Origin of the sequence: Pseudomonas sp. 20P_3.2_Bac5 (genome assembly GCF_025466035.1) — a bacterium.
GTDB lineage: Bacteria > Pseudomonadota > Gammaproteobacteria > Pseudomonadales > Pseudomonadaceae > Aquipseudomonas.
The window spans coordinates 56,633-108,314 of record NZ_JANLOA010000101.1; the positions used below are offsets into that span (position 1 = coordinate 56,633).

Annotated in this window: 50 protein-coding genes (1 of these 50 only partly in view); 30 read left to right on the top strand and 20 right to left on the bottom strand. The window is 62.4% G+C overall.

The features are described 5' to 3' along the window. Both NTD88_RS18310 and NTD88_RS18315 read right to left on the bottom strand, forming a co-directional pair. Positions 1-329, bottom strand: partial view of a nucleobase:cation symporter-2 family protein gene (locus tag NTD88_RS18310; protein WP_095159904.1) — the beginning only. The gene continues 1,192 nt to the left of window position 1, outside the view; 329 of the gene's 1,521 nt are visible here — the first part of the coding sequence; the start codon lies at positions 327-329; the stop codon falls past the left edge of the window. Between the two features lie 262 nt (positions 330-591). Continuing rightward, the gene (locus tag NTD88_RS18315) at positions 592-957 is read right to left on the bottom strand and encodes a PilZ domain-containing protein (protein WP_095159903.1); all 366 of its coding nucleotides are present in this window, start codon (positions 955-957) and stop codon (positions 592-594) included. Between the two features lie 182 nt (positions 958-1,139). Here NTD88_RS18315 and NTD88_RS18320 point away from each other — a divergent pair, with 182 nt between their 5' ends. The 5 genes from NTD88_RS18320 to NTD88_RS18340 all read left to right on the top strand — a co-directional run bounded on the left by NTD88_RS18320 (position 1,140) and on the right by NTD88_RS18340 (position 5,027). After that, positions 1,140-3,206, top strand: a complete 2,067-nt coding sequence (locus tag NTD88_RS18320; RefSeq protein WP_095159902.1) for a carbon starvation CstA family protein — start codon at positions 1,140-1,142, stop codon at positions 3,204-3,206. Between the two features lie 15 nt (positions 3,207-3,221). After that, positions 3,222-3,419: a YbdD/YjiX family protein gene (locus tag NTD88_RS18325; RefSeq protein WP_056841925.1), complete on the top strand. Its 198-nt coding sequence runs from the start codon at positions 3,222-3,224 to the stop codon at positions 3,417-3,419. An 87-nt stretch (positions 3,420-3,506) separates the two neighbouring features. Next, positions 3,507-4,478, top strand: a complete 972-nt coding sequence (yjiA, locus tag NTD88_RS18330) for a GTPase (RefSeq protein WP_262154096.1) — start codon at positions 3,507-3,509, stop codon at positions 4,476-4,478. A 15-nt stretch (positions 4,479-4,493) separates the two neighbouring features. Next, entirely contained in the window at positions 4,494-4,724 is a 231-nt protein-coding gene (locus NTD88_RS18335) for a type II toxin-antitoxin system RelE/ParE family toxin (RefSeq protein WP_410017291.1), read from the top strand. Then, positions 4,725-5,027, top strand: a complete 303-nt coding sequence (locus NTD88_RS18340; protein ID WP_095159899.1) for a helix-turn-helix domain-containing protein — start codon at positions 4,725-4,727, stop codon at positions 5,025-5,027. A gap of 88 nt (positions 5,028-5,115) precedes the next feature. Here NTD88_RS18340 and glyA read toward each other — a convergent pair whose 3' ends face one another. Beyond that, a complete protein-coding gene (gene glyA / locus NTD88_RS18345) occupies positions 5,116-6,369 on the bottom strand; it encodes a serine hydroxymethyltransferase (RefSeq protein WP_262129669.1) in 1,254 nt (417 codons plus the stop codon). Positions 6,370-6,476: 107 nt separating this feature from the next. After that, positions 6,477-10,325, bottom strand: a complete 3,849-nt coding sequence (locus tag NTD88_RS18350; RefSeq protein ID WP_262154094.1) for an EAL domain-containing protein — start codon at positions 10,323-10,325, stop codon at positions 6,477-6,479. Between the two features lie 426 nt (positions 10,326-10,751). Between NTD88_RS18350 and ettA the strand changes: the two genes are divergently transcribed. Together ettA and gdhA are read left to right on the top strand one after the other, a co-directional pair. Beyond that, positions 10,752-12,419, top strand: coding sequence for an energy-dependent translational throttle protein EttA (gene ettA, locus NTD88_RS18355; protein WP_175653276.1), 1,668 nt, complete (start codon positions 10,752-10,754; stop codon positions 12,417-12,419). A 289-nt stretch (positions 12,420-12,708) separates the two neighbouring features. Beyond that, the gene (gene gdhA / locus NTD88_RS18360; RefSeq protein ID WP_262154093.1) at positions 12,709-14,046 is read left to right on the top strand and encodes an NADP-specific glutamate dehydrogenase; all 1,338 of its coding nucleotides are present in this window, start codon (positions 12,709-12,711) and stop codon (positions 14,044-14,046) included. Here gdhA and NTD88_RS18365 read toward each other — a convergent pair. The 4 genes from NTD88_RS18365 to NTD88_RS18380 all read right to left on the bottom strand — a co-directional run bounded on the left by NTD88_RS18365 (position 14,043) and on the right by NTD88_RS18380 (position 17,480). Then, positions 14,043-14,546, bottom strand: a complete 504-nt coding sequence (locus NTD88_RS18365) for a GreA/GreB family elongation factor (RefSeq protein WP_262154092.1) — start codon at positions 14,544-14,546, stop codon at positions 14,043-14,045. The genes gdhA and NTD88_RS18365 overlap by 4 nt on opposite strands. A 70-nt stretch (positions 14,547-14,616) precedes the next feature. Next, a complete protein-coding gene (locus NTD88_RS18370; RefSeq protein ID WP_095158719.1) occupies positions 14,617-14,964 on the bottom strand; it encodes a hypothetical protein in 348 nt (115 codons plus the stop codon). Between the two features lie 100 nt (positions 14,965-15,064). Next, positions 15,065-16,918, bottom strand: coding sequence for a DUF4105 domain-containing protein (locus NTD88_RS18375; RefSeq protein ID WP_262129665.1), 1,854 nt, complete (start codon positions 16,916-16,918; stop codon positions 15,065-15,067). 73 nt (positions 16,919-16,991) lie between these two features. After that, positions 16,992-17,480, bottom strand: coding sequence for a DUF3015 domain-containing protein (locus NTD88_RS18380; protein WP_095158717.1), 489 nt, complete (start codon positions 17,478-17,480; stop codon positions 16,992-16,994). Positions 17,481-17,753: 273 nt separating this feature from the next. Here NTD88_RS18380 and NTD88_RS18385 point away from each other — a divergent pair, with 273 nt between their 5' ends. The 5 genes from NTD88_RS18385 to NTD88_RS18405 all read left to right on the top strand — a co-directional run bounded on the left by NTD88_RS18385 (position 17,754) and on the right by NTD88_RS18405 (position 22,446). Further along, a complete protein-coding gene (locus NTD88_RS18385; protein ID WP_095158716.1) occupies positions 17,754-20,192 on the top strand; it encodes a Lon protease family protein in 2,439 nt (812 codons plus the stop codon). 169 nt (positions 20,193-20,361) lie between these two features. Beyond that, complete coding sequence (locus tag NTD88_RS18390; RefSeq protein ID WP_095158715.1) at positions 20,362-20,679, top strand: hypothetical protein; 318 nt, start codon at positions 20,362-20,364, stop codon at positions 20,677-20,679. A gap of 133 nt (positions 20,680-20,812) precedes the next feature. Beyond that, entirely contained in the window at positions 20,813-21,301 is a 489-nt protein-coding gene (locus tag NTD88_RS18395) for a TIGR00645 family protein (protein WP_095158714.1), read from the top strand. 136 nt (positions 21,302-21,437) lie between these two features. Beyond that, the gene (locus NTD88_RS18400; protein WP_095158728.1) at positions 21,438-21,746 is read left to right on the top strand and encodes a DUF6482 family protein; all 309 of its coding nucleotides are present in this window, start codon (positions 21,438-21,440) and stop codon (positions 21,744-21,746) included. An 82-nt stretch (positions 21,747-21,828) separates the two neighbouring features. Next, complete coding sequence (locus NTD88_RS18405) at positions 21,829-22,446, top strand: FKBP-type peptidyl-prolyl cis-trans isomerase (RefSeq protein WP_095158713.1); 618 nt, start codon at positions 21,829-21,831, stop codon at positions 22,444-22,446. Positions 22,447-22,530: 84 nt separating this feature from the next. On the opposite strand, the gene NTD88_RS18410 is transcribed toward NTD88_RS18405, so the two are convergent. The 3 genes from NTD88_RS18410 to NTD88_RS18420 all read right to left on the bottom strand — a co-directional run bounded on the left by NTD88_RS18410 (position 22,531) and on the right by NTD88_RS18420 (position 24,321). Further along, positions 22,531-22,779 carry a hypothetical protein gene (locus tag NTD88_RS18410; protein ID WP_042124780.1) on the bottom strand — a complete coding sequence of 83 codons (249 nt, stop codon included), beginning with the start codon at positions 22,777-22,779 and terminating at the stop codon, positions 22,531-22,533. A 132-nt stretch (positions 22,780-22,911) separates the two neighbouring features. Continuing rightward, positions 22,912-23,253: a zinc ribbon domain-containing protein YjdM gene (locus tag NTD88_RS18415; protein ID WP_110970966.1), complete on the bottom strand. Its 342-nt coding sequence runs from the start codon at positions 23,251-23,253 to the stop codon at positions 22,912-22,914. Positions 23,254-23,352: 99 nt separating this feature from the next. Continuing rightward, the gene (locus tag NTD88_RS18420; RefSeq protein WP_095158711.1) at positions 23,353-24,321 is read right to left on the bottom strand and encodes a polyprenyl synthetase family protein; all 969 of its coding nucleotides are present in this window, start codon (positions 24,319-24,321) and stop codon (positions 23,353-23,355) included. A gap of 251 nt (positions 24,322-24,572) precedes the next feature. On the opposite strand from NTD88_RS18420, the gene rplU reads away from it, so the two are divergent. The 5 genes from rplU (at position 24,573) to NTD88_RS18445 (ending at position 28,277) form a co-directional block, all read left to right on the top strand. Further along, the gene (rplU, locus tag NTD88_RS18425) at positions 24,573-24,887 is read left to right on the top strand and encodes a 50S ribosomal protein L21 (RefSeq protein WP_009398990.1); all 315 of its coding nucleotides are present in this window, start codon (positions 24,573-24,575) and stop codon (positions 24,885-24,887) included. Between the two features lie 35 nt (positions 24,888-24,922). Further along, a complete protein-coding gene (gene rpmA / locus NTD88_RS18430) occupies positions 24,923-25,180 on the top strand; it encodes a 50S ribosomal protein L27 (protein WP_010225698.1) in 258 nt (85 codons plus the stop codon). A 194-nt stretch (positions 25,181-25,374) separates the two neighbouring features. After that, positions 25,375-26,598 carry an Obg family GTPase CgtA gene (cgtA, locus tag NTD88_RS18435; protein WP_262154090.1) on the top strand — a complete coding sequence of 408 codons (1,224 nt, stop codon included), beginning with the start codon at positions 25,375-25,377 and terminating at the stop codon, positions 26,596-26,598. Positions 26,599-26,691: 93 nt separating this feature from the next. Further along, entirely contained in the window at positions 26,692-27,810 is a 1,119-nt protein-coding gene (gene proB / locus NTD88_RS18440) for a glutamate 5-kinase (RefSeq protein ID WP_095158709.1), read from the top strand. A 5-nt stretch (positions 27,811-27,815) separates the two neighbouring features. Next, complete coding sequence (locus NTD88_RS18445; protein ID WP_095158708.1) at positions 27,816-28,277, top strand: CreA family protein; 462 nt, start codon at positions 27,816-27,818, stop codon at positions 28,275-28,277. 45 nt (positions 28,278-28,322) lie between these two features. On the opposite strand, the gene mksF is transcribed toward NTD88_RS18445, so the two are convergent. From mksF to mksB, 3 genes are read right to left on the bottom strand one after another with little or no spacing between them, the layout of a single operon-like run. Further along, positions 28,323-31,154, bottom strand: a complete 2,832-nt coding sequence (gene mksF, locus NTD88_RS18450) for an Mks condensin complex protein MksF (RefSeq protein WP_262154088.1) — start codon at positions 31,152-31,154, stop codon at positions 28,323-28,325. After that, complete coding sequence (mksE, locus tag NTD88_RS18455; RefSeq protein WP_095158706.1) at positions 31,151-31,852, bottom strand: Mks condensin complex protein MksE; 702 nt, start codon at positions 31,850-31,852, stop codon at positions 31,151-31,153. Before mksE ends, mksF begins: the two co-directional genes overlap by 4 nt. Beyond that, entirely contained in the window at positions 31,842-33,119 is a 1,278-nt protein-coding gene (gene mksB, locus NTD88_RS18460; RefSeq protein ID WP_095158705.1) for an Mks condensin complex protein MksB, read from the bottom strand. Before mksB ends, mksE begins: the two co-directional genes overlap by 11 nt. A gap of 176 nt (positions 33,120-33,295) precedes the next feature. On the opposite strand from mksB, the gene NTD88_RS18465 reads away from it, so the two are divergent. The 3 genes from NTD88_RS18465 to can all read left to right on the top strand — a co-directional run bounded on the left by NTD88_RS18465 (position 33,296) and on the right by can (position 35,245). Then, positions 33,296-34,096 (top strand): energy transducer TonB, encoded by an 801-nt coding sequence (locus tag NTD88_RS18465; protein ID WP_262154121.1) that lies wholly within the window; start codon positions 33,296-33,298, stop codon positions 34,094-34,096. After that, the gene (rimI, locus tag NTD88_RS18470) at positions 34,089-34,541 is read left to right on the top strand and encodes a ribosomal protein S18-alanine N-acetyltransferase (protein ID WP_095158704.1); all 453 of its coding nucleotides are present in this window, start codon (positions 34,089-34,091) and stop codon (positions 34,539-34,541) included. Before NTD88_RS18465 ends, rimI begins: the two co-directional genes overlap by 8 nt. A gap of 65 nt (positions 34,542-34,606) precedes the next feature. Next, complete coding sequence (gene can, locus NTD88_RS18475; protein WP_095158703.1) at positions 34,607-35,245, top strand: carbonate dehydratase; 639 nt, start codon at positions 34,607-34,609, stop codon at positions 35,243-35,245. Between the two features lie 35 nt (positions 35,246-35,280). Here can and NTD88_RS18480 read toward each other — a convergent pair whose 3' ends face one another. Further along, the gene (locus NTD88_RS18480; RefSeq protein WP_262154087.1) at positions 35,281-36,432 is read right to left on the bottom strand and encodes a hypothetical protein; all 1,152 of its coding nucleotides are present in this window, start codon (positions 36,430-36,432) and stop codon (positions 35,281-35,283) included. Positions 36,433-36,515: 83 nt separating this feature from the next. Between NTD88_RS18480 and NTD88_RS18485 the strand changes: the two genes are divergently transcribed. Next, positions 36,516-37,109, top strand: coding sequence for a YcbK family protein (locus tag NTD88_RS18485; protein ID WP_262129656.1), 594 nt, complete (start codon positions 36,516-36,518; stop codon positions 37,107-37,109). Here the strand turns inward: NTD88_RS18485 and NTD88_RS18490 are convergent. Both NTD88_RS18490 and NTD88_RS18495 read right to left on the bottom strand, forming a co-directional pair. Further along, on the bottom strand, positions 37,057-37,392 hold the full coding sequence (locus NTD88_RS18490; RefSeq protein ID WP_262129655.1) for a DUF2834 domain-containing protein: 336 nt from the start codon (positions 37,390-37,392) through the stop codon (positions 37,057-37,059). The genes NTD88_RS18485 and NTD88_RS18490 overlap by 53 nt on opposite strands. Positions 37,393-37,436: 44 nt before the next feature. Further along, positions 37,437-38,306 carry a LysR substrate-binding domain-containing protein gene (locus NTD88_RS18495; RefSeq protein WP_262154086.1) on the bottom strand — a complete coding sequence of 290 codons (870 nt, stop codon included), beginning with the start codon at positions 38,304-38,306 and terminating at the stop codon, positions 37,437-37,439. Positions 38,307-38,436: 130 nt separating this feature from the next. Here NTD88_RS18495 and NTD88_RS18500 point away from each other — a divergent pair, with 130 nt between their 5' ends. From NTD88_RS18500 to NTD88_RS18515, 4 genes are all read left to right on the top strand, one after another. Then, positions 38,437-39,042 (top strand): LysE family translocator, encoded by a 606-nt coding sequence (locus tag NTD88_RS18500; RefSeq protein WP_262154085.1) that lies wholly within the window; start codon positions 38,437-38,439, stop codon positions 39,040-39,042. Positions 39,043-39,106: 64 nt separating this feature from the next. Continuing rightward, positions 39,107-39,619 (top strand): sigma-70 family RNA polymerase sigma factor, encoded by a 513-nt coding sequence (locus NTD88_RS18505; RefSeq protein ID WP_262154084.1) that lies wholly within the window; start codon positions 39,107-39,109, stop codon positions 39,617-39,619. Further along, positions 39,616-40,563, top strand: coding sequence for a FecR family protein (locus NTD88_RS18510; RefSeq protein ID WP_262154083.1), 948 nt, complete (start codon positions 39,616-39,618; stop codon positions 40,561-40,563). The genes NTD88_RS18505 and NTD88_RS18510 overlap by 4 nt, the downstream gene beginning before the upstream one ends. 74 nt (positions 40,564-40,637) lie before the next feature. Then, complete coding sequence (locus tag NTD88_RS18515) at positions 40,638-43,121, top strand: TonB-dependent siderophore receptor (RefSeq protein WP_262154082.1); 2,484 nt, start codon at positions 40,638-40,640, stop codon at positions 43,119-43,121. A 78-nt stretch (positions 43,122-43,199) separates the two neighbouring features. On the opposite strand, the gene NTD88_RS18520 is transcribed toward NTD88_RS18515, so the two are convergent. The 3 genes from NTD88_RS18520 to NTD88_RS18530 all read right to left on the bottom strand — a co-directional run bounded on the left by NTD88_RS18520 (position 43,200) and on the right by NTD88_RS18530 (position 45,979). Next, positions 43,200-43,598 (bottom strand): hypothetical protein, encoded by a 399-nt coding sequence (locus tag NTD88_RS18520; protein WP_262154081.1) that lies wholly within the window; start codon positions 43,596-43,598, stop codon positions 43,200-43,202. 437 nt (positions 43,599-44,035) lie between these two features. Then, entirely contained in the window at positions 44,036-45,496 is a 1,461-nt protein-coding gene (locus tag NTD88_RS18525; protein WP_262154080.1) for a PAAR domain-containing protein, read from the bottom strand. A gap of 3 nt (positions 45,497-45,499) precedes the next feature. Further along, positions 45,500-45,979, bottom strand: coding sequence for a hypothetical protein (locus NTD88_RS18530; protein ID WP_262154079.1), 480 nt, complete (start codon positions 45,977-45,979; stop codon positions 45,500-45,502). 249 nt (positions 45,980-46,228) lie between these two features. Here NTD88_RS18530 and NTD88_RS18535 point away from each other — a divergent pair, with 249 nt between their 5' ends. From NTD88_RS18535 to NTD88_RS18555, 5 genes are all read left to right on the top strand, one after another. Next, on the top strand, positions 46,229-46,954 hold the full coding sequence (locus NTD88_RS18535) for a response regulator transcription factor (RefSeq protein ID WP_262154078.1): 726 nt from the start codon (positions 46,229-46,231) through the stop codon (positions 46,952-46,954). Beyond that, positions 46,951-48,288 (top strand): sensor histidine kinase, encoded by a 1,338-nt coding sequence (locus NTD88_RS18540; protein ID WP_262154077.1) that lies wholly within the window; start codon positions 46,951-46,953, stop codon positions 48,286-48,288. The genes NTD88_RS18535 and NTD88_RS18540 overlap by 4 nt, the downstream gene beginning before the upstream one ends. Positions 48,289-48,431: 143 nt before the next feature. Further along, positions 48,432-50,651, top strand: a complete 2,220-nt coding sequence (locus NTD88_RS18545; protein WP_262154076.1) for a TonB-dependent siderophore receptor — start codon at positions 48,432-48,434, stop codon at positions 50,649-50,651. Positions 50,652-50,691: 40 nt separating this feature from the next. After that, entirely contained in the window at positions 50,692-50,979 is a 288-nt protein-coding gene (locus NTD88_RS18550; RefSeq protein WP_175653259.1) for a DUF3649 domain-containing protein, read from the top strand. Next, positions 50,976-51,682, top strand: a 707-nt coding sequence (locus tag NTD88_RS18555) for a PepSY-associated TM helix domain-containing protein (RefSeq protein ID WP_262191743.1), incomplete at its 3' end; no start/stop codon positions are given. The genes NTD88_RS18550 and NTD88_RS18555, both read left to right, overlap by 4 nt.

Consider the following 51,682-nt stretch of genomic DNA (forward strand, 5'->3'; position numbering starts at 1 on the left):
CCGCCGCCTTCAGTGGAAAGGATGGCGCCCATGGTGGCAACGCCAGCGAACGACACACCCTGTACCAGCGGCAACTGGCAGCCGAAGAACGGCAGGCCAAGGGTTTGCAGCAGGGTGGCCAGGCCACCGGCGAACAGGGACGCGGCGATCAAAAGACCAATCTCCGCAGGCCCGAGACCCGCGGCCTGGCCGAGAATCAGGGGGACAGCAACGATACCGCCATACATCGTCAAAACGTGTTGCAGACCATAGGCCAGGTTGGGACCCAGGCCGAGATTTTCGTCTTCAGGACGCGGAACTGAAGACGTGCTTGGTGAGGACGTGTTCATGGGAGCGTGATCTCTGTTTTATTGTTGTGCCGCCACTGTAGACAACTGCTACATAAGATTGCCAGCACAATTGTATACAATTTTTTGATTGTCTCAGGGACACTCTGCCCTTGACTTGAGCACGATCACCTTTGCAGCTTTCGTTCCAACAGGCGTGCTTCAGCGCTGAAAGGCCACGAAAGGGCCTTTCAGGTGTAGGGGATTAGCGGGATTTAAAGCTGATCAGGTCGTCAGGTTCTAGTGGGTAGCAGGCTAAACGATCTTAAACTTCGATAAGTTCGTGGAATTCCCGCTCCAATTCGGTGCGGTCAGCCAGGTTGAGCTCGATAAGGCGGCACAGGTGCTCCATCGAGTCCAGATCGATGTGTAGACAAATGAAGCCCAGATGTGGGGGCTCTATATGGCGCAATTGCACCTGCATCCTGACTACGGCGTCTTCGCTCAGGTGCACGGCGGCCTCGAATAATTGCTCGCCGTCACCGTCCCAGTACTCCGGAGACTCGATCAACAGGCCCTTGAGCGAGATATCGATCAATTTGACCGGCCAGCACCGCTCACCCTGAACCAGTTCGGTTGGCGCATCGAAGGCAATGCGTTTGAAGCGTCGACGTTCATTCTGGTCGCTCATGCTCGGCCCTCCAAGGTTCCCCTGAACTATAGCGCAGTGCTTGCCAGCGCTCGGCAAGGGGCGCAATCTGCGATGGTGGCCATGGGCTCTGGAGGCTCTAGACCAACGTTGGGGCTGGCCTTTCCGGCCAGTATCGCTAGACTCGAAAAGCTACCTTTTTATCCACTAGCTGGAAGCGAACCATGAACAACAATAATAGCCTGGCCCGCCATATTCCCTGGCTGGCGCTGGCAGTGATAGGGGCCTGTGCGCTCGGGGTGGTTGCCCTGCGGCGTGGCGAAGCCATCAATGCCTTGTGGATTGTCGTCGCCTCGGTGGCGATTTATCTGGTTGCATACCGTTACTACAGCTTGTTCATCGCCACCAAGGTGATGCAGCTGGACCCACGTCGGGCCACTCCGGCGGTCCTCAACAACGATGGCCTGGACTACGTCCCGACCAACAAGCACATCCTCTTCGGTCACCACTTCGCCGCCATTGCCGGCGCCGGCCCGCTGGTCGGTCCGGTTCTCGCCGCGCAAATGGGTTATCTGCCCGGCACGCTCTGGCTGATCGCCGGTGTGGTCCTGGCCGGCGCGGTGCAGGACTTCATGATCCTGTTCCTCTCTACTCGCCGCAACGGCCGCTCCCTGGGCGACATGGTGCGCGAGGAGATGGGCCGGATTCCGGGGACCATCGCCCTGTTCGGCTGCTTCCTGATCATGATCATCATCCTCGCGGTGCTGGCGCTGATCGTGGTCAAGGCCCTGGCCGAGAGCCCATGGGGCATGTTCACGGTGATGGCGACCATCCCGATCGCGATGTTCATGGGCATCTATATGCGCTACATCCGCCCGGGCCACATCGGCGAAATCTCGCTGATCGGCGTGGTGCTGCTGCTCCTGTCGATCTGGCTGGGGGGCCAGGTTGCCGCTGATCCGGTCTGGGGCCCGGCGTTCACCTTCACGGGCGTGCAGATCACCTGGATGCTGGTGGGCTACGGCTTCGTCGCCGCGGTGCTGCCGGTCTGGCTGGTGCTGGCACCGCGTGACTACCTGTCCACCTTCCTCAAGATCGGTACCATCATTGCGCTGGCCATCGGCATCCTGGTCATCGCGCCCGAGCTGAAAATGCCGGCGCTGACCCAGTTCACCGACGGCACCGGTCCGGTCTGGAAAGGCACCCTGTTCCCGTTCCTGTTCATCACCATCGCCTGTGGCGCCGTGTCCGGCTTCCATGCGCTGATCTCCTCGGGCACCACGCCCAAGCTGCTGGACAACGAAACCAACGCCCGTTACATCGGCTACGGCGGCATGTTGATGGAGTCCTTCGTCGCCATCATGGCCATGGTTGCCGCCTCGGTGATCGAGCCGGGTGTCTACTTCGCCATGAACAGCCCGGCCGCAGTAGTCGGCGCCGACGTCGTGTCGGTGGCGCAGACCGTCAGCAGTTGGGGCTTCGCGATCACGCCGGAGCAGCTCGAAGCAACCGCCCGTGACATCGGCGAGCACACCATCCTGGCCCGTGCCGGTGGTGCGCCGACCCTGGCGGTGGGTATCGCGCAGATCCTCCACCAGGTGTTGCCGGGTGAGAACACCATGGCGTTCTGGTATCACTTCGCGATCCTGTTCGAGGCGCTGTTCATCCTCACCGCGGTAGATGCTGGTACCCGAGCCGGTCGCTTCATGCTGCAGGACCTGCTGGGCAGCTTCGTTCCGGCGCTGAAACGCACCGAATCCTGGGGCGCCAACCTGCTGGCCACCGCCGGCTGCGTAGCGCTGTGGGGGTATCTGCTGTATCAGGGCGTGATCGATCCGCTGGGTGGCATCAACACCTTGTGGCCGCTGTTTGGTATCTCCAACCAGATGCTGGCCGGTATCGCGCTGATGCTCGGCACCGTGGTCCTGATCAAAATGAAGCGCCAGCGCTACATGTGGGTCACACTGGTTCCAGCGGTATGGCTGCTGATCTGCACCACCACCGCTGGCCTGATCAAGCTGTTCGACCCGAACCCGGCGGTCGGCTTCCTGGCCCTGGCCAACAAGTACAGCACCGCGCTGGACGCCGGCCAGGTTCTGGCTCCTGCCAAGGACATCGGGCAAATGCAGCATGTGATCTTCAACGCCTACACCAACGCTACCCTGACCGTGCTGTTCCTGATCGTCGTGTTCAGCGTCCTGTTCTTCGCCATCAAGGTCGGCATCGCCGCCTTCGGCAAGAAAGAGCGCACCGACAAGGAAACGCCTTTCCAGGCGCAACCAGACGCTTAACCGAGGAATGCCATCATGTTCAACGACCTGGGTCGACTGGGTAAGTACCTGGGGCAGGCAGCCCGCCTGATGGTCGGGATGCCCGACTACGACAACTATGTCGAACACATGCAGGGCAAGCACCCGGACAAGCCGATGATGAGCTACGAGGAGTTCTTCCGGGAACGCCAGGAAGCTCGCTACGGCGGCAAGGGTGGGCCCAAGTGCTGTTGAAACACAGCGCTTGGCGTCAGTGACAGACCTGTGGGAGCTCGGTGCGCCGGGCTCCCACAGTCATTTTCAGCGTCAGGAGAATTCCCCGTGCAGTCCCCCATTCCCGTTACCGTGCTCAGCGGCTTCCTCGGTGCCGGCAAGACCACCTTGCTGCGGCACATCCTCAAGGCCGAGCACGGCCTGAAAATCGCCGTCATCGAGAACGAGTTCAGTGATGCCGGTATCGATAGCCAGTTGCTCGGCGACGAACCGGTGCAGGTCATGACTCTGGCCAACGGCTGCGTCTGCTGCAGTATCCACACCGACCTGACCAAGGCTCTGTTCCTGCTGCTGGAGCGCCTGGACAGCGGTGAAATCGCCTTCGACCGGCTGGTGATCGAATGCACCGGCCTGGCCGATCCCGCGCCAGTGGCGCAGACCTTCTTCATCGAAGAGGAACTGCGCGAGCGCTACATCCTCGACGGCATCATCACCCTGGTGGACGCGGTCCACGCCGACCTGCACCTGACCCAGGCCATCGCCCAGGCCCAGATCGGCTTCGCTGACCGGCTGCTGTTGAGCAAGACCGACCTGGCGGACAGCCAGTCCGTCGAAGCCCTGACCGACAGGCTTGGCCGGATCAACCGCCGCGCGCCAATTCGCGTGGTCGATAACGGCCGCATCGACCTCGCCGAACTGCTGGATGTGCGGGGCTTCAACCTCAATGCCGACCTCGGTGGCGGCTTGAGCCTGCGCCCGGTGGCGGGTCCGGCGACCCCGGACCGTATTTCCAGCATGGTCCTGCGCACGGAAACCCCGCTCGACATCGACCGCCTCAGCGACTTCATGAACGAGTTGCTGGAAGAGCACGGCAAACAGTTGCTGCGTTACAAAGGCGTACTGAACATCGCCGGCGAAGACCGTCGCCTGGTGTTCCAGGGCGTGCTGAAACTCTATGGTTTCGACTGGGACACCGAATGGGCCGAGGGAGAGGCCCGCGAGAGCGTGATGGTGTTCATCGCCGATCAACTGCCGGAAGAGAAGATCCGGGCGGGGTTTGAGGCGTTGACTGGCAGTTGATGAGGACGGGTCTGACTGGTTGCTGTGCAGACAGGCTGGCCGCTAGGCATGCCGCTGGTCAGGAAAATGGAGCGTGGCCTTTGGGAAGTCCGTGTCGATTTGGGTGAGACCCGTGCCCGGGTACTCTTCACGCTTGTGGAGGATGTCATGGTCTTGCTCCACGGCTTCATCAAGAAGAGTCAGAAAACGCCGTTGTCCGACCTGGAAACCGCCAGGCAACGAAAGGCGAAGTTGTGGAGGCAGTGAATGAACCAACATATTGGGTCGGACTTTGACGACTTCCTTGCCGATGAAGGCCTTGGTGAGGAGGTTTCCGCTGCTGCACTCAAGCGGGTGATCGCCTGGCAGCTCGAGCAGGCGATGAAAGAACAGAGGATCAGCAAGAAAGCCTTGGCTGAGCGAATGAAAACGAGTCGAACAGCGGTGGACAGAGCGTTGGATCAAAGTGATCCCGGCATGACGCTGGCGACGCTTGCGAGCGCCGCTCGAGCTTTGGGACAGCGCGTCGAGGTGCGTTTGGTTCCCGAGGGATGTTCCCGGCAACCGTGATATTCCGCCCACAAAAAAACCGATGCCAGTCACCCGGCATCGGTTTTTTCATGCCCGGCAATCAAGCCACCGGGCGCTCATCGGTTAATCAGTTGCCGTAAACCGGCAGCTTCTTGCAGATGGCTTTGACTTTCTCGCGAACAGCGTCGATCACCGCTTCGTTGTTCAGGTCAGCCAGGATGTCGCAGATCCAGCCAGCCAGTTCCTTGCACTCGGTTTCCTTGAAGCCGCGAGTGGTCACTGCCGGGGTGCCGAAGCGCAGGCCGGAGGTGACGAACGGGGAGCGTGGGTCGTTTGGCACGGAGTTCTTGTTCACGGTGATGAAGGCGCGACCCAGGGCGGCGTCGGCGTCTTTACCGGAGATCTCTTGTTTGATCAGCGAGAGCAGGAACAGGTGGTTCTCGGTACCGCCGGAAACCACGTCGAAACCGCGCTCGATGAAGACGCTGGCCATGGCCTGGGCGTTTTTCACGACCTGTTGCTGGTAAGCCTTGAACTCAGGCTGCAGCGCTTCCTTGAAGCAGATGGCCTTGGCGGCGATCACGTGCTCCAGTGGGCCACCTTGGGCGCCCGGGAAGACGGCGGAGTTCAGCTTCTTCTCGATGTCGGCGTTGGCGCGAGCCAGGATCAGGCCACCACGCGGACCGCGCAGGGTCTTGTGAGTGGTGGTGGTGACGACGTCGGCGAATGGAACCGGGTTCGGGTAGACGCCCGCGGCAACCAGACCGGCAACGTGGGCCATGTCGACGAACAGGTAGGCACCGACCTTGTCGGCGATTTCGCGGAAGCGAGGGAAGTCCAGGACTTGCGAGTAAGCCGAGAAACCGGCAACGATCATTTTCGGCTTGTGCTCGACCGCCAGGCGCTCGACTTCGTCGTAGTCGATCAGGCCATTGCCGTCGATGCCGTATTGAACAGCGTTGTACAGCTTGCCCGACGAACTCACGGCGGCGCCGTGGGTCAGGTGGCCGCCGTGGGCCAGGCTCATGCCGAGGATGGTGTCGCCCGCTTGCAGCAGGGCCAGGTAAACAGCGCTGTTGGCTTGCGAACCCGCGTGCGGCTGGACGTTGGCGTAGTCGGCGCCGAACAGTTCCTTGGCGCGGTCGATGGCCAGTTGCTCAACCACGTCGACGAACTCGCAACCACCGTAGTAGCGCTTGCCTGGATAGCCTTCAGCGTACTTGTTGGTCAGCACCGAACCCTGGGCCTCCATCACGGCTGGGCTGGTGTAGTTTTCCGAAGCGATCAGCTCGATGTGCTCTTCCTGGCGCTGAGCTTCTTGCTGCATGGCTTCGAAGAGCTCGGCGTCGTACTTGGCAATGGTCAAATCACGGCTGAACATGGCGGTCCTCAAGGATCGGGGTGAAATAGGCGGGCATTCTACCCCATAGACTTTTGTCTGGCATATGAAAGGGGATCATCTGGCAGACAAATGGGATTCACGCAGGATCACTCAAGCATGAACAGGGTTTCGTTACTGAATTGCGCCTCGAACTGGTTAGGCGGCATCGGGCGCCCGAACAGGTAGCCCTGGACCTCGTCACAGCCGTGTTCGCGCAGGAACTCCAACTGTTCGTGCGTTTCCACGCCCTCGGCGATTACCGCCAGGTTCAGGCTGTGGGCCATGGCGATGATGGCCCGGGCGATCTGCGCGTCCTGCTCGCCTTCCGGCAGGCCGTCGACGAAGGTGCGGTCGATCTTCAGCACGTCGATCGGGAACTGCTTGAGGTAGTTCAGCGATGAATAGCCGGTGCCGAAGTCGTCTACCGCGATGCTCAGGCCGAGGTTCTTAAGGCTGTCGAGAATTTGCATCGCCTCGTTGACCTCGCGCATCAGGATGCTTTCGGTCAGTTCCAGTTCCAGGCACGCTGGCGGCAGCTCGGTTTCCTTGAGGATGTTGGCGATCCGCGTACCGAGTTGGCCGTCGGAGAACTGCCGCGCGGAGATGTTCACCGAAACTTTCGGCACGCGCACCCGCGCCTGATGCCAGGACTTGAGCTGGCGGCACGCCTCGGCGATGACCCAGTCGCCCACATCCACCACCAGGCCGAGTTCTTCGATCACCGGGATGAAATCCCCCGGTGGCACCAGCCCGCGCTGCGGGTGACGCCAGCGCAGCAGCGCTTCGGCGCCGGTCAGGCGTTTGCCGTCGCCGCTGAACTGCGGTTGGTAATAAAGGATGAACTCGTTCTGCTCCAGCGCGTGGCGCAGGTCGCTTTCCAGCTCCAGACGCTCCAGGGCGCTGGCGTTCATGTCCGCCTGGTAGAACTGGAAGTTGTTCTTGCCGCGTTCCTTGGCGTGGTACATGGCCGTGTCGGCGTTTTTCATCAACTGGCTCAGTTCGCTGCCGTCCTGCGGGCTGAGAGCGATGCCGATACTGGCGGTGACGAAGAACTCGCGGTTTTCCAGGACGAACGGTCGTACCAGACTGCCAAGAATCTGCTCAGCCACATTGATGGCGCGGTTCAGCGCCATTTCCCGGGTCGCCCGTGGTTGCAGCAGCAGGGTGAATTCGTCGCCGCCCATGCGCGCCACGGTGTCGTCGTCGTCGACGCAGTCCAGCAGGCGCTCGGCCATGTCCTTGAGCATGCGGTCGCCGGCGGCGTGGCCGAGGGAGTCGTTGATCGGCTTGAAGCGGTCGAGGTCGAGGAACATCAGCACCACCCACGACTTGTGCCGCTCGGCCTGTTGCAGCGCCGTGTGCAGGCGGTCCTGGAACAGCGTGCGGTTGGGCAGGTGGGTCAGGGCGTCGTAGTAGGCCAGGCGGTGAATGCGTTGTTCGCTGGCCTTGCGCTCGCTGATATCGGTGAAGAAGCACACGTAGCTGGCCAGGTCGCCTTCGTCGTCGAGCACCGCAGTGATGCCGACCCACGCCGGGTAATGCTCGCCATTGCGCCGCTTGAGCCAGACTTCGCCTTCCCAGGTGCCGCGCTGGTGCAGTTGCTTGAGCACATAGCGCAGGTGCGCTTCCTGTTGTTCATCGACGGTAAGCATGCCGGGCAACTGGTCGAGCACATCGCTCACGGCATAGCCGCTGACCCGGCTGAACGCCTCGTTGGCCTGGACGATGTAGCCGGCCGGGTCGGTGATGAGGATCGCCGAGGTCGAGTGCTCGAAAACCGTTGCCGCCATGCGCAGGTCTTTTTCCGCGCGGCGTTGCTGGCTGATATCGCGGCCAACGCCGAGGATGCCGCCGAACTGGTCGTGCTCGTCCCAGACCAGCACCAGGCGCAGTTCGATGGGGATCTTGCGGCCGTCGGCGCGCAGGCAGTCGAACAGGAACAACTGGGTCGGCACCTGGGTGCGCAGGGCTTCCAGTTGCGCGGCATCGCCGAGGGCGCGGTTGACCCGCTCGACCAGGGCGGACAGCCCGGTCAGTTGCGCCGGGTTGGCGATGGTCGATTGCCAGCCGTTGTTGAAGATCCACTCGACGTCATAGCCCAGCACTGCCCGCACGGACGGGCTGACATAGTTGAGGCGCAACTGGTCGTCGGTGGAGAAGATCACGTCGCTGATGCTTTCGGCGAGCATGCGGTAGCGTTGTTCGCTGTCGCGCAGCGATTCGCTGGCTTCGAGCTGGTCGGTGACGTCCTTGGCCACGCCGATGATCCGCGTGACGTGGCCGGCCACGTCGCGGGTCAGCGCCTGTTCGCGGATGTCGTAGCGGCGCCAGCGCTGATCGTGATGGCGGAAGCGCAACTGGCAGTGCAGTTGCTCGACGTAGCCGCTCTGGCGCTGCTGCTGGCGCAGGTCGCGGTAGAGCGCGGCGTCTTCCGGGTGCAGCAGGACTTCCCAGAAGAACTCGCCCATCTGCGCCAGTTCGTTGCGCGCGTAGCCCAGGGTCTGGCCGAGGTGGCGGTTGCTGAAAATCATCCGCAGGCTCTGCACGTCCTGGACGTAGAGCTGATCCGGAACGGTGCGGACCACGTCGGACCAGAAGCTCTCGCGCTCCAGCAACGACAGTTCGACGCGCTTGCGGCTGGTGATATCGCTAATGCTGAGGATCACCGCGTGATAGTCGCGACGCGCCTCCGGGAACCGCACCATCAGCCACAGGTGCTGCTCCAGCCCTTGCTCGGTCGGCAGGCGCACTTCCAGTTCCAGTTGCGCTTGGTTGTCCAGCACAGCGCCCAGCAGTTGCAGACCTATGCCATCGTTTTCCAGCGCGCTGCCGGCGACCAGTTGCCGCCAGGCCCCCTCGCAGCAATCCACCCCCAGCAGTTGCAGGGCGACCTGGTTCACTTCGGTGACTTTCAGTTCGTGCAGGAGGATTTCGCGCAGCGCCGGGTCCAGTTCCAGGCGTTGCTCCAGTTCGTTGCGGCTGCGCAGGCGCAGGCGTTCGAGGATCGCGGCAAGGCCCGAGAGGTCGAGCACGCAGAGGGCGACGCCGGTGCTTTCGAAAATATCCTGGTAGCGCCGACGACCTTCCTGCAAGACGCGATTGCGGCGGCGCATGTTGATCAGCGCCAGCAGCGGTAGCAGGGCACAGAGCACGACCAGCATGGCTTTGCCGACCAGCGCCGGAAGCAGGTCGCGGCGGCTGCGTTCGGCGTCATAGAGGCCGCGCAGTTGCCAGTCGCTGTTGTCGAGGAAGGCCAGCATCACGCTTTGCAGCGGCGCCTGTTCGCTATTCGGCGTGGTGTCCGGGCGCGGTTGCAGGTGAGTGCTGATGATTTCCCCGGCCCGGCTGTTTTCCAGTTGCCACTGCGGTTTGACCGCGTGCTCCAGGCGGCTGGCCAGTTGCTGGTACCAGGTCGGCTGCATGCGCAGCAGCCAGTAGCCGTTGCTGGTTTCGCCGGGCTGGCGCAGCAGCAGGTAAATAAAGGCATTGTCGTCAGCGTTGCTGAAACGGTAGGTGCTGTCGCGGTTCTGCCGGAGCAACTCGGCCATCGCCGGTTGGTCGGGGGAGTTGTCCATGCTGTCACGCAGGATCTGCCCATCGCCATTCAGCCAGGCGAGACTGTGCAGGGCCGGCATTTGTTGATGCAGGCGAGTGAACAGGGCGGGGACGGCATCTTCGTCCGGAACCGCGGCATTGGCCTGCAGCAGGTTCAGCGCGGACTGGGCGTCGAGGGCCAGGCTCAGGTTGAGGCGGTCGGCGAGTTCGGCGGCGGCATCGACACTGTGTTGGCGGCGATCGGCGAGGGTGTGCTGGTACTGATCGAGCATCTGCCAGAACAACAGGGCCAGCAAAAGCAGCACCAGGATCGCCAGTGCGCCCTTCAGCGACCCGCGCAGGGACTGACCCGACGCAGTGGAGGCTTTGCGCAAGGAGGACGGCTGAGTGAGATTGGTCAAACGGTGATCCTGCGGTATGGCTGGCCGTGGTCCAGCAGCGCGAGAGCAATGCCAGCCACACGGGCGGCGATCCAGGGCTGCACTATAAGCCTGACGCCCGAAGGGCGGCTAGCATGCCTTGAGTTGTGGCAAAGTGCCAGTCATCTTCGTCGCAAAGATTCGACCTGACGAAAGGTCGTCACGACCGCCGGGATACGCTCAACGGGGATGCCCCTGCCCGCCGCCCTCCAGTTCGGGTAACCTTACGGGTTCCGACTACCAGATAGACAAGGGTGAGGCCGTTGCCTGAGCCCGCCGCGCACCTGCCCCGCGAAAACGCCGGCAGCGCCGCGACGCAGGCCAGTAGCGCCTTTCCCTGACACCCGGTTTGTTCCAGCCCTGTCCTAGCGACGGGGCTTTTCCAACGATTCGAGCGAGGTCCGCATTTTGGCTCAATACGTTTACACCATGCACCGGCTGAGCAAAGTTGTTCCGCCCAAGCGTGAAATCCTCAAGAACATCTCCCTGTCGTTCTTCCCCGGCGCCAAGATCGGCGTGCTCGGCCTGAACGGTTCGGGTAAATCCACCCTGCTGAAAATCATGGCTGGCGTCGACACCGAGTTCGACGGCGAAGCCCGTCCGATGCCGGAACTGAACGTCGGTTACCTGCCGCAGGAGCCGCAACTGGATCCGGCCAAGACCGTACGTGAAGTGGTCGAAGAAGCGGTCAGCGTGATCAAGGATGCCCAGGCCCGCCTGGACGAGGTCTACGCTGCCTACGCCGAACCGGATGCCGATTTCGACAAGCTGGCCGCCGAACAGGCCAAGCTGGAAGCCATCCTGCAGGCCAGCGACGGTCACAACCTGGAGCGCCAACTGGAAGTCGCCGCCGACGCGCTGCGCCTGCCGGCCTGGGACGCCAAGGTCGAGCACCTTTCCGGTGGTGAAAAACGCCGCGTCGCCCTGTGCCGCCTGCTGCTGTCCGCGCCGGACATGCTGCTTCTCGACGAACCTACCAACCACCTGGACGCCGACTCCGTCGCCTGGCTGGAACACTTCCTCCACGACTTCCCGGGCACTGTAGTCGCGATTACCCACGACCGTTACTTCCTGGACAACGTCGCTGGCTGGATCCTTGAACTCGACCGCGGCGCCGGTATCCCTTACGAGGGCAACTACTCTGGCTGGCTGGAAGCCAAGTCCGACCGTCTGGCCCAGGAGTCGAAGCAGCAATCGGCTCATGAAAAGGCCATGAAGGAAGAACTGGAGTGGGTGCGCAAAGGCGCCAAGGCCCGCCAGTCCAAGTCCAAGGCCCGTCTGCAACGCTTCGAAGAAATGCAATCGCAGGAATTCCAGAAGCGCAGCGAGACCAACGAGATCTACATCCCGGCCGGTCCTCGCCTGGGCGACAACGTCATCGAGTTCAAGAACGTCAGCAAAGGCTATGGCGACCGCGTGCTGATCGACAACCTGTCGTTCGTCATGCCAAAAGGCGCGATCGTCGGCGTAATCGGTGGTAACGGTGCGGGTAAATCGACCCTGTTCCGCATGCTGATGGGCAAGGAACAACCGGATTCGGGCAGCATCTCGATCGGTGAAACCGTGCAACTGGCCTGCGTTGACCAGAGCCGTGACGACCTGGACGGTAACAAGACCGTGTTCCAGCAGATCTCCGACGGTTCCGACCAGATTCGCATCGGCAACTACGAGATCCCGTCGCGCACTTATGTTGGCCGCTTCAACTTCAAGGGCGGCGACCAGCAGAAGTTCGTCAAGGACCTCTCCGGTGGTGAGCGTGGCCGTCTGCACCTGGCGCTGACCCTGAAAGAGGGCGCCAACGTCCTGCTGCTTGACGAACCGTCCAACGACCTGGACGTTGAAACCCTGCGTTCGCTGGAGGAAGCCCTGCTGGACTTCCCGGGCGCCGCCATTGTGATCTCTCACGATCGCTGGTTCCTGGACCGCGTCGCGACTCACATCCTGGCGTACGAAGACGACTCGCAAGCCGTGTTCTTCGAAGGCAACTACACCGAGTACGAAGCCGACCGCAAGAAGCGTCTTGGCGAAGCTGCGGCACAACCGCACCGCGTACGGCACAAGAAGCTGGCTCAGTAAGTCGGTAATTGATGCACAGGAATGGGGCCTTCATGGCCCCATTTTTGTGCCTGTCTGGAGGTCATCGCGAGCAAGCTCGCTCCTACAGAAAGCTGTGGTTTTACGTGGCCCCTGTAGGAGCGAGCTTGCTCGCGATGGCCCTAAAAAACCACATGCTTGTGTATACATTTATAGAAATGCACCAAAAAATTTCATAAAAACGACATTTCGCCCTGTTCCAGTGCGATTGCTTCTTGGTAAAGTCCCGAAAAAACCAAAAAGTCCAACTCCCTCGGTGAGATGTCTACTCATGATCGAATCTGTCGACCACTTCCTCGCACGTCTGAAACAACGCGATCCCGCCCAACCCGAATTCCACCAGGCAGTGGAAGAAGTCCTGCGTAGCCTCTGGCCTTTCCTAGAAGCCAACCCGCGTTACCTCGAAGCCGGCATCCTCGAACGCATGGTCGAGCCTGAGCGCGCCATTCTGTTCCGCGTTTCCTGGGTCGATGACCACGGCAAGGTCCAGGTCAACCGCGGCTACCGCATCCAGATGAGCAGCGCCATCGGCCCGTACAAGGGCGGCCTGCGCTTCCACCCGTCGGTGAACATCGGCGTTCTGAAATTCCTCGCCTTCGAACAAGTGTTCAAGAACTCCCTGACCTCGCTGCCCATGGGCGGCGGCAAGGGCGGCTCGGACTTCGATCCGAAGGGCAAGAGCGACGCGGAAGTCATGCGCTTCTGCCAGGCGTTCATGAGCGAGCTGTACCGCCACATCGGTGCCGACCTCGACGTTCCTGCCGGCGATATCGGTGTGGGCGCGCGGGAAATCGGCTTCATGTTCGGGCAGTACAAGCGCCTGGCCAACCAGTTCACCTCGGTGCTGACCGGCAAGGGCATGAACTACGGTGGCAGCCTGATTCGCCCGGAAGCCACCGGCTACGGCTGCGTGTACTTCGCCGAAGAAATGCTCAAGCGTGAAGACAAGCGCATCGACGGCCGCCGCGTAGCTATCTCCGGCTCGGGCAACGTCGCCCAGTACGCCGCGCGCAAGGTCATGGACCTGGGCGGCAAAGTGATCTCGCTGTCGGACTCCGAAGGCACCCTGTTCGCAGAATCCGGCCTGACCGATGAACAGTGGGACGCGCTGATGGAGCTGAAAAACGTCAAGCGCGGCCGCCTGAGCGAACTGGCTACCCAGTACGGTCTGGAATTCCGTGCTGGCCAGCGCCCATGGAGCCTGCCGTGCGACATCGCGCTGCCTTGCGCGACCCAGAACGAGCTGGACCAGGAAGACGCCCGCGCCCTGCTGGCCAACGGCTGCATCTGTGTGGCCGAAGGCGCGAACATGCCAACCACGCTGGAAGCGGTGGACCTGTTCATCGAAAAAGGCACCCTCTTCGCGCCGGGCAAGGCCTCCAACGCCGGTGGTGTTGCGGTCAGCGGCCTGGAAATGTCGCAGAACGCCATGCGTCTGTTGTGGACCGCCGGTGAAGTGGACAGCAAGCTGCACAACATCATGCAGTCGATCCACCACGCCTGCGTTCACTACGGTGAAGAGAACGGCCGCATCAACTATGTCAAAGGCGCCAACATCGCCGGCTTCGTGAAAGTCGCCGACGCCATGCTGGCTCAAGGCGTGGTCTAAGCATCGGGCTCCGGCTCGATGGCGATGACCTCGATCGACTGATCACCCACGGGTCGTCGCCATACAACCTCGTCACCCGGGCCTGCCCCCAGCAGCGCCCGGCCCAGCGGGGAACCCCAGTTGATCAGGCCGGCAGCGATGTCGGCCTGATCTTCTCCCACCAGTTGCACCTTGTGCTCCCGGTCCTCCTCGTCGAGGTAGGTCACCCGGCTGCCGATCTGTACCTTGTCGCGCGACAGCGCCGGTGGCACCACCTGGGCGCTGTGTTGCCTTGCGTTGAAATAGCGCAGGTCGCGCTCGATATCGGCGAGGCGCTGCTTGTCCGCCTGCTCACCCTGGGCGAGCAGTTCGCTGCGTAGGCGATTGAGTTGCGCCACCCGCTGCTGCAGGTGCGCCAGGCCTTGGGCGGTGACGTAGTTGGGCTGGTCGCTGACCTTGCGCTCCACCGGTTGGCTGGCCTGAGCGGCGGCCTGGTCTTCGTTGACGAATGCACGGCTCATGAACGGTCTCCTTTGCCAGAAGACCATGCTGACAGGCCCGTGGTTTCAATGGTTATCCACAGGCGACCTTTCAGCGTCGATAGGCGCGCGCGGCATCGCGGTCCTTTTCGTGTTGCCATTGTTCTTCGCGCTCGTCCCAGTGGCGGTTGTAGTAGTTCTGTTGCTCCTGGTTCTGCTGCATCGCCTGGCATTGACGGAAACCGTCGTCCCAGCCGGATTCATACTGGTGGTTGTGCAGGTAGCGCGGGACGTCCTTGCGAAAATCCCCGGTCATCACGCCGGCAGCCTGTCGGCCGCTGCTGCAGCCATCCTGGAAACCATCGGCGTAGGGCGCTGGATAACCCTGATTGATCAATTGCTGATGGGTTGATTCGCAACCCGCCAGTAACAACAGAAAACACAACCAGTAGCGCCGCATGACAAGACTCTCCACAAGATAAGGAAAGTCTAGGAGGGGGAATGTCAGTGTGCTGTCAAAAGGCCGTGAAACTGTTGCAGGCGATGAGGCCCTCAAGGCCTCAGTAGTTGTACCACTTCAACTCCAGCATCACTTCGTTCTGCGCCGTCGCCAGTTGGCTGAACTCGCGCTTGGCGCTCAGGCGCAGGCCCAGGCTGTCGCTCAGTTCCCACTGCTGGTTCAGGCTCAGGCTGCGCCGCACTTCGCCGTTGATGAAGTAATCACCCTTGGCCTCAACGCTCAGGTTGCCCAGCCCGTTGCGCCACAGCAGCCCGGTGTTGAAGCCCGCCGCGGGTGCGATGAACTGGGAGAAGTCGTTGTGGTGTTCGACCCGTACCGTGCCGAGGGCGAAGCCAAGCATGTCGTCGCTCAGTGCCCAAGTGCCACCGGCGCCGCCGTTGACATGGCTGACCAGCACTTCATCGTCATGCTTGCCCGGCACCCGCTCAAGGCCGCCCGCCACCTGCCATGACCAGGGTTGCAGCAGGTCGTTGCGCGGGGTCAGCGAGCGGATGGTCGCGAGGTCGAGGCGTTGCACCTGCCAGTCGTTGCCCTCGTACTGGCGGAGCTTGAGTTGCAGAATCTCGATCTGCGCGCCCAACGGGAAACCGTAGAGGTTGTCGTTGAGGTCGTGGTAGGCCATGCGCAGGCCATATTCGGCAAAGGCGCGGTCTTTACGAGTGCCGACGCCGAGTTGCCAGGTCCGCGACTGGTGGCCGTCCTCCGGAAGCCCGGGGCGTTCGACCTGCAACGGTGGCGGTGGATTGCGGTTGATCGCGCGTAGCAACTCGAAACTGCGTTTGGCTTGAGCCGGATCACGTTCCTGGCCGTTGGCGCGGTAGCGTTCCAGCCGGTAAGCGGCGTCTTGCACCAGCGCCTGGCGCTCCCGGGGCAGGGCGGTGAATTCGCTGTTTTGCAAATGGCCGGTATCGGCGGCGAGGGCCAGCACCTGTTGCTGCTCGGTTTTTTCCAGAGGTGCGGCGCGCTCCAGTAGCTCGCGTTCGCGGGACGGACGGTAGTCGGTGCGCTCCACCAGCCCGGCGTGCTTGACCGCCTTGACCGTGTCGGTCGGGATCGCCGTCAGCGGGAATTGCGACGTCAGGTCCAGGCTCGGGCGTGCCACCTGGAGCAATTCCAGCAGGCGGTAGGAGCAGTTCTCGTCGAAGAAGAAGTAGTCGAAGCGGATCTGCTTGAGTTCCCAGATGTGTTCGACCATCCGCCCGGTTTCCTCGGGCGTGAGGTTCAGCCGGTACTCCCAGAGGTCGCGGTTTTCCAGGCTGCGGTACTCGGACAGTTTTTCCTGGTAGGGCACCAGCGCGAACAGCCCGGGATAGCCGCCCATCAGGCCCTTCCAGGCGTAGAGAATGCTGTTGTCGTTGCCTTCGATGTAGGCACCGAAGTTGACCGCGTAGCTGAGTAGCGCGGTCTCGTTGCTTTGCACATCGGCCTGGTCGATGCGCAGCAGGGTGTGGCCGAACATCGACGATGGGCTGTTCAGGTAGGCGGCAGGGAAAATCAGCACCGCGCTGTGCGGCGAGACGTCCTTGAACCACTGCCGGTATTCCTTGCAGTCCGGTGTTGGCAGGTCATTGAGTTGCAGTTGCTCGCGCAACCAGCGGGTGCGTGCCGGGAAGACGCACTGCGCGTGCTTCTCGCCCTTGCTGACGGGGTCATAGAGCGCCTTGTACGTGGCCGCCAGTTCCCGGTCAGGGTGGTGGGCGCCGTCTTCGGCGAGGAAGAAACGCTTGTCGTCGACATAGCTGCGCCAGCCTCCGAGCTTGCCTGTTTCGTAGTGGCCAAGGCTGATCCAGTAGGGATCGGCGGCCAGCCGTTGCAGGCGCGAATCGTCCATGAAAGGTGCGGCGTGCAGCGGGGCGCAGACACAGAGCGCCAGGTAGGCAAGGCGTTTGAGCATGTCGGGCAACTACGTCTGAATGAAGCCGAATGGGATGAACAACCCGCCCCGGTGAGGGGCGGGGTGACGCTGCTTAGGCCGGGGTAGCGTACTTGGCCAGGCGAGTGTCGGACTTGAGTACGGCGAGGGTGTTGGTGTGGACGTCTTCGGCGGTGGCGTCCGCGGTCTTGAAGATGTCCTGGAAGTGTTGATGGGTGACTGCGGCGAAGTGCGCGCGGTCTTCCGGTGCTACACCGAGAACCACGGCGTAGGTGGTCAGGGCTTCGCCCTGGCCCTTGGCCATGTCTTCGGAGAGCTCGTTCATCATGCCGTTCATGGCAATCCAGGATTTGCCGCCGTAGGTCAGCGCAGCGTTGGTCGAGCAGCCGTTGGTGCCCGAGGTCATGCCGAAGGTTGCGTTGCCGGAGGTGCCGTTGGTGGTGGATGCGAGGAAGTGAGCGGGAGTGCCGCGTTGGCCTTCGAACAGCATGTTGCCCCAGCCGCAGTCCGGGCCGCCTGGCGCTTGGGCCATGGCGTTGATCGAAACCGCGGTGAACAGAGTACCCAGAAGAATCCGTTTCATAGCTTTGTTCTCTTTTTGATGTGCAAACCAAAGGTCAGGGTTATCTGGCCTGCCATAGGTGGTCGTGCCAGATCGGGTCCGGTTATCTACCCGGCCGCGCAGTGTAGAGTTTAGGCACGATCCCGCGGTTCCGTGATTAATTGCGAAATATTGCTTTAACACACATTTGCACGGCTCATTCAGCCCTGTAGGCAAATGCGCCAAGAGCCTTGCAACGCGGGCGCGGGCGGCGCCAGAATGCCGACATCTGCCCCGCCGAAGTAAGGAAGCCCGATGCCCGATCCTGTCGCTGCGAGCCTGCGTCTTGCGCCAGAAGCCCTGACCCGGCCGTTTTCCGCTGAACAGTTCGCCTTCTCCACAACCAATGATCTGGAGCCATTTCGCGGTGTGCTGGGCCAGGAACGTGCGGTCGAAGCCTTGCAGTTCGGCGTCGCCATGCCACGTCCGGGATACAACGTATTTGTCATGGGCGAGCCGGGTACCGGCCGCTTCTCGTTCGTCAAACGCTACCTGAAAGCCGAAGGCAAGCGCCTGCACACGCCGTCGGACTGGGTCTACGTCAGCAACTTCGACGAACTGCGCGAGCCGCGCGCGGTGGAACTGCCCGCCGGCAGTGCGAACACCTTCATCGCCGACATCGGCGGCCTGATCGACAACCTGCTGGCGACCTTCCCGGCGGTCTTCGAGCACCCGTCCTACCAGCAGAAGAAAAGCGCCATCGACCGTGCGTTCAACCAGCGCTACGACCGTGCGCTGGACGTGATCGAGCGCGCTTCGCTGGAGAAGGATGTGGCGCTGTACCGCGACAGCACCAACGTCGCGTTCACCCCGATGAGCGACGGCAAGGCGCTGGACGAAGCGGAGTTCGCCCAGTTGCCGGAAGCCGAGCGCGAGCGTTTCCACGAGGACATCGCAATCCTCGAAGAGCGCTTGAACGAAGAACTCGCCAGCCTCCCGCAGTGGAAGCGCGAATCGAACAACCAACTGCGCCAGCTCAACGAAGAAACCATCACCCTGGCGCTGCAGCCATTGCTGGCGCCGCTGTCGGAAAAGTACTCGGAAAACGCCGAGGTCTGCGCCTACCTGCAGGCCATGCAGGTCAACCTGCTGCGCACCGTGGTCGAGCAACTGGTGGATGACGCCAAGACCGACGCCGTGGCGCGCAAGCTGCTCGAAGAGCAATACGCACCGAGCCTGGTGGTGGGCCATCCGGCCAGCGGCGGCGCGCCGGTGGTGTTCGAGCCGCACCCGACCTACGACAACCTGTTCGGCCGCATCGAATACAGCACCGACCAAGGCGCGCTGTACACCACCTACCGGCAACTGCGCCCGGGTGCGCTGCACCGGGCCAATGGCGGTTTCCTGATTCTCGAAGCGGAGAAGATGCTCGGCGAGCCCTTCGTCTGGGACGCCCTCAAGCGCGCCCTGCAATCGCGCAAGCTGAAGATGGAATCGCCGCTGGGCGAGCTGGGCCGCATCGCCACGGTGACCCTGACGCCGCAGATGATCCCGCTGCAGGTCAAGGTCATCATCATCGGCTCCCGCCAGCTCTACTACGCGCTGCAGGACCATGATCCGGACTTCCAGGAGATGTTCCGCGTGCTGGTGGATTTCGACGAAGAAATCCCGATGCACAACGAGAGCCTGGAGCAGTTCGCCCAGTTGCTGAAAACCCGTACCAGTGAAGAAGGCATGGCGCCGCTGACCGCCGATGCGGTGGCCCGCCTGGCGACCTACAGCGCGCGCCTGGCGGAAAATCAGAAGCGTCTGTCGGCGCGGATCGGTGACCTGTTCCAACTGGTCAGCGAGGCGGACTTCATTCGCCACCTGGCCAATGACGAAATGACCGACGTCGGCCACATCGAACGCGCCCTCAAGGCCAAGGCCACGCGCACCGGGCGGGTCTCGGCGCGGATTCTCGACGACATGCTGGCCGGCATCATCCTGATCGACACCGAAGGCGCTGCGGTAGGCAAGTGCAACGGCCTGACCGTGCTGGAAGTGGGCGATTCGGCCTTCGGTGTGCCGGCGCGGATTTCCGCCACGGTGTACCCGGGCGGCAGCGGCATTGTCGACATCGAGCGCGAGGTCAATCTCGGCCAGCCGATCCACTCCAAGGGCGTGATGATCCTTACCGGTTACCTGGGCAGCCGTTACGCCCAGGAATTCCCGCTGGCGATTTCGGCGAGCATCGCCCTGGAACAGTCCTACGGCTATGTCGATGGTGACAGCGCTTCGCTGGGTGAGGCCTGCACGCTGATCTCGGCGCTGTCGAAGACTCCGCTCAAGCAGTGCTTCGCCATTACCGGGTCGATCAACCAGTTCGGTGAGGTGCAGGCGGTGGGTGGGGTCAACGAGAAGATCGAAGGCTTCTTCCGACTCTGCGAGGCCCGCGGTCTGACCGGAGAGCAGGGCGCGATCATTCCGAAAGCCAACGTCGTCACCCTGATGCTGGATGAGCGGGTGCTGCAGGCGGTGCGCAACGGGCAGTTCCACATCTACGCCGTCAGCCAGGCCGATGAAGCCCTGAGCCTGTTGGTGGGTGAGCCGGCGGGCGAGCCGGATGCCGATGGCCAGTTCCCGGAAGGCAGCGTCAACGCCCGGGTGGTCGAGCGTCTGCGGGTGATCGCCGAAATGATCAGCGAAGACGACCTCAAGGAAGCCGAAAAAGAACTGGCTGAACAGGCGCTTGCGGAGGTCAAACCCGCCTGAGGGAAACATTGCGGGCGCCGTGTTGTCATGACCATTCGGCGCCCGCTTGCCGGCACTCGCTTGCCGGCGGCGGTTTTCTTCTATTCTTCAGGGCATGGATAGTCGTCGGTGCAGGACGGAACAGCCTTGTGGTCGGAGGCTGAACGAGATTTTTCCGAGGGTCGTCGCCATGCCGCGCAGCCTCAGCCTTACCCGCCAATGCCTGGGCCTGGTGACCCGCATTGAGTGCAGTATTCGTCCGCTGGCCGGAGACAATGGCATGTGGACACTGCTTTTCGCCGCCGGCATGGCTGGCGAACAGCCTTCTGCCATCAAGGCCCAAGGGCCGTTTCACGGTCCGTTCGTGGCCGAGTCGGTGCTTGAGGCGATCGTCGACAGCCTGACCCTCCACGGTTACACGGTGGCGAACGATCCGCAGATCTGGTGCGTACACCTTCAGGCACAGTTACGACGCGTCAACGGCGGGCACGTGCATCACGTTGGCTGACGTCTGACTCTTCCAGATCCCGAACCCTTCGGGGTCTTTCCCCTGCCTGCGGCAGCGCGTCGCGGGCTTTTTCCCACACGTCTGGCTGATATACTGCCGCTCGATTTTCCCCCGCCTTCAGGTGACTAGCTCAATGGAACGCTTTATCGAAAATGCGATGTACGCCTCGCGCTGGCTGCTCGCACCGATCTACTTTGGATTGTCGCTGGGCTTGCTGGCGCTGGCATTGAAGTTCTTCCAGGAGATATTCCACGTTCTCCCAAACGTCTTTTCCCTGGCCGAATCCGACCTGATCCTGGTGCTGCTGTCGCTGATCGACATGGCGCTGGTGGGTGGTCTGCTGGTGATGGTGATGATCTCCGGCTACGAGAACTTCGTCTCGCAACTGGACATCGACGAAAGCAAGGAAAAGCTCAGCTGGCTCGGCAAGATGGACTCGTCTTCGCTGAAGATGAAAGTGGCTGCGTCGATCGTGGCAATTTCCTCGATCCACCTGCTGCGGGTATTCATGGACGCCCAGAACATCAAGTCCGACTACCTGATGTGGTACGTGATCATCCACATGACCTTCGTGATTTCGGCCTTCGCCATGGGTTACCTGGACAAGCTCACCAAGCACTGATTGCTGCTGGTAAGCGCGTCATCCGCCGCCCGTCCGTTGCAAAACGGACGGGCGGTTGCGTTTCTGCCTTGTGCTTTGTGGCGTGCTGTACAAAAAATGAACGGTCGCTCGAATGTTCCAGTTGCGAGGTAGTGTCATGAACCTGCACGAATTGAACACCCAGGCCCGCGCGGGCCGTGTCGAGGAACTCAACCTGATCGCCATCGAAGGCGGCGATTTCCTGCTTGAAGCGCGATGCAGTGGTCACGCGCATCCGCTGACCAACATCAAGGGCAGCCGTCTGAAAGTGCACTCGATGGTCGAGGCGCACCATCTGCTGGAAGGCTTGCCAACGTTGCCGCTGAACCTCGTGCATTGGTCGGTGCAGGATGAAATGTGTGGCATGGCCGATATCGGGGAAGAAGACCTCAAGCTGCCCCTGCCGCGTCGTTCGCCTGGTAGCTGAACTGCTTCGCCGCAGTGTGCTAGGCTGCTGGCCCTTTTCATAAAGGGCGCAGTGGTTTTGCGCCCTGCTGCGGAGCAAGCCAATGTCCGAAATCAACCTGTCCACCGACGAAACCCGCGTCAGCTACGGCATCGGCCGTCAACTGGGCGGTCAACTGCGCGACAACCCGCCACCGGGCGTGAGTCTGGACGCCATCCTGGCCGGCCTGACTGATGCCTTCTCTGGCCAAGCCAGCCGCGTCAGCGAAGAAGAGCTGTCCGCCAGCTTCAAGGTCATCCGTGACGTCATGCAGGCCGAAGCTGCTGCCAAGGCAGAAGCTGCCGCTGCATCCGGCAAGGAATTCCTGGTCGAGAACGCCAAGCGTGACGGCATCACCACCCTGGCCTCGGGCCTGCAGTTCGAAGTCCTGACCGCTGGTGAAGGCGCCAAGCCGACCCGTGAAGACAACGTGCGTACTCACTACCACGGCACCCTGATCGACGGCACTGTCTTCGACAGCTCCTACGATCGTGGTCAGCCGGCTGAGTTCCCGGTTGGCGGCGTGATCGCTGGCTGGACCGAAGCCCTGCAACTGATGAACGCGGGCAGCAAATGGCGCCTGTACGTGCCGAGCGAGCTGGCTTACGGCGCCCAGGGCGTTGGCAGCATCCCGCCGCACAGTGTTCTGGTCTTCGACGTCGAGTTGCTGGACGTTCTGTAAGCCAAATCCTGATCGCGAGCAAGCTCGCTCCTACAGAGATCAACACCCTGTAGAAGCGAGCTTGCTCGCGATTTCATATTTCGATCAGAACCCGGTATGAGGGGTGTTCGGGCGCAAGGCCCGCGCATAACAGAACAGGAACAGGTTCCTCACCAGTTCCTTGAGCACGATCGGCTCACTTGAATTCAGACCATTGAGATCCAGGTCGCCCTGGTCGCGCAGTTCGTCCAGTGCCGCTTCTTCGAGCACGGCACAGACTTCGCCGGTCTCGCGGTGGAGGATGCGCAGGTAAGGTTGGGGGCGGTCAAGCCAGGCGTCGATCAGATAAGTCATGGCTATTCTCCTTGAAAGCGTTCAATGAGAATAATTCTTATTATCAAAATAGCAAGTGACAATTGGGAATTTTTTGCATTTTCTGCCGGGGTGCGCGCCTTTGTCGCGGCGCGCCTCCGGATTTGCAGGGGGTCAGACCTTGCGCACGAATTCCGATTTCAGCTTCATCGGACCGATGCCGTCGATCTTGCAATCGATGTCGTGATCGCCATCGCACAGGCGGATGTTCTTCACCTTGGTGCCGACCTTGACCACCAGCGAGGTGCCCTTGACCTTCAGGTCCTTGATCACGGTGATGGTGTCGCCGTCCTGCAGGACGTTGCCGACGGAGTCCTTCTTCACCACATCGTCGTTGGCCGCTTCGGCATCGCCGCTGGCGGACCACTCGTGGGCGCACTCGGGGCAGATCAGTTGAGCGCCGTCTTCATAGGTGTATTCGGAATTGCATTTGGGGCAGGGTGGCAAGGTGCTCACTAAGTTTCCTCAGGTCATGCGTGCAGAAAGCCCACATTGTATAGGGTTTTGCCTGGCAGAGGAAAATCGGGCCCGTCGGACGACGGGCCGGGAGGGGTATCAGTGGGTGCGGGCTACGGCGAATTCGCTGAGTTCGACCAGCGCGTCGCGGTATTCGCTGGCCGGCAGGACGTCGAGGCAGGCGATGGCACGCGCCACGTATTCGCGAGCCAGTTGAGCGGTGTACTCCAGAGCGCCGGCAGCGTCGACCGCGTCGCGGATGCGCTCCAGGTCCTCGATCCCGCCTTTCTGGATTGCCTGGCGAACCAGGGCAGCCTGTTCCGGGGTGCCTTCACGCATGGTGTAGATCAGCGGCAGGGTTGGCTTGCCTTCGGCCAGGTCGTCGCCGACGTTCTTGCCTAGTTCCTGTGCGTCGCCCTTGTAGTCGAGCAGATCGTCGACCAGTTGGAAGGCCACGCCCAGGTGGTCGCCGAAGGTACGCAGGGCTTCACGCTGGTCTTCGCTGGCGCCGGCCAGGGCGGCGGCGCTGTGGGTCGAGGCTTCGAACAGCATCGCGGTCTTGCCGCGGATGACGTCCATGTAGATCTCTTCGGTGGTGCTGGCGTCGCGGATCCGCGACAGTTGCAGCACTTCGCCTTCGGCGATCACGCGGGTGGCCTTGGAGAGGATCTGCATGACCGGCATCGAACCCAGCTCGACCATCATTTCGAAGGAGCGGGAATAGAGGAAGTCGCCCACCAGCACGCTCGGTGCGTTGCCCCAGAGGGCGTTGGCGGTGGAGCGGCCACGGCGCATGCCGGACATGTCGACCACGTCGTCATGCAGCAGGGTGGCGGTGTGCAGGAACTCGATGGTGGCGGCCAGCAGGCGCAGGTCGTCGCCTTCGCGGCCCAGGGCCTTGCCGCAGAGCAGCACCAGCAGAGGGCGCAGGCGCTTGCCGCCGGCCGAGGTGATGTAGTCGCCGATTTTCGATACCAGCGGGACGCGAGAAGTCAGCTGTTTCTTGATGATCTCGTCAACGGCGCTGAAGTCGTCCGCTACCGCGCGGTAGAAAGCTTGGGGTTGCATCGGCCACAGGTGCTCCATATAGGTTGCGCGGCATGCTAGGTTGCGGGTCCCGGCCTGTCAAGGCGCGCTGCCCGGGCCACTGGGGCGGGACTTGCAAGGCCGGATGGGCTTGCGTACAATCGCGCACCCTAACTTCCTGGGCAGCACCTGCCTTACGCAATTGCACTGGGCCGTTCCAGCCCTATGCAGCCATGCCAGCCAATATTCTTACTATAAAGAGCTGGGTGAGCAGGATTATTGGAGAAATACCCATGTCTTACGCAGTAATTGTTACCGGTGGCAAGCAGTACAAAGTCGCCGAAGGTGAATACCTGAAGATCGAAAAACTGGAAGTCGCTACTGGCGAATCCGTTACTTTCGACCGCGTTCTGCTGGTCGCCAATGGCGACGACGTGAACATCGGCGCTCCAGTTGTTGCTGGTGCCAAGGTTGTTGCTGAAGTGATCTCGCAAGGTCGTCACGACAAAGTGCGCATCATCAAGTTCCGTCGCCGTAAGCACCACATGAAGCGTATGGGCCACCGCCAGTGGTTCACCGAGATCAAAATCACCGGTATTCAGGCTTAATTTCAGCCTAATCCCCCTTCAGGAGAATTGAACTCATGGCACACAAAAAAGCTGGTGGTAGTACCCGTAACGGTCGCGACTCAGAAGCCAAACGCCTTGGCGTGAAGATGTATGGCGGCCAGGCTATCATCCCTGGCAACATCATCGTCCGTCAGCGCGGCACCCAATTCCACGCTGGCTACGGCGTTGGCATGGGCAAGGATCACACCCTGTTCGCCAAGATCGCGGGTAAGATCAAGTTCGAAGTAAAAGGCGCCTTCGGTCGTCGTTACGTGAGCGTTGTCGCCGAGTAATCGTGCGATCGCTGGAAAAGCCCTGTCTCGCGACGGGGCTTTTTCGTTTTTGGGGTGAGTCTCTTGCAAAGCTGTTTGTATGGGCTGCCGGCGCTGGTTGTTACGGTCGTTGACGGGGGCCGCCGCGCTCATTTTTGCAAGAGCCTTATGTCTTTGTGTCATTCAACTCGTCCGACTGACGAGAGGCGGTTTTTATGAAGTTTGTTGACGAAGTATCGATCCGGGTCAAAGCCGGTGACGGCGGTAACGGTTGCATGAGCTTCCGCCGCGAAAAATTCATCGAGAACGGCGGTCCCAACGGCGGTGACGGTGGCGACGGCGGTTCGGTCTACATGGTTGCCGACGAAAACCTCAACACCCTGGTCGACTACCGTTACACCCGTCATTTCGATGCCCAGCGCGGCTCGAACGGCGGCAGCACCGACTGCACCGGCAAGAAGGGCGATGATCTGGTCCTGCGCGTGCCGGTCGGCACCACGGTGATCGACGCCGCTACCCAGGAAATCATCGGTGACCTGGTCAAGCCAGGGCAGAAGCTGATGGTGGTTCAGGGCGGCTGGCACGGTCTGGGCAACACCCGCTTCAAATCCAGTACCAACCGTGCGCCACGCCAGACCACTCCGGGTAAACCGGGTGAGCAGCGTGACCTGAAACTGGAAATGAAAGTCCTCGCCGACGTCGGTCTGCTGGGCCTGCCAAACGCCGGCAAGAGCACCTTCATCCGCGCCGTCTCGGCCGCCAAGCCGAAAGTCGCCGACTACCCGTTCACCACCCTGGTGCCGAACCTGGGTGTGGTCAGCGTCGACCGCTGGAAGAGCTTCGTCATCGCCGACATCCCCGGCCTGATCGAAGGCGCTTCCGACGGTGCCGGCCTGGGTATCCGTTTCCTCAAGCACTTGGCGCGTACCCGCGTGCTGCTGCACCTGGTCGATCTGGCGCCGCTGGACGAAAGCAGCCCGGCCGATGCCGCGGAAGTCATCGTCAACGAACTCGAGCGCTTCAGCCCGTCGCTGGGCGAGCGTGAGCGCTGGCTGGTACTGAACAAGTCGGACATGATCCCTGACGACGAGCGCGATGAGCGGGTCAAGGAAGTGGTCGACCGCCTGCAGTGGGAAGGCCCGGTCTACGTGATCTCGGCGATCTCCCGCCAGGGCACCGAAAAGCTCAGCCATGACCTCATGCGCTACCTTGAAGACCGCGCCGACCGCCAGGCTAACGATCCGGCCTACGCTGCGGAACTGGCTGACCTCGATCAGCGCATCGAAGACGAAGCCCGCGCCCAGTTGCAGGCCCTGGACGACGCCCGCACCTTGCGCCGTACTGGCGTCAAGAGCGTGGACGATGTCAGCGACGACGATGACTTCTGGGGCGAAGAGGACGACGAAGACGGTCCGGAAATCATTTACGTGCGCGACTGATCCGTTGCAGTACACTGAACGCCGCTTTTTCAAGCGGCGTTTTGTTATCTAAAAAATCTACAGAATCCACACAGATCGATAGGTTGGAAGAAGATGCGGAGCAAGGTGACAGGTGCCCAGCGCTGGGTCGTGAAGATTGGCAGTGCCCTGCTGACGGCGGATGGCAAGGGCCTGGATCGCGCGGCCATGGGTGTCTGGGTCGAGCAGATGGTGGCCCTGCGTGAAGCAGGCGTCGAGTTGGTGCTGGTCTCCTCCGGGGCCGTGGCTGCCGGCATGAGCCGTCTGGGCTGGACCAAGCGACCGAGTGCGATGAACGAGTTGCAGGCGGCCGCCTCCATCGGCCAGATGGGCCTGGTACAGGCCTGGGAGTCCAGCTTCGGCGAGCACGGCAAGCACACCGCGCAGATTCTCCTGACCCACGACGACCTGTCCGATCGCAAGCGTTACCTCAATGCCCGCAGCACCCTGCGCACCCTGGTGGAGCTGGGCGTGGTGCCGGTGATCAACGAGAACGACACGGTGGTCACCGACGAAATCCGCTTCGGCGACAACGACACCTTGGCCGCGCTGGTGGCCAACCTGGTCGAAGCCGACCTGCTGGTGATCCTTACCGACCGCGACGGCATGTTCGATGCCGATCCGCGCAACAACCCCGATGCCAAGCTGATCTACGAAGCCCGTGCCGACGACCCGAGCCTCGATGCCGTGGCTGGCGGTACCGGCGGTGCGCTGGGCCGTGGCGGCATGCAGACCAAACTGCGCGCAGCTCGCCTCGCGGCCCGTTCCGGCGCCCACACCATCATCATCGGCGGGCGCCTGGAGCGCGTGCTGGATCGCCTCAAGGCCGGCGAGCGCATCGGCACGCTGCTGTCGCCTGAGCGCGGCATGCTGGCGGCGCGCAAGCAGTGGCTGGCGGGCCACCTGCAAACCCGCGGCACTCTGGTGCTGGATGCCGGCGCTGTACAAGCGCTGCGCGAAGCGAACAAGAGTTTGCTTCCAGTGGGCGTGAAGACCGTGCAAGGCAGCTTCCGCCGTGGCGAGATGGTGGTTTGTGTCGGCCCGGACGGCTTGGAAGTGGCTCGCGGTCTGGCCAACTACAGCGCCCTCGAGGCGCAGAAAATCATCGGCCAACCGTCGGATGCCATCGAGAGCCTGCTGGGCTATAGCGCCGAGCCGGAGCTGGTGCACCGCGACAACCTGATTCTGGTGTGAGGAAAATGAGTGTGATCAAGGGACTGTTTGTCGCCGCGTTGCTGGCCCTGCCGGCGCTGGTATCGGCTGAAGAAATCGGCCAGGTGTCCACCGTGTTCAAGCTGGTCGGACCGAATGACCGGATCGTCGTCGAAGCCTTCGACGACCCCAAGGTCGAAGGCGTGACGTGCTACCTGTCGCGGGCCAAGACTGGCGGCGTGAAGGGCGGGCTGGGGTTGGCGGAAGACCGCGCGGAAGCGTCGATCGCCTGTCGTCAGGTCGGCCCGATCAACTTCAAGGGTCAGCTCAAGGATGGCGAGGAAGTGTTCAAGGAACGCACCTCGCTGGTGTTCAAGACCATGCAGGTGGTGCGCTTCCTCGACAAGAAGCGCAACACGCTGGTGTACCTGGTGTACAGCGACCGCGTGATCGAAGGCAGCCCGCAGAATGCGGTGACGGCGATTCCGATTTTGCCTTGGGCGCAGTGATCGCTTTCTGAAATATGTGGGGCCGGTAAAGGCCCCACATCATTTTCAGGCTGACGCCTCTTCGGCCTCTTCCCGCACCTCCGCCTTCACCACATCCAGCCGGCTGATGTACTTCCAGTCCGACTCGTCGATGTAGATGCCGTTCGGCCCGCTACCGCCTTCCAGATCGATCGCCACGTGTGCCGACACCTGCGGCTTCACGCTCGCCAGGATCGGGACGAAGCCCAGTTGCAGGCTCGTTTCCAGCAGCGCGGCCTGGTTGCGTTCGTCGATGTCCGCAGCCTCATCGAGGTAGTACGGCAGGCGCACGCGGCCGGCGAGGTCGCGGTCCATCAGGTGCAGCAACAGGTACATGTTGGTCAGCGCCTTGATGGTCATCGTGGTGCCGTTGGAGGCGGCGCCGTCGATGTCGGTGTGGATGACCGGCTGGCCGTTGACCTTGGTGATCTCGAACGCGAGTTCGAATAGGTCCTTGAGGCCAAGCTGGTTGTGGTTCGCCGCAACCAGGCGGGCCAGATACTCCTTGGCTTCCTCGTTCTTGTTGTCCTGCTCGGCACTCTGGCTCAGGTCGAACACCGACAGGGTCTCGCCTTCCTCGTATTGGCCGGCGCTGTGGATGATCTGGTCGATGTGTTTGAGCGCTTCCTTGTTCGGCGCGAGGACGATGCGGAAGCTCTGCAGGTTGGACACCTGGCGGCGGTTGATCTCGCGGTTGAACAGCGCCAGTTGGTGTTCGAGGCTGTCGTAGTCGCTGCGGATGTTGCGCAGGGTCCGGGCGATGTCGGTGACCGCGGCGCGGCGTGCCTTGCCCAGGGTCAGCGCTTCATCGGTGCGGTGCGCGTAGGCGTTGATCAGCAGTTGCAGGCGGCGCTCCATGTCGTCTTCGCTGTCGAACTTGGCCACGCCCTTGAGGCGGACCTGGGCGTACAGCGCTTCGATCTGGTTGTCGACCCGCAGCAGGCCCTGCCAACTGTCCTGATAGTCGTTGAGCAGCGGCAGCAGGTTGTCCATCGAGTCGTCCACCGGCTCCATGAACGGCGTGCCGAACGGCAGGTCTGACGGCAGCAGTTGGCGGCGGCGCAGGGCGTCGTCGAGGGTGCGCTGCTTGGCTTCCATATCGGCGATCTGCCGGCCGACCAGTTGCAGTTTGGCGGACAGTTGCTGGACGCGTTCGGTGAAGGCGTCGCTGGAGCGCTTGAGTTCGTCCTGGGCGGCTTCCAGTTGCGCCAGTTGTTCCAGCTTGTCACCTTCTTCGACGCTCAGGGTCTGGGTGCGGCGGAAATCTTCGAGGGCTTTCTGCGCGTCCAGCACCTGTTGGTACAGGGCTTCGGTCTGGGTCTTGCTCGCGGCGCGGTCGGCGGTCACCGACTGCTGGGTCTTGAGCTGCTTGAGTTCTTTTTCCAGGCGCTCCTTCTGGTCGCGCAGTGCGGCGCGGTCGGCCAGGGCCTGCAGGGCCGGCGGCTCGATATGGGACAGGTCGATGGACAGGCCAGGCACTTCGAAGCGCTCGCCCTTGAAGCCGTCCAGTACCGCTTCCAGTGACTTGACCCAGACGTCGCTGTCATCCAGCTCGATGCCGCGCTCGCCCAGCGGCAGGCTGAACAGCGCGCCGTTGAACAGGCGCATCAGACGTTCGACGTCCTGTTGCGAGAACTCTTCGCGCAGGCGGGCGTAGCTGTTGTTGTCGGCGTGATCGAGTTGCTGTTTCACCGACTTCAGGCGTTTTTCCAGGTCCCGCAGGCGCTCTTCGAGGTCTTCGGCGCTGAACTGGCGGGACTGCGCCAGGGCGCCGGCCAGCTCGTCGTGGGCATCCTTGGCGGCCAGCAGTTGCTGTTCCAGCACCTTGACGTCGTCCACCAGAGCAAAGCGGTTCTTCAGCACCGACAGCTCGCCGAGCCAGCGCTGAATGCCGCTGATTTCACGCTCCAGGCGCATCAGTTCCTGGGTGCCGTTGCGCTGGTCGTTCTGCAGTGCGTCCTGCTCGCCACGGTAGTGTTCGGACTGGATGACCAGTTCTTCCTTGCGGGCGCCGGAGTAGTCCTGCCAGGTGCCCAGCAGCGAATCGAGCAGGGGCGACAGGCGGTGCAGTTTGCCGCGCAGGATGTCGCGCTGCGCCACGCCGTTGGCCAGGGCCTCGACCAGCGGGCCGGCGGCGACCAGCGAGTTGTAGTCCTGCTCCATGCGGCGTACGTCGCGGAAGGCTTCTTCGCACGCAGCGATGTAGTCGACGCTGCCGGAGCGCAGGCTGTGCTCGAAGGCGTCGAGGAACAGTTGCTTGAGCTTGGCGGCGGTGATTTCGCGCATGTGCAGCAGGTTGATGAACAGTGCGCGGAAAGTCTTCAGGCTCTGCTCGCTGGTGGAGCGCAGCGGGATCAGGGTCAGGTCGAGCGGAATCGAGGTGTGTCCGCCGACCAGCAGCCGGCGCAGTTCGTCAGGCTTGAGTTCGTAGGCTTTCAGGCCATTGCGCTCGAGGTTGGCGAACAGCTCTTTCTGGCGCAGGCAGGTGTCGTTGCGCTGGTAGTGGGCCAGGTCCAGCTCGCCGGCGTAGGCGAAGAACTGGTGGCCGAAGCCGCCGCCCGGGCCGCGGCCGACCACGCCAATCACGTGCGGGCCGTGGGGCAGGTTCACTTCGCAGAGGATGTAGCTGGTGTCGCTGGCAAAGTAGAAGCGCCGCGACTGCTCCAGGCTGTATTTGCCGAAGCTCATGTCCGACATGCGCGCCAGAATCGGGAATTGCAGGGCGTTGATCGAGGCACTCTTGCCCAGGTTGTTCGCGCCGTAGACCGACAGCGGGTGTTCCAGCGGGAACAGGCCGAGGCTGTAGCCGGCGGTGTTGAGCAATGCGAAGCGGCGGATGCCGTAGCGTTCCTGGCTCATGCGTCAATCTCCTGTTGCTCTTCGGCGATGGCCCGGGCCAGGGCGTCTTCTTCGCTTTCTTCGAACGGCGCCAGATCGAGCGGGTCGTCGGTGCTGTTGAGTTGTTCGGGGCTTTCTTCTTCCACCAGCACGGGCGTGGGCAGCGGCAGGTTGCTGTGCAGGCTGGCGGCCAGGTCGCGGTCCTGCTGGACCGACAGGCAGACATCGAGGAAGCGGTGCATCGGCGGCAGGAAGCGGTAGATGCCGTTTTCTTCGTGGGCGAAGCCGAGCTGGGTCATGCGGCGCATGATCTTTTCTTCCAGTTCGTCGGGGGTCTGCACTTCGGCCTGGAGGAACAGGTCGCGGTACTTGTCCAGCAGCGAGGGCAGTTCGTCGCGGCCGAGGCTGCCGCCGTCGAGCACCGACATCGGGTCGCGGCCCTGGTCGGCCAGGTGCTCCACCAGGATGAAGGTGAACAGCGACAGGCGCTGCGCGGTCTTGTTGACCTGCGCGGCAGCCAGCTCGGGGACGAAGTAATAGAAGCCGCGGGTGTCGCAGACCAGCTCGTAGCCCAGCGCCTTGAACAGGCCGCGGTACTGGTCCTGGAAGTTCGACAGTTGGGTGTACAGCTCCGGGTCGCGCCGGCTGATGTGGAAGCCCTTGAACAGCTCGCGGAAGATCGGTGCGAGCTGGGACAGTTCGGAAAGATCAAGATGCATGGGTAGGGCTCGCTGTAGGCTCTGGCGAAGTTTCGCGGCTGGATGTCAGGGCGAAGGAGCGCAGGCTGACCAGGTGTTCGCGGGTGGTGTAGTCACGGCGGTCGAGGCGTTCGCGGGCGAAGCGTTTTTCCCGCGAGAGGCGCGAGAACCAATAGAGCAGTTCGTCGGTGGCGCCTTCGGGTTCCTGCTCCAGCAGCCAGACCATCAGGTCCGGCAGGGGCAGGGCGTCTTCGCAGCGTTCGAGCATTTCCTTGACCGTGCGCGGGGCGCGGGTCGGTTCGCCCTTGTGGCTCTTGTGCGCCTTGGGGAACTGCGCCGGCTTCGGTTCGAAGCGAGCCAGGGCGTAGACGTAGGCCTCGACCTGGCTGGCGCTGCCGAGAAAGGTGCTCTGCGGCCGGGTGAACAGCGGCATGGCCGCCTGCGGCACGGCGTCGATGCCCTTGCGGCGGATCACCGACAGGGCCAGGGCCGCGCCGCGGGTCACGGCGTTGTGCCGGCGCGCTTCTTCGCGCAGCGGCAGCAGCAGTTCGCGGGCGTGGCGCAGGGTCAACTGGGCACTGGTCTGCATTTCGAGGATGCGCGCGTGGGTGCGCAGCAGCATGTCGTCGTCCACCAGTTGCCCGAGCCGGGCCTGCTCGCTGAGCAGGCGCAGCAGCACGGTCTCGACCTTGCGCACGCCTTGTTCGAAAGCGCCGTCGGCGTTGACCAACTGGATCATCGGCTCGACGTACTCGTCCCAGGTAGCCAGTACCTCGGCGTAGCGCTGGCGCAGGGGGATCTGGCGGTCGCTGGTCTTGGCCCGTTCGGCCACGCCGACCAGGGCCTGCTCGTCGTTGTCGAGCTTCTTCAGGACATCGCGCACGCGCATGTCCAGCAGGCGCAACTGGCGGGCCAGGTCGTGGCCGTCGCGGATGTCGAAGGCGTCCTGGATATGCCCGGCCAGGCGCTCGAGGTGGCGCAGGTAGGCTTCGATTTCCAGGCACAGGCCGAGGCGGTGTTCGCGGCGCAGGTAGGCGAGGAAGTCGTGGATCTGGGCGTTCAGCTCGAAGCGGTTGGGGCTTTTTGCCACCGGGACGAGGATGTCCAGGCGGATCCACACGTCGAGCAGGTTGGTGATGTCCTGGACCGTGCTTTCAAGCTGCTGGGCAGCCAGTTGCTGGCGCAATTCGCCCAGACTGAGGGTACCCCCGTCGAACCGCTCGCACAGCGGTTCCAACAGGTTCCAGTGTTCAGCCAGGGCGCGCAGGACGCGCTTGGGTTCGATCATTGGCGGTTCGACTCGCTGCCAAATAAAAGCGCCGATTGTACTGCATTGGGGGGGATTGGCTTCACCCTTGATCGTTTGCAGGGGGTGTCCGGCGTTTTTCCGCCGATCGACTGCGGCGCCCGGCGCGCAACGGCGTTAGAATGTGCGCCCTGACTTATCCACAGATGGCCGCCTCCTTGCTGACCGAGTCCCGCCGCCGCGCTTACCTGAACGCCATGCAAGTGGTGCACTGGCTGCCGCGTACCGAACTGCCGTTCGCCGCGCCGTCGCGCCCGGAGCTGCTGTTGCCGCTCGAGCCGCTGGTCGAGGAACTGCCGCCGGAAGTGCCGGCCCGGGCAGCCGCCGCTGTCGCCCAGTCCGTTGTGAAGCCCGTGGTGAAGCCGGCAGAGCGGCCGAAGATCGAGATTCCCCGCCCGAGCGTCACCGCCAAGCCGGCGCCCAAGCCGGTCGAGGCGGCGGAAGAAGCGCCCGCGCCGGTCAAGGCCGTGGTCCAGCCGCCGCCGCGTTTCGCCCTGCAGTTGCTGCGTGCCGGTAACTGCCTGCTGCTGGTCGAACTGGCGACTGGCGAGGCCTTCCAGAGTCGCGATCCGTCCTACCTGCTGCTCAAAGACATGCTGCGTGCCGCCGGCCTTCCCGACAGTCCGCAGATCGTCGGCGAGCCGGTGCGCTGGCCGTTGCTGGTGCGCGGCAGTCTCGACCAGGGCCCGGATGCTGCGCGGGACTTCGTCCAGGGCTTCATTCAGGCCCGGCTCGAAGAAGTGCCGTGCGCCTGTCTGTGGCTGATCGGCCTGCCGGCCATCCGCTTTGCCGGCGAAGGCGACGAAACGTCCTATACCCGTGAATGGGCGGTGCAAGGCCTGGGCACTGCCTGGGGGCTGCCGTCCCTTGAATTGATGATGGACGAGCCGCCGCGCAAGGCGGACGTCTGGAAAGCCATGCGCCGGCTGATGGCGCGCTGGAAACCGCACAATGAGTGACACCCTCAGCTTCCGTCGGATGACCGAGGCGGATCTGGATAGCGTACTGAAGATCGAATACGCCGCCTTCAGTCATCCCTGGACCCGCGGGATCTTCCTCGACGCGCTGAAAAGCTACGAAGTCTGGTTGATGTTCGAAGGCGAGCAACAGGTCGGCCATGGCGTGATCAATGTGATCATCGACGAGGCGCACCTGCTCAACATCACCGTCAAGCCGGAGAGCCAGGGCCGCGGTCTGGGCCTGGCGCTGCTGGAACAATTGATGAAGCGCGCCTATGAGTCGAACGGTCGTGAGTGCTTCCTTGAAGTCCGCGCCAGCAACCAGTCGGCCTACCGCTTGTACGAGCGCTATGGTTTCAACGAAGTGGGTCGGCGCCGCGATTACTACCCGGCGCCGGGTGGCCGCGAAGATGCGCTGGTGATGGCCTGCACCCTCATCGAATAAAGGGCGCGTGACCCGCCCGGGTCGCGGCCTGTCATAACAGGGCATCCTTTCCGTGAGGCTTGAACATGCACGACCTGCAAGAACTGATCGATAACAACGCGCGTTGGGCGGACAGCATCACCCGGAAGGACCCTGATTTCTTCGCCAAGCTGGCGAATCAGCAGACGCCTGAATTCCTCTGGATCGGCTGCTCGGATGCGCGGGTTCCGGCCAACGAGATCGTCGGCATGCTGCCGGGCGACCTGTTCGTCCACCGCAACGTCGCCAACGTGGTGCTGCACACCGACCTGAACTGCCTGTCGGTGATCCAGTACGCGGTGGATGTGCTCAAGGTGCGGCACATTCTGGTGACCGGCCACTACGGTTGCGGCGGTGTGCGGGCGTCGATGCAGGACCGCCAGTTCGGCCTGATCGACGGCTGGCTGCGTTCGATCCGCGACCTGTATTACGAGCACCGCGTCGAGCTGTCGAAGCTGCCCACCGAGGAAGAACAGGTGGACCGCCTGTGCGAGCTGAACGTGATCCAGCAAGTGGCCAACGTCGGCCATACCACCATCGTCCAGAACGCCTGGCATCGCGGCCAGGAGTTGTCGGTACATGGCTGCATCTATGGCATCAAGGATGGTCGCTGGAAGAGTCTGGACGTGACCATCAGCGGACTTGACCAGTTGCCGCCGCAGTATCGGTTGCGACCGCAGGAATAGAGTGTTTCGGGGCTGCTTTGCAGCCCCGATGGCTTTCAGATTTCTTCGACCGGCTTCTGCAGTTCGCGCAGCTTGCGCGTCACCGCGCCGGTATTGCACTTCGCGCTCGCCTGCTCTGGCGTCATCTCGCGAATGGTCCGATAGAACAATTCACAGGTCTGCTTCTTCGCGGTCACTTGCCACTTTTGCGTGCAGGCGTTCAGTGTCGCTTGCGGGTCGGCTTTCGGGTTGCGGCCCACGCCGGCCTGCCAGCAGGCAGCGCTGAGGTCCTGGCCCATCATCTTCAGGCCCGCCGCATCGGCCTTGTCCTGATCACCACCGTTGTTGGCCGGGTCCGCCGCATACCAGATCGCACTCGGGTGGTTCGAGCCCAGCACCGGCACTTGCTGTCCGGGCGTCGGGCTGATGGTCACCAGGCCCAGCACTTTCAGGCTCGGCCCGTATTGCTGCTGGATCCAGGTGCGCACCGGCGAGCCGAAGGCCACCATCGGCAGCGAGGCACCGCTCTGGGTGCGGGTGACTTCCTTGACCATGCGCACCTGATAGTCCTGGAAGTAGCCGTAGACGCCTTCAAGATCCTTGCCGGCGCTGGCCGGCGCGGCGATCGGGGCGATGTCGACGATGGTCTGGTAAGCCGGGGTGTCGGTGGCGGGAATGCCGTTGAAGGTCAGCAGACTGGCCCAGCGATCGGTGGTGTTGGAACGCAGGTAGTCCTGGGCCTGGGTCAGCGAGTAATCCGGCGGGAAGTGCAGCAGCTCGATGCTGCGGCGGTTTTCCAAAGCCATGCCCAGCGGCAGGAACAGGTACCAGTTGTAGGCCCATTTGCCGTCGGTGTTGAGTTTTTTCGCGCCGTTGTAGGCCAGTTCGCCAGTGTCGAGCAGGGCGGTCAGCGGTTTGCCGTAGTTCGCCGGGACGCCGCTGATATCGGCATGCAGTTTGTCGTTGTCACGCCGCACCGTCACCGTCGCGGCCGGGTAGCCGTCGCGCTGCACGCTTTGGGTCAGGTAGTGCTCGACGGTCTTTTCCAGTGTCCAGTCGCGAAAGCAGATCACGCTGCAGTTATTGGGGTAGGCGAACAGCCGGGTCACGCGCTCCTGGCTGCCCAGTTCCACCCGGGTGTCGGCCGCTGCCTGGCTGGCTGCGGCGAGGGCGATCAGGCCCAGAGCGATCGGTGCAATCTTGTGCATGCTTAACTCCTTGTCAGATGCCTCCCTCCGATTGGGAGGATTGCCATACTGGGGGAGTTGCCGGGGCCATGGGAAGAGGGCGGATGAACGGATGGAAAAAGGCGATCGCGGCCCTGTTGATCAGTACCGCGGCACAGGCGGATGAGCGCGATCTTTGGTCGTTCGCTCAATGGACGGCGGACCATCAGACCCGGCCGTTCCGCGAAATGCTGGTGGATGCGCAACTGTACGGCGTGGTGCCGCTGTATCAGTTGCTGCGCTCGGCCAGCGACTGGCGCCAGTGCCGCGCCGAGCCTTTTGCGGTGCCGCCCGTGGCGCAATGGCCGGAGGTACGCAGCACCTTGCGGCTGCTGGACCTGCTCAGTGATGAACGGATTCTCGGACCCTATGAAGTGGTGTCGGCCTACCGTGACCCGGCACTTAATCGCTGCGCCGGCGGCGCGGTCGGCAGTGCCCACACCCGTGCCTTCGCCGTCGATCTGCTGCTGGCCAAGGGCAGCGACCCGCAACCGTTGTGCCGTTTCTGGCAGCGCTATGGCAAGGTCTGGAACATGGGCCTAGGGCGTTATCCGTCAGGGCGGATTCATATCGATACCGCCGGCTATCGCACCTGGGGTGGCGACTTTAGTGCGGATTCGTCGTTCTGTGTGCGGCTGGCGAATGACGAAACCCGTTGATCACCAGATACAGCAATGGGCCGATGGACACGAACACCGCGGTCAGCAGGCAGTACGGCAGCACGCTGAGCAGCGAGCGGCCTTTGGCCCGAGCATCCTGGACCATCCAGGCGCAGGCGAGGCCGGCCATGATGTAAAGGTCGATCACCACCTGCGCGGTGTCGGGGCTGGACATCAGTTGCAGACCGAACTGCAGCAGGGATTGTTCGGCGATGCTCATGCTGTAGAGGGTGTAGCCGGTGAAAGCGAGGAGGGTGACCAGGGCCAGCCAGGGCTTGTTCATCGTGCAGTCCTTGCGTCGGAAAATTCTGAGGGCCGAGTGTAACCTCACGCCGGATTGCTGTGGGTCTTCTCAACCACCCAGTCCGCAAAGCGCCGGCATTTCTCCGATTCCTCCCAAGGCTGCGGACAGAGCAGCACATACGCCGAGCCGTCGCGAACGAAACCGTGGGGCGCCTGCAACTGCCCGCTGGCGAGTTCATCGCCGACCATCATTCGCGACGCCATGGCCACGCCGAGGCCCGCCACCGCAGCCTGAATGCACAGGTAGAAATGTTCGTAGTCGGCGCGGCTTTCGCTGTTGTCCGGCTGTCCGCTCAGGCGCAGCCAGGTGGCCCAGGCGCCAGGGCGAGTGGTGCTGTGCAGCAGGCGCTGGCCGGTGAATCCCTGCGCGGGCAACGACCGCGAAGGGCTGACGACCGGCCCGACCCACTCGTCGCAGACCTTGCGCATATGCAGCCCGTCTTCCCACTGAAAGTCGTCGCGGCGCAGCGCCAGGTCGACGCCGCTGCGGGCGAAATCCACCGGGCCGCCAGCCGCCATCAGGTGCAACTGGATATCCGGGTGCGCGGCCTGGAACGCCGGCAGTCGCGGGATCAGCCATTTCATCGCCAGGGTCGGCTCGCAAGACAACACCAGCACGTTCTCCCTGGCCTGTTGTTGCAGGCGGTAGACCGTGCCTTCGAGTTGTTCGAACACCGACTGGGTGGTTGCCAGCAAGGCGCGGCCGGCGGCATTGAGGAAGATCGCGCGGTTGCGGCGCTCGAACAGCTCCACCCCCAGCGACGCTTCCAGCAAGCGCACCTGGCGGCTGACCGCGCCATGGGTAACGTGCAACTGTTCGGCGGCGCGGACGAAGCTGCCGGTGCGCGCGGCAACGTCGAAATAGCGAAAAGCGGTGAGCGCGGGCAATTTCATATCTGTGAGGAAAACTAGCGGATTTGCCGCACTATAAATCGCTTTTTAAGCAATGGGCAGGCTTTCGATAATGTCGGCCCGCGCAGTCGATCTGCGCTATTTGCTCGCCTATTCAGAAAGGAAACCTGTTGTGAACGAACTCATCGCCGTTGCCCTGTTCACCGTATTGGCGGTCATCAGCCCCGGGCCGGATTTCGCCATGGTCACTCGGGCCAGCTATGCCTTCGGCCGGCGCAGCGGTCTGCTCGCCGCGCTCGGCATCGCCTGTGGCGTGCAGGTGCATGTGCTGTACACCGTGCTCGGGGTGTCCGTGCTGGTGCAGCATTCGCCGACGCTATTCCTGCTGATGAAAGTGCTCGGCGCCGGCTACCTGATCTACCTCGGCTACAGCTCGCTGACCAACACCCGCCGCCTGTCACTGGACGGCGAAGCGCCCGCAGCCAGAGGCACCTTCGTTGCGGGTTTCCTCACCAACGCGCTCAATCCCAAGACGCTGCTGTTCGTGGTCAGCGCCTATACCCAGGTGGTCGGGCCGGGCAGTTCGCTGGCGCAGCAATTCGGCTACGGCCTGTTCATGTCCGTGGCCCACTGGCTGTGGTTCAGCCTGGTGGCGTTGAGCTTTTCCAGTGCGCCGCTGCGCCGGGTAATGATCGAGCGTCAATTGCTTGTGGACCGGGTGATCGGCATGGCGCTGCTCGGACTCGGCGTGACGGTGCTGTTCGCCAGTGTGCGTTGAGCGGATTGCAACTTTCTGTGTCAGCGCCGTAAGATAGAATCATTCCCATTTAGTCCTGTATCCCATGAAAGCCACTCCGCCAGCAGACAGTCTCGATGCGTTGTACAAGGGCTATCACGGCTGGCTGCTGAGCTGGCTGCGGCGGCGCCTGGACTGTCCGCACAATGCTGCGGACATGGCCCAGGACACCTTCATCCGTCTGCTGGGCGCTGGCGCCTATGTCACGCCGCGTGAGCCGCGGGCGTTTCTCGCCACCGTGGCGCGGCGCTTGTTGGTGGACCGCAGCCGTCGGCACAAGCTCGAACAGGCTTACCGCGATGAACTGGCGCGGCATGCCGAACTCATGGAGCAGGCACCGTCTGCGGAACAGGTGATGGCTGCGGTGCAGGCCCTGGAACACATTGCCCGGGCGCTGGAAAACATGTCGCCGCGCATGCGCCAGGTGTTCGTCCTGCGCCATCTGGATGGCTTGAGCCATGCGCAGATCGCCGAGCAATTGAACGTCTCGACCAAGACCGTGCAGAACGATCTGGTTCAGGCACTGCTGCAATGCCACGCCGCCGGTGGTGTGCTGTGAAGCTCCCGGCGGCGGTGCTGCGTCAGGCGGCCAAATGGCTGGTGCGCATGGACGACGAGCCGGATGCCGAGGCACGGGAAGCCTTCCGCGTCTGGTTGACTGCCGATCCTACTCATCTGCAGGCCGTTCAGGCGCTACAGGGTAGTCTGGCGCCACTGCATGACCTGCCGAGCGCACCGGTGCGCGCGGCGCTGGGCACCGTGGTCGCGCGTTCGCGGACGCGGCGCAGCCTCAAGGCACTGGCCGTCGCGGCAATCCTGGCGATCCCCGTCGGGTTGGCGCTGCAGCAATTTCCGCCGGCCTACCTGATGGCCGATATCCGCACGGGCGTCGGCCAATGGAGCAGCCAGCAACTGCCCGACGGCAGCCGCATCCAGCTCGATGGCCGTTCGGCGGTGGACCTGCAATTCGATGGGCAAACCCGCACCCTGCGCCTGGTCAGCGGCGAAATCCTCGTCGATGTGGCCAAGGACGCCAGCCGGCCATTCCTGGTGGTCACCGAACACGGCAGCGTACGTGCCCTGGGCACGCGCTTCGTGGTCGAGCGGCTGGGTGAGTCCACGCGGTTGGCGATGATCGAATCCAGCACCGAAGTGAAGAGCGCCGGCGACAGCGTCACCGTGCCGGCCGGCCAACAGGTGCAGTTCGACGGCCATGGCATCCAGCCGGCGCAACCGGTGGACGGGGCGGGGCTGGAGCAGGCGTGGAACGCTCATCAACTGGTAATTCGCGAGCAGCCGCTGAACCAGGTGCTGGAGCGCCTGGCCCGTCATCATGGCGGTTACCTGAGCTATGACGCGAAGGCCCTGGCCGGCCTGAAAGTGTCCGCGGTGCTGCCCGCCGACGACAGCGAGCGCGCATTGCGCCTGCTGGCGCGCAGCCTGCCGATCCAGGTCGAGCACTACACCCCGTGGCTGACCCGCGTCCGTCTCAAACAGAAATAATTCTCAAACCTTTTTCCACTAATCGTTCGCCGTGCGTCCTTGTACTAGCCAACACCTAACGAGGACTACGGAAGATGTCTGCATCGCTACGCCCCCGCAACGCCAGCAGTGCCCTGGCGCTGGCCATTCACTTCGCCATCGTCGGCGCCCCTTTGTTCACGACCTTGCCGGCCCAGGCCCAGCAACAGGTGCAGCGCTACGACATCCCGGCCGGCGCGCTGGGTGATGTGCTGAGCCGTTATGCCCGCGAATCCGGCGTGGCGATTTCCTTCAATGCCGAGCAAGTGGCACGCAAGCGCAGCACCGGTCTGCAAGGCAGCTATGGCGTGCCGGAAGGGTTCGCCACGCTGTTGCACGGGCAGGGCCTGCAGGCTCAATCCAGCCCTGATGGTTATGTGCTGATCGACGTTCCACAGGTCAACGGCGCCCTCGAACTGGGCGCTACCAGTGTCACTGGCGTGGGGCTGGGGAGCACCACCGAAGGCACCGGTTCCTACACCACCGGTGCCACCAACACCGCCACCAAATTGAACATGAGCCTGCGCGAAACCCCGCAGTCGGTGAGCGTGCTGACCCGCCAGCGCATCGACGACCAGAACCTGCGCAGCATCGGCCAGGTGCTGGAGCAAGCGCCGGGGCTCAACGTGCAGAGCCCGGGCAGCGACCGGCTCTACGTGTTCTCCCGTGGCCTGGCCATCGACAACTATCAGTTCGACGGAATGCCCACCACGTCCTTCGCCTTCAGCCAGGCGCTGCCCCATGCGCTGGCGGACATGGCGATCTATGATCGGGTCGAAGTGGTGCGTGGCGCCACCGGCTTGCTCTCCGGCGCGGGCGATCCTTCCGGCACCGTCAACCTGGTGCGCAAGCGCCCCACCGACACCTTCAAGGGCTACGTCAGCGCCGGCCTCGGCTCCTGGGACCTGTACCGCACGGAAGTGGACGTCTCCGGCCCGCTGACCGACAGCGGCAATGTGCGTGGCCGGGCGGTGGCGGCGTATCAACAGGGCAACAGTTTCACCGACCACCTGCAGCAGGAAAAAACCATCCTCTACGGGATCACCGAATTCGACCTGAGCGACAGCACCCTGCTCACCGTCGGCGTGGACTATCTGGACAGCGATCCGCGCGGGTTCTCCACTACCGGCCTGCCGCTGCTCGACAAGTACGGCAACAAGCTGCACACCTCGCGCTCCGACAACCCGGCAAGCCGCGACAGCAGCAACCATCAGGAAATCATCAACAGCTTCGCCTCCATCGAGCAGAAGCTGGCCAATGACTGGACCCTGAAACTGTCCACCAGCTACCTCTACGGCACCCGCGACTACGACTCGGTGATCGCCGGCACGTCCACCGGCTTCGTCGATCCGGCCACCGGCAGCGGCCTGAAATACACCGCCACCAAAGGCGAGAACTGGCAGAAGCAGCAAGGCCTCGACCTGATGCTTTCCGGCCCGTTCCAGGCCTTCGGTCGCGAGCATGAACTGGTCATGGGCTTCAACTACCAGAACTACGAAAACCGCCGCAACGGCTTCGGCCATCCCACCGCGTCCGGTGGCAGCAACAACCTCGTCAGTGGCCTGCCGGTGAATATCCGCACCTGGGACAACTACGGCCCGCGCCCGACGTACAGCATCAACCGCGAAGACGACAACTTGCAGCAGCGGCAGAACGGCGCCTACCTGGCGACCCGCCTCAAGCCCACCGATGACCTGTCGCTGGTGCTCGGTGCCCGGGTGAGCAACTACAAATACGGCGCCAGCTACCACTACAACGTCCCGGCCATGGTCTACCTGAACACCGACGATTCGGTGCGGGTCAGCGGCGAGGTCACACCCTATGCCGGCGTGGTCTACGACCTCGACGACAACCACTCGCTGTACGCCAGCTACACCAGCATCTTCAAGCCGCAGACCTACAAGGACCAGAACGGCAAACTGCTCGACCCGCGAGAAGGCGACAACTACGAAATCGGCCTCAAGGGCGAGTACTTCGACGGTCGCCTGAACACCGCTTTCGCGTTGTTCGAGGTGAAGCTGGAAAACGACAACGTGCCCGACGGCATCATCATCGGCACCGACTACGACACCGCCTACGCCCCGAAGAAAACCACCACCCGCGGTTTCGAAATGGAAGTCAGCGGCGAGATCCTGCCGGGCTGGAACGTCGACGCCAGCTACAGCCACTCGCGGGTCAAGGACAGCGAAGGCGAGCGGATCAAGACCATCATCCCGATGGACATCTTCAAGCTCTGGACCACCTACCGCCTGCCCGGCGCGCTGGAGCGCCTGACCGTCGGCGCCGGCGTGAACTGGCAGAGCAACATCCACTTCACCTCCGAGAGCTGGATGCTGCCGTCGCCGTCGACCTACACGCAGGATGACTACGCCACGGTCGGCCTGATGGCCCGCTATCAACTCACCTCCCAATGGTCGGCGACCGCAACGGTCAACAACCTGTTCGACAAGAAGTACGTGAGTTCGCTGGATGAGAACTTCTACAGCGGGAGTTATGGGGCGCCGCGGAATGTGATGGTGACGACGAAGCTGGAGTTTTAAGGGATACAAGGTGCCCTATCATTAAGTGAGGGGCACCGTTATGGAAGGGGCATGTGCTCACAATGATCGTTTTGAAATTCAGTAATTACCAATCAGCTTCATGAGGATAGTGAAAGCCAGTATCCATATCAGGGGGAATATGATCATTAGTCTTGAGGTTTTGCTCCATTTTTCTATGTGGGGTGGAATGTTCTTGATGTCGTCTTCGCATACCCGATCATCAAGTGTGTAGAGGTGCGGGTGGAGAATAATGTGATTCAAAAGGGTTTTCGCGTTGTTTTTCTCGTGTTTGTCTCCATGCGTTATAAGATGCTCGGATAACACTACGTAGCTGCTATTGGGCATCGCCTTGAAAATTTCCCTGTGGTGCATTTCTTCGATTTTTTTGTCTATCTTGATAACTGCATAAAGCATAATAAAGCCGATGCCAATAATGCAAAGCCACATACCTTTTGACCACATCGTCATGTCAATCATGGTGTGTTTATAGATCCTGAATTAAAACGGTTTAGAGTGTGGCAAGTTGCTTTATGTATTTTCTGGCTATAAATATAAGGAAAGCCAGTAAAAACCAGGCGAGTCCAATTTTCTGGAGAGTGTTATCCCTTGCTAGTATGTTTTTTAAGTGTTTTGGGAAGTGCTCGGCATCACAGCGAGAAATAAGTCCGATCGAAATAAATCTGGCCTGAAAGACTGCTCCATGCAAAAGGCTGGGGATAAGTATCCGTCTCGAAAGCCCTTGTGATACGTAGAGTTCCATGGTCGTGGATAAGTCAGGGCTACACTTGATGGATGCCATCATTTCGTTGAGGTACTTTCTCGTGATGTAGATCCGATGAGAAAGTGCGATGACGAACGTGACGGGGATGCCAAAAATTATTATCGAAAATGTTAATGCGGTCCAAATTCCCATGTCAGTCGTATAGGAAGTGGTCGCGAACGGCCTCTTCCACCTCTATGACGATTTCTCCAGTTGCTTGTCCGACAACCGTTCCAAATTCGGCGCCGAAATAAGAAGACGTAGCGACAACGGCTACAGTACAAGCCACATATTTTCTAGGGTTTGGCGCCAGTTTGTAGCAGACAAAAGCGCTTTCTTTCATCGCGGTTTTTGCTGCGTAATAACCGCCTAGAGCCATTCCTGTGAATTTTAATGTTTCCGTTATTTCGGCTTTTTTACAAGTTTCTGTCGAGCCGATGTCGCATGCCTCTTTGATTAAGAGGGCCGATGAGATACCTCCTATACCAATAGCCAGATATCCACCGTGCTTCATATACGTGGTTGCCTTGCTAATGATATTTATGTGCTTGGAATATCCTGGAATTTCCCCGGGGCCGCCTGCCTTCCTCCAGTGATGCACAAGGCTCTTGCTTGAAATACGCAAGGATTTTTGTAGTTTTGGGTGGTTGCCCAACGAGAGAAGGCTGCGAATTTTTGAGGCGTTGAGCAACTTGACGTTGAGCTCATCAAGAATAACTTTTCGCTTGCTGAAAAATTCCGGTACGTTGAGACGGCCATAGCTGCGATACGTATCGACATACAGCGCCTCGAGTTTCTGCAATGTACGGGTGATTTCGCCCATATGTTTTTCCATGCCGGCAGCAGTAACACCGGTCCAGGTTGAAGCACTTCCAAGAATCGCCGCGATTTGGGACTGATGTTCCGTCATGAAATCCGCGTCCGCTGGCGTCAAATCAGCCAACGCCACGGCAACCTCCTCCGCCGCTTCCATCAAATGTGCTTCTTCCCGCCTGCACATGTAATTGCGTGGGTCACCAAGCACCACCAACTGCCCGGCTTTCACGATGTCGTTCCCAAGGCTGCCATTTAGCCCATTGAACTTGCGCATCACCTCGGGGGACGGCGTATTGCCAAACAGTTCGGTTTCCAGCGCGGAGCGGCTGATGGATTTCTGCACGATGTAGAAGCCGGGCTCGGCGGGATCGTTATCGTCTGCGGTCGAGACAGCCGACGCGCCGGACACGGAAGAAGCCGAGCCTGCGGCGGTAGCCGGTGGGGCGAACGGCTGTGGGGAGGAGGGGCCTGCGGTTGTTTGCAAAGGGTTTGCCACTACCGACCTTGCCGCCGCCTGCTCCTTCAGCGCGATCAGCCGGTTGCTGCCCGCCGGGCAATCGCACTGAATCAGCGCGCCGTGCAGCGCTGCGCGCTTGCCGTTCCAGAGGATGGTCGGTGCGGTTTCAACGAGGGTGCCCACCTTGCCGCATTTTGGGCATTCGGTGGTTCTGTCGCCGAGGCGCAGTACGCCTCGGCCACCCTGGGTGGAGTAGGGCAGGCTGCCGAGGCAGATGGCGCCCGTTGTGGTCTTGTCACCATGAAGGCCGTGCCCCAGGCCGTTTACCAGTACGCGGGCCATGGCTCAGTCCTCCGTCACATACACGCCATCGGAGGAGAGCAGGCCCTTTCTCGAGATGAGAAAGACCTGGTCCTGCAGGGTGTCGATGATTTCGTCGCCGTTGGCGAGGCGGCTGCCGACCACGGCGATGTGGCTTCCTTCCTCGAGGCTGTGGGGCAGGATTGCTGCGCTGCTGCCGTCCGAGTATTCGGCGACATCTCCAGCCTGGGCAACGCCGACCTCCAGGCCGTTGTGCAATGTGATCCGCATTTCGCTGGTTGTCTTGCGAATGACCCCGCCCTTGCGGGTGCGGCTACCTTCGCAGGCCAGGCGGTGGATGGATTGCGCCGGATGGGTCTGGCAATACTCGTTCTGCTGCAGCACCTGATCGCGCACGGATTCGGCGAAGGTTACGAGGGTTTCAGGAGCGTTGGGCGATTCGTCGAGTGACTGCAGAAACTCTGCAGACACTTCGTTGGTAAAGCGAGGAGTGGTGCTGTCCACGGTGCTGCTCCTTGCAGAGGGTCCGCTTGTTTTTCTGAATGAAAAAACAGCGGTGCCTGTCGGTTGGGAGCCTGCAACCCTGGAGGTTTGGTTAGCGGAAAGACATCAGACGTTTCCTAAAAGGTGATAGGGATTTTTTGATGGTTAATGTGGGGCATGGATGAAAAATAGACATCCGCCTGTGGGCATCTTCCGCATCTTTAGTCAGAATACGCGACAAAGAAACATTCTCATTTGCAAGGTGCCCCCATGCAGGCCGCTGCTTTCCCACGCGCTCCGATCCGTATCCTCGCCATCGAGGACGACCCGGTGTTGTCCGCCCATATCGACAGCCACCTGGGCCAGCGCGGGTTTGCCGTGACGGTGCGGCATGACGCCAGCGACGTGGTCGAGCTGGTGCGCGACGGCGCCTATGACCTGGTGCTACTGGATATCCTGCTGCCCGACAGCAATGGCCTGGAGATGCTCGCCGAGTTGCGCCGCCGCCAGCGCGTGCCGGTGATCCTGATGTCGGCGCTGGGGGCCGAGCAGGACCGTATCGTCGGCTTCAGCCAGGGCGCCGACGACTACCTGCCCAAGCCGTTCAGCATGGGCGAGATGGATGTGCGCATCGACGCGATCCTGCGTCGCGTGGCCTACGAGCGTGCGGACCACAGCGGCCATGAGGCGTTGGGCCAGGCGCTTGACCTGACCTTCGATCCGCTGCGCAGCGATGTCTGCAACAACGGTGTCTGGGCGGATCTCACCAGCACCGAATACCGCATCCTCGAAACCTTGCTGCACTCGCCCAACGAGGTGCTGAGCAAGACCTTCCTTTACCAGCAGGCGCTGCACCGGGCCTATTCGATCCACGATCGCAGCCTGGACATGCACGTCAGCCATATCCGCCGCAAATTGCAGTCCATCGGCTACAGCGCCGGCCGAGTGGAGACGGTGCGTGGCGCCGGTTATGTGCTCAAGCGCGTGACGCCATGACATTGCCCAACCGCCATTCGCTGTTCTGGAAACTGGTCGGCGGCATTGCCCTGCTGAGCCTGCTGATCATCAGCCTGCACGTGGATGTCAGTCAGCGCATCGAGATGACGACCGCCAAGTTGCCCGAGCCGACCCGGCAGATTCTCGCGGACTACGCCCGCGAGGCGGAGAGCGCCTGGACCGAAAACGGCACGCCCGGGGTCGATGGGTTTCTGGCTTCGTTGAGGGCGCGAGAAGGCGTCTGGGCGGCGGTGGTCGGGCAGCATGACCTGTCGCTGTCATCGCGCCCGTTGCGCGGGCGCGAGCGCAAGAAACTCAACTTCATGCGGCCGCTGGACTGGTCGGTGGGCCGGCCCGGTGGCACGCCGACCTTTTACATCCCGTTCAGCGACAGCGAAGCCCGGCTGGTGATGGACCTGCCGCCGCGCCTGGACCCGCGCAAGTACAACCACCTGTGGCGGCTGCTGCTGGAGCGGCTGCTTCCGGCATGCCTGGCGCTGGGTCTGGGCGTGTTGCTGTACCGCACGGTGATCGCGCCGATGGTGATTCTGCGGCGCCAGGCCAACGCCCTGAGTGCCGGCAATCTCTCGGCCCGGGTCGGCGCGCAACTGACCCGCCGGCGTGATGAATTGGGCGAGCTGGCGCGGGCTTTCGACCACATGGCCGGGCGCCTGGAAAGCACCGTCGATTTTCAGCGGCAGTTGCTCCGCGACCTGTCCCACGAGCTGCGCACGCCCTTGAGCCGCCTGCGCGTCACCGGCGAGCGCGAGCAGGACACCGCCGCGCTGCGTCAGCGTCTTGAGCGGGAAGTGCAAAGCATGGAGCGGCTGATCAACGACACCCTGGAGCTGGTCTGGCTCGACACCGAACGCCCGCTGCTGCCGCTGGAACCGGTGGATATCGGGCGCTTGTGGGAGGTGCTGTGCGAGGACGTCTGCTACGAAAGCGGCTGGCCCGCCGAGCAATTGCACAACGAGCTGCCCGCCAGTTGCACCGTGCTCGGCAACCTCAACAGCCTGGCCCAGGCGCTGGAAAACATTCTGCGCAACGCCGTGCGTCATTCGCCGCCGGGCGGGATCGTGCGCCTTGGCGGCAACCGTGATGGCGACGAGTGGCACCTGTGGATCGAAGACCAGGGCCCGGGCGTGGCGCCGGCCAAGCTGGAAAGCATTTTCCAGCCTTTCACCCGGCTCAACGCCGCGCGTCCGGGCGGCGATGGTTTCGGCCTGGGGCTGTCGATTGCGCGCAGTGTGGTGCAGTTGCAGGGCGGCGAAGTCTGGGCGCAAAACCGCACGCCAGGGCTGCGCGTCAACCTCAGGCTGAGAAGTGTATGAAATGTAAAAAAGATTTACTCTCATTTACGAATCTATAGCATTCGCGCTCGTCCCGGGCAGACCTGGGGTGAGTCGGATGTCATCGTTTTTCCATTCCTCTCGCTCCTTTTCTGCAGGCCCTCATTGCGAAAGGAGCGTCGTCGATGCAACCCCGATTCAAGCTCAATCACCTCTGCCTGGCCCTGTTGGCCGCATCCCCTTCGACCCTGCTGGCCGCCACTGACGCGCAGACCGGCGAGGCGCTGGAGCTGAGCGACACCCATGTGGTGGCCACCGCCGCGGAAGAGCTGAAGCAGGCGCCCGGCGTCTCTCTGATTACCGCGGAAGACATCAAGAAACGCCCGCCGGTCAACGACCTGTCCGAGATCGTCCGCAAGATGCCCGGCGTCAACCTCACCGGCAACAGCGCCAGCGGTACCCGTGGCAACAACCGGCAGATCGACCTGCGCGGCATGGGCCCGGAAAACACCCTGATCCTCATCGACGGCAAGCCGGTCACCTCGCGCAACTCGGTGCGCTACACCCGTTCCGGCGAGCGCGACACCCGCGGCGACAGCAACTGGGTCCCGGCCAACGAAGTCGAGAGCATCGAAGTCCTGCGCGGCCCGGCCGCGGCGCGCTACGGCTCCGGCTCCATGGGCGGCGTGGTCAACATCATCACCAAGCGCCCGACCCAGGCCCTGACTGGCAGCATCTCGGCCTTCACCAACCTGCCCGAAGACGATGCCGAAGGCGTGACCAAGCGCACCACCTTCAGCCTCGCCGGCCCGCTGACCGACTCGCTGACCTTCCGCGTCTACGGCAACCTGAACAAGACCGATGCCGACGACGCCGACATCAACCAGGCCCACACCGACACCGCGTCCGGCGCCTCCCTCGCCGCGGGCCGCGAAGGCGTGCGCAACAAGGACGTCAACGCGCTGCTGAGCTGGGCGCTGGACAACCAGCAGACCCTCGATTTTGAAACCGGCTTCAGCCGCCAGGGCAATATCTACACCGGCGACGTGGGCACCGGCGGCACCGATTCGCTGACCCCGGGCAGCACCGTCAACCAGTGGCTCGGTCGCGAAACCAACACGATGTACCGCCAGAACTTCTCCGTCACCCACCGTGGCGACTGGGAGTTCGGTACGTCGCGTGTGCTCGCGCAGTACGAGAAGACCCGCAACGACCGCCTGCTGGAAGGCCAGACCGGTTCGGTCGACGGCGATATCAGCGGCAACGACAAGTCCCTGAGCACCTACGACAGCTACCTGGTCCAGGGCCAACTGGACATCCCGCTGCAGGTGCTGGTGGCGCAAACCCTGACCCTCGGCGCCGAGTGGAATTACCAGGAACTGGATGACCCGAGCACCATGAACCGCGCCATCGGCACCACCCTGCCGAACTCCGCCGCGGGCGCGCGGGCCACCGACATGGATTCCACCATCATGGCGGTGTATGCCGAGGACAACATCGAGCTGACGCCCAACTGGTACCTGACACCGGGCCTGCGCCTGGACCATCACGATCAGTTCGGCGCCAACTGGAGCCCGAGCCTGAACACCTCGTACAAGCTCACCGACGACATCACCCTCAAGGGCGGCGTCGCCCGGGCCTTCAAGGCGCCGAACCTGTACCAGTCCAACCCCAATTACCTGTACCGCAGCAACGGCAACGGCTGTGCGCCGAGCCTCAGTTCCAACGGCTGCTACGTGCTGGGCAACGACAACCTCGACCCGGAAATCAGCATCAACAAGGAGCTGGGCATCAGCTTTGCCCGCGACGGCTGGAGCGCCGGCCTGACCTACTTCCGCAACGACTACGAGAACAAGATCGTCTCGTCCAACGACCTCGCCGGGCGCACCTCGGCCAACGAAGCGATCCTGCGCTGGGACAACGCCAAGGACGCCGTGGTCAAGGGCTGGGAAGGCAACGTCGGCGTGCCGCTGCTGGGCGAGGCTGGCGAGATCCTGAGCTGGAACACCAACTTCACCTACATGGATTCCAACGAAGACAGCGACGGCAACCCGCTGTCGGTGGTGCCGGAATACACCGTCAACACCATGCTCGACTGGCAGGTGACCCAGGCCCTGGCGCTGAGCCTGACCGGCACCTACTACGGCAAGCAGGAGCCGCGCCGCTTCAACCCGACCCGTGACGTCGACGTCACCGCGCAGAACGAGCTGAAGACCCTCGATCCGTATCACGTCTGGGGCGTTGGCGGCACGTATGAAGTGAACAAGAACCTGTCGTTCGGTGCCGGCATCAACAACCTGTTCGACAAGCGCGTGTACCGCGAAGGCGCGGGCACCAGCTCGGGTGCCAGCACCTACAACGAACCGGGTCGTGCGTTCTATGCGTCGGTGACGACCAGCTTCTGATCAGAGACCTTCAAGGCCAGCGGGAAACATGAGCCCCCCCATGAAAACAACAACCTTCTCCTGGCCCATGCTCTCCCGCATCGTCGCCGCGATTCTGGGCGGTTACGCCTTTACCTATGCCTTCACCGCCGCACTGGCCCGGCTATTGCCGCTGGACAAGGTCGACGCCCTGATCAGCGCCAGCCTGCTGTCCTTCGCCGTCTACACCGGCGTCATCCTCTGGGCCTTCGCCTGCCGCAGCGCTGCCCGCGCCTGGGCCGGGCTGGCGCTGGCAGTGCCGTTGGCGGTGATCGGCTTCTGGCCGCAACTGATGGAGGCCCTGGGATGAAACCGAAGACCATCACCCAATCGCTCTCGTGGATGCACACCTGGAGCGGGCTGATCTTTGGCTGGGTCCTGTTCGCGATTTTTCTGACTGGCACCCTCGCGGTGTTCGACAAGGAAATCGACGGCTGGATGCGCCCGGAAATCCCGACCCACAACCTTAGCCAGGACGAGGCCGTGCAGCGCGGGCTGGATTACCTGCAAAGTAATCATCCCGGCGCCAGCGCCTGGAATATCGGCCTGCCCGGCGAGCGTTCGCCGAACCTCACCGTTTCCGCCGGCGAGCAGCGCCGTGGCGGCGGCACCGCGCTCGACCCGCACACCGGCGAGCTGCTGGACGTGCGCGAAACCGCGGGCGGCAGCTTTTTCTTCCGCTTCCATTTCACCCTCAACCTGCCGCGCAACATCGGCATCTGGGTGGTCGGGCTGGCGGCCATGGCGATGCTCGCGGCGCTGATCAGCGGCATCGTTATCCACAAGAAATTCTTCAAGGAGTTCTTCACCTTCCGCCCGGCCAAGGGCCAGCGCTCCTGGCTCGACGCGCACAACGCCACGGCGGTGCTGGTGCTGCCCTTCCACCTGATGATCACCTACACCGGGCTGGTGATTTTCTACCTGATCTACATGCCGGCGGCGTCCGACGCGCTGTTCGATGGCGATCGCGATGCGTTGAACCGGGCCCTGCGCGGCATGCCGGCGGCGCAGCA

Bases quoted from the DNA above. Each gene is read 5' to 3' on its own strand.
- NTD88_RS18315 (WP_095159903.1), bottom strand. From the start codon at position 957: ATGAGCGACCAGAATGAACGTCGACGCTTCAAACGCATTGCCTTCGAT.
- NTD88_RS18320 (WP_095159902.1), top strand. From the start codon at position 1,140: ATGAACAACAATAATAGCCTGGCCCGCCATATTCCCTGGCTGGCGCTG.
- NTD88_RS18325 (WP_056841925.1), top strand. From the start codon at position 3,222: ATGTTCAACGACCTGGGTCGACTGGGTAAGTACCTGGGGCAGGCAGCC.
- NTD88_RS18340 (WP_095159899.1), top strand. From the start codon at position 4,725: ATGAACCAACATATTGGGTCGGACTTTGACGACTTCCTTGCCGATGAA.
- glyA (WP_262129669.1), bottom strand. From the start codon at position 6,369: ATGTTCAGCCGTGATTTGACCATTGCCAAGTACGACGCCGAGCTCTTC.
- gdhA (WP_262154093.1), top strand. From the start codon at position 12,709: ATGATCGAATCTGTCGACCACTTCCTCGCACGTCTGAAACAACGCGAT.
- NTD88_RS18365 (WP_262154092.1), bottom strand. From the start codon at position 14,546: ATGAGCCGTGCATTCGTCAACGAAGACCAGGCCGCCGCTCAGGCCAGC.
- NTD88_RS18370 (WP_095158719.1), bottom strand. From the start codon at position 14,964: ATGCGGCGCTACTGGTTGTGTTTTCTGTTGTTACTGGCGGGTTGCGAA.
- NTD88_RS18375 (WP_262129665.1), bottom strand. From the start codon at position 16,918: ATGCTCAAACGCCTTGCCTACCTGGCGCTCTGTGTCTGCGCCCCGCTG.
- NTD88_RS18380 (WP_095158717.1), bottom strand. From the start codon at position 17,480: ATGAAACGGATTCTTCTGGGTACTCTGTTCACCGCGGTTTCGATCAAC.
- NTD88_RS18385 (WP_095158716.1), top strand. From the start codon at position 17,754: ATGCCCGATCCTGTCGCTGCGAGCCTGCGTCTTGCGCCAGAAGCCCTG.
- NTD88_RS18390 (WP_095158715.1), top strand. From the start codon at position 20,362: ATGCCGCGCAGCCTCAGCCTTACCCGCCAATGCCTGGGCCTGGTGACC.
- NTD88_RS18395 (WP_095158714.1), top strand. From the start codon at position 20,813: ATGGAACGCTTTATCGAAAATGCGATGTACGCCTCGCGCTGGCTGCTC.
- NTD88_RS18400 (WP_095158728.1), top strand. From the start codon at position 21,438: ATGAACCTGCACGAATTGAACACCCAGGCCCGCGCGGGCCGTGTCGAG.
- NTD88_RS18405 (WP_095158713.1), top strand. From the start codon at position 21,829: ATGTCCGAAATCAACCTGTCCACCGACGAAACCCGCGTCAGCTACGGC.
- NTD88_RS18410 (WP_042124780.1), bottom strand. From the start codon at position 22,779: ATGACTTATCTGATCGACGCCTGGCTTGACCGCCCCCAACCTTACCTG.
- NTD88_RS18420 (WP_095158711.1), bottom strand. From the start codon at position 24,321: ATGCAACCCCAAGCTTTCTACCGCGCGGTAGCGGACGACTTCAGCGCC.
- rplU (WP_009398990.1), top strand. From the start codon at position 24,573: ATGTCTTACGCAGTAATTGTTACCGGTGGCAAGCAGTACAAAGTCGCC.
- rpmA (WP_010225698.1), top strand. From the start codon at position 24,923: ATGGCACACAAAAAAGCTGGTGGTAGTACCCGTAACGGTCGCGACTCA.
- cgtA (WP_262154090.1), top strand. From the start codon at position 25,375: ATGAAGTTTGTTGACGAAGTATCGATCCGGGTCAAAGCCGGTGACGGC.
- proB (WP_095158709.1), top strand. From the start codon at position 26,692: ATGCGGAGCAAGGTGACAGGTGCCCAGCGCTGGGTCGTGAAGATTGGC.
- NTD88_RS18445 (WP_095158708.1), top strand. From the start codon at position 27,816: ATGAGTGTGATCAAGGGACTGTTTGTCGCCGCGTTGCTGGCCCTGCCG.
- mksF (WP_262154088.1), bottom strand. From the start codon at position 31,154: ATGAGCCAGGAACGCTACGGCATCCGCCGCTTCGCATTGCTCAACACC.
- mksE (WP_095158706.1), bottom strand. From the start codon at position 31,852: ATGCATCTTGATCTTTCCGAACTGTCCCAGCTCGCACCGATCTTCCGC.
- mksB (WP_095158705.1), bottom strand. From the start codon at position 33,119: ATGATCGAACCCAAGCGCGTCCTGCGCGCCCTGGCTGAACACTGGAAC.
- rimI (WP_095158704.1), top strand. From the start codon at position 34,089: ATGAGTGACACCCTCAGCTTCCGTCGGATGACCGAGGCGGATCTGGAT.
- can (WP_095158703.1), top strand. From the start codon at position 34,607: ATGCACGACCTGCAAGAACTGATCGATAACAACGCGCGTTGGGCGGAC.
- NTD88_RS18480 (WP_262154087.1), bottom strand. From the start codon at position 36,432: ATGCACAAGATTGCACCGATCGCTCTGGGCCTGATCGCCCTCGCCGCA.
- NTD88_RS18485 (WP_262129656.1), top strand. From the start codon at position 36,516: ATGAACGGATGGAAAAAGGCGATCGCGGCCCTGTTGATCAGTACCGCG.
- NTD88_RS18490 (WP_262129655.1), bottom strand. From the start codon at position 37,392: ATGAACAAGCCCTGGCTGGCCCTGGTCACCCTCCTCGCTTTCACCGGC.
- NTD88_RS18495 (WP_262154086.1), bottom strand. From the start codon at position 38,306: ATGAAATTGCCCGCGCTCACCGCTTTTCGCTATTTCGACGTTGCCGCG.
- NTD88_RS18505 (WP_262154084.1), top strand. From the start codon at position 39,107: ATGAAAGCCACTCCGCCAGCAGACAGTCTCGATGCGTTGTACAAGGGC.
- NTD88_RS18515 (WP_262154082.1), top strand. From the start codon at position 40,638: ATGTCTGCATCGCTACGCCCCCGCAACGCCAGCAGTGCCCTGGCGCTG.
- NTD88_RS18520 (WP_262154081.1), bottom strand. From the start codon at position 43,598: ATGATTGACATGACGATGTGGTCAAAAGGTATGTGGCTTTGCATTATT.
- NTD88_RS18525 (WP_262154080.1), bottom strand. From the start codon at position 45,496: ATGGCCCGCGTACTGGTAAACGGCCTGGGGCACGGCCTTCATGGTGAC.
- NTD88_RS18535 (WP_262154078.1), top strand. From the start codon at position 46,229: ATGCAGGCCGCTGCTTTCCCACGCGCTCCGATCCGTATCCTCGCCATC.
- NTD88_RS18540 (WP_262154077.1), top strand. From the start codon at position 46,951: ATGACATTGCCCAACCGCCATTCGCTGTTCTGGAAACTGGTCGGCGGC.
- NTD88_RS18545 (WP_262154076.1), top strand. From the start codon at position 48,432: ATGCAACCCCGATTCAAGCTCAATCACCTCTGCCTGGCCCTGTTGGCC.
- NTD88_RS18550 (WP_175653259.1), top strand. From the start codon at position 50,692: ATGAAAACAACAACCTTCTCCTGGCCCATGCTCTCCCGCATCGTCGCC.